The following is a 55,620-nucleotide window of genomic DNA, read 5'->3' as shown; positions in this document are numbered from 1 at the left end:
TTTTCGTGATGGTAATGGACGTCACTTTGCCGTCTTCCCCGATCACGGCGACAAACTTCTGTCCGATGTGGGAACGGGATACGTTTACGCCGTTCTCTACTTCCAGAACGACTTCTTTTCCGTCAACCGTCGCCTTGAACTTCTTCTCATCCCCTACTGCTGTCGTGAAGTTCAGTCCTGTTTTGATAACTCCTTCCACGATGTTGGCATCGGCGGTGACTACGTTCAGGAAGGCGATCTTGCCGTTCTTCACTACGTATTCCACTTCGGCTCCCGCCACGATGCTGCCAAAGACCTGTGCGGTGTCCGCAATCACGACTTCTTCTGTCTGACCAATCAGCTTCAATTTTTTCGCGGATTTGTCATAGGAAGCGACAGCCCCTTTCACAACCGGCAGTCGCTTGTGGGTTCCGTCAGCGTTGCCGTCCTTGTCATAGAAAGCCCCGTTGGCATACACTGGCGTTTCCATGAATTTATCGGTGAACTTGGCCACGACGTCCCGCTTCGCCGCTGCAGTCGGCACCTCTGCTGCGTCATAAATGCCCGCTTTGTTCGCTTCCAGCAGGTATGGATGGTACCATTGACCCGTGGTTGACGGCGTTACGCCGATCTTCAATCCCTGGACGTATACGGTGAGGGCTTCTGCTACCTTCACGTTGTTGTTCGGTTTGAACGTCCCGTCCGGATATCCTTTGATGATACCCTGGGACACGGCCAGATTTATGTATCCTGTCGCCCAGTGACCGGCTGGAATGTCTTTAAACACAGTGGTTCCTTGCAGGAGCTTGGCCTGTTCTTCGGTATACCCCATCGCCAGCACGGCAATTTTCGCAAACTCGGCGCGGGTTACTTCCTTGTCCGGCTTGAACGTGCCATCCGTGTAGCCTTTTAGCACGCCGGCATAGTTGAGCTTCAAAATGGCATTTTTATGGGCATTTTGGGCAATATCGGACAAAGGAAGGTTGCTTGCTGCCAAGCCCATGCTCGGCACGGCCAGCATACCAGCCAGCACAGTCCCCGCCAGCGCTTTTTTCATCGTTTTGGAAGACAGTGTTTGGAATTGTTTCAAGTTGATCCCTCCGATTCACATTTGCTGTCTTTTCAGGTAAGAGCCTGTGCTCAGAATACTACGCCAGTTCAGCCAACCTGTCATTGTACAAATCTTGGACGGATTGGTTCGATTTTGCCAGATGGTCGGCTTTTTGCACTTGCGCAGCGTAATTATGGACGGACATCCATGTCGAAAGGTTGCAGAAAAAGAAAAAAAATGGCGAAAGAACCTGTTTGGGAAATACTATCTTCAAAAGGGGGAATTTTTTTGAGCGAGAACAAGAAACATGAAATGCCCGATTTTGCCCAGCTGAACGACCGAATCATTGCCGAACCTCCGGCGGGTCCGCTGATCGGCATCCGCACCAATCTGGACAAGCCTGCCGATCAAATGGATACGAAAAGCCGCCAAAACGCGGGCGGCTGAATCAACTTTTCTGGTTTCGGGCTGCAAAGGCCTTACGATATGAATCGGCTAATTCCGATAAGGATCCACGTACGGATCGTACAGCCAGCGGAACAGCGTGCCAGCGCACAGCGCTTCCGGCAGCGGAAACTGGTCGATAAACGGATCGGGCGGATACGGTTTTACCGGAGGCAGGTTGATCGGCGGATAGCCATGGCGGTAGTAGCCGGGCGGAGGCGGGGGCGGAGGGGGCAGCATACCACCCGGTGGCGGAGGCGGGGGCGGAGGTAAGTAGCCGCCGGTAGGTCCCATGCCGCTGTTTCCGTATCCGCTGATGTTATACCCGTAGCTTTGGTTGTCGCTGAAGTAAGAGCTGGTCAACTTCTATCTCCTCCTAGAAGAATTTCTTCGTGTTGCATTGTTCTTCCACGATGTAGAGTGCTTCGCGGAACCGCTGGGAGTGCACGATTTCCCGCTGCCGCAGGAACTTCAAGACTTCAATCACGTCCGGGTCATCCGTCAGATTGATCAGCCACTGGTAGGTTGCCCGCGCTTTTTCTTCGGCGGCGATGTCTTCGCACAAATCGGCGATCGGGTCCCCTTTTGCCTGGATGTAGGCGGCCGTCCACGGATTCCCGCTGGCATCCGTATAGAACAGCGCCTTGTCGTGATCAGCGTAATGGGCTCCCAGTCCGGCGCACCGCATCTGCTCCGGCGTGGCGTCCTTTATCAGTTTGTAAACGAGGGTGGCAATTACCTCCAGGTGTCCCAGTTCTTCGGTACCGATATCAGTCAACAGCGCTTTCGCCCGTTCATTGGGCATGGTGTAGCGCTGGTTCAAATAGCGCAGTGCTGCCGACAATTCGCCGTCAGGCCCGCCGTATTGGGTGATCAGGAATTTGGCCATCTGCAGGTCTGGTTTGCTGACGCGAACGGGAATCTCCAATTTTTTTTCATAAATCCACATGGTTGTTCACCTCAATACTCGATTTCCCACGGCCACGGCGTTGTGCTCCATGCCCAGCGGGTGGGCGACGGCGAAAAGCCGAACTGCAACAAGGGACCGTACTTTATTTCGAAATCGCGCTTCAGGCACATCAGCTCTTCCGACAAGCAGTTGTACTGATGGATGGCGCGTTGGTCATCCGGGTTCATGTTCAAATAAAATTGCAGCTCGATGAGAGCGAATTGTACCTGTTGCAGTTTGGTAAGCGTATCACATTGCTCCATGAGTCTCCTCCTCCACGGTTTTTCCCTCGCTTACACGGTATGCAACTAGGCATTTGTCCGTTCAGAAAAAATGAAAAAAACCCGTTCCCGGTTATGTGGGAAGGGCTTTCGTTTGTTTGGTGTGGGATGGATGTGGCATTACGCCATCGCTGTTTTGTCTTTGCTTTTCGTCAAAATGTGGTGGCCGACGGGAAGACCCCGCTGCTCCAATTCTTCCGCTGTTAGAATGTTAAACGTCTCACTTTTGCACGGCATCGGCATGAGTCCGCCCAGCGGGCTCATCACCCGTCCGTTCGTATCCGTTTCGATGACCACGTACAGTCCCTTGCTCTCGAGCTGTTGTAGAAATTCCGCCCATCGCTTGGCGGTCATCTGCTCCGTGTGCTTGGTGAGAATGACACCCATTTCCTGTGCTAACATGTACAAACCCCTTTTGTTATACGCCTCAAGTATGATCGTGTAAGATATCCTAACGATACAGCGAAACATCCCTTCGTGGCAAAAAGCATTTCCTGCGAAAAAAGGTGAAAAACAGCTCATTTTTCTTCCTTTTTTGTTTCAGGAACGACGCTTCTCCATCGCATGTGTCTTTTTCACCCTGACACGTTGTTTTTTGCGGCTTGCCTTTTTAGGGATCGCCCGTTTTTACGGGTCCCGTCCGGCGCAGCATTCGTTTCAGCCAGGTGGGTGTCAGCGGTAGGTGATGGCCTGCCTGCCCAGCGCTTCCCAGCTTTTCCGCAGGGCTGTATGTTTGACCCGCTGCTGCTTGGCTCCCGTTAACGGATTGTTGACATAGGCGTGGCTCTCATCGTAGCCGACCAGGAGAACGACGTGCTCGTCAAAAGGGGCGACGATTTTTTGACCGTCCTTCCGCCAGCTTTCCCACTCCGTCGGCAGCGCAAAGTCGCCTGTCGCCCAGACAACGACGGGGCGACCCTTGGCAATGCTGTCCAGCATGGCTTCGTACGGTTTGCCTGTCAAGTTGACGGCCCGTTCTCCCACATAGCGCCGCAGCAGTTCCTCCAGCGGCTTGTTGTAGACGGCAAAACCCTTTCGTTTTCCGGTCATGTCACCGACAAAACCTTTATTGGGGTCGCCCCATTCCTTGATGTCGCCGCTCTTCTGCACAAGCGGCTCGGGATCCTTTTTGACCTGCCGGGCCAACGCCATCTTGTCTACCTCGTGGCCCACATAGCGAAGCAGCATGGCCAGGCTTGTCACCTCACAGCCATTTTTCAATTCCGGTTTCTGGCTGATGATGGGCACATTGAGCATCGCTTTGGCCGGCCTTGGTTTGACTGCCGGTTCTATAGGAGGCCGCTTCATCTCAGGGGATTTGGTCTCGTTTTGGATGTTCATTTGAGGCGGAGGTTCCTGAGCCTGGGGGGCAGCACATCCGGCCAGCAGGGCAGCCGCCGTTGCGATCGCGATCGGCCATTCTGGGGTCATAGAGGTCTCTCCTTCCTTTTCCCCACAGGGTTCCCTGGCGGTCGGCGGCTCATGTGCCCCGTTATCAGGAGGTTGCTCCCATCTGTACGTGCAACAGGCGGTCAAAAGGGATCCACACGGCCTCCTCCCCGGCTTTCAGCTTGATTCGCCGACTTGCCTGGTCGACGTGAACGACGCAGCCGACACGACGCTTGGGGCTCTGCCCGTCGTAGTACGTAACGGCCACTCCGCTTCCCGATTGAAAGGCTCGCCAAACCTCCTCGCTTAACGCCGCCTGCTGCTCCTCGTCAAGCTCGGGCGGAATGTAGCGCCGCTCCTCCGCTTTGATCCGGATATACGTCTCGCGGTGTTCCGGCAGCACGAAGCGGCTGGCGACAAACAGGTTTTCTTTTTTGGAGACGGTTTTCTCCCTCATGTTCTTCTCTCCTCCTGGTTGATCCACAAGCGAACGCGCTCCTGGCATTCCGCCCGCAGCACTTCAACGGAATAAACCGCTTCCCGCAGGTAGCCCCGCCAACGATACTGCACGATGTAGACGCCGCCGTGCTTGCGGCTTGTGAGCAGGTGACAGCCCTGCTCGCGGAGCGTCCGCCGCAGCTGGTAGTGACGCCGTTCCGCCCAGCGGGACAGCTCCTCCAACAGCAGGTGATACGACAGCTTCAACGGCACACGCCGGAGCATTGCCAGGTCGATCATCGCCGCCCGAAACAGCAGGCCGAACAGCACGCACTCGCGAACCATCTCCTGCCCCTCGCCGGCTACTTGTGCCGCTGCTTCCGGGCCGCTCACTTATAGTGCCCCCCGATTTTCCGGGCGCGTTCGCGGGCCTGCCCCGCCCCCAGCAGGGAGACCGCCCGCAGAATCGCATCGTTGCCGTAGCGGGCGCGAATGCCGTCCATCGCATAAGCAAGCGAGCGCTGCTTCTCCGTGTCGGCAAACAGGTTGAGCTGCACGACGTTGTCCGGCTGCAGCTGGCCCAGATGAACGCCCACGCTGCGCACAGGGGTCTCCTTCCAGTGACGGTCAAACAGGCGGCAGGCCGCTTCGTACAACGTGATCGCGTCGTTGGTCGCCTCTCCCAGCTTCAGCTGCCGCCAAAACCCGTGCGACGCGTCAAAATCAGCACCGCGGCAGCCGACAGAAACCACAGAGCCCATCAGCTGTTTGTGACGGGCTCGCCGGCACACCTCCTCGCTCAGCTCCAGCAGGACCACCTTGATGTCGGCGGCGGTGTGGTAGTCACGAGGCAGCGTCATGTGGTGACCGATTCCCTTTTGCGTATCGTGCGTGTGCAGGGAAACCGGCGAATCGTCGAGGCCGTGTGCCGTTCGCCACAGCACCTCCCCGTTGATCCCCCAGCGGCGGATCAGAAGCGCAGGAGACAGGTTGGCCAGCTGCCCGATCTGGTAAATTCCCATCCGGTGAAAGTGGCGTTTCATGCGCGAGCCGACCCCGAACAGCTTTTCAATCGGCAGCTTCCACAGCGTCTGTGCCAGCTCTTCCTTTTTCAGCCAGAAGATGCCCTCCTCCCGTTTTTTGGCGAAGTTGTCACACGCCATTTTGGCCAGCACCTTGTTCTCCCCGATGCCGATCCGGCAATGGATCCCCGTTTCCAGCCAGACGCGCCGGCGAATCTCCCGGGCGATCGTCCACGCGTCGCCAAACAGACCCACACTGCCTGTCACGTCGAGAAATTGTTCGTCAATGGAATACGGCTCTACCAGATCGGTAAACGCCTCAAAAATCCGGGTAATTTGCAGCGAAATGTCAATATAAGTCTCCATGCGCGGACGTACGACCACGAGATGGCGGCACTTCTGCTGAGCCTGCCACAGCGCTTCCGCCGTCGTCACGCCATATGACTTGGCAATCGGACAAGCGGCCAGCACCACCCCGCTCCGCCGCTCCGGATCACCGGCTACCACGATCGGCTTGTTGCGAATCTCCGGATTGGCAGCTTTTTCAATGCTGGCATAAAAGCTCTGCATGTCGGCAAGAAAGACGATCCGCTTGCTTGTCATGCCTACTCCTCCTAGATCAAGATCGCTTTTGGGCTCCCGAAAAGTATTCGGAATAAACTTCAGAGCAATACGTCACTTTTTGGGATTAAGAACGTTTGTTCTTGTTTTTAGTATAGCAAACACACGTTCGCTTTTATACCCTTTCCGTTCGAAAAAAGGCTGGAAAATTTTTAAAGCCCTGTCTATGATGAGGACATCCACAGGAACAAAAGGGAGGAGATCCGGGTTATTGATTCGCCACGGCTTGGAGGTTTTTTTGAAACGGAACCTCTCTTCAAACGTCACATCTGGTAGATACCGGAAAACCGAGGAGATGGATGATATGAACCGCTGGCTTGCGTTGCTCTGCTTCACCTTCATCATGAGTGCTGTTGCCTGTACCCCACCTTCGGAGAAGACTGCTCCCCCTTCACCTGCACCGTCTCCTCAACCTGAGCCCGTTCCGCCGAAGCCCCCTGCGGACTTAGAAGAGCTTCCGTTTGACTACGGGGTGCTTCAGGAAGACGTACGCATTCAGCTGGACAGTGCGCCTCGCCTGCATTCTCCGGTCAATACCGTGGTCACTCCGGAACCGCAGGCATTCACGCTGTATTTTCGGGAAGCGATGAATCGGCCCTCGGTGGAAGAGGCTCTGCGGAAACGTGCCGAAGAAGTGCAAGAGGAGTGGCAGGGTTCAATCCTGCCCGCGTTTTCATTCCGCTGGGCAAGCGATCGCCAGCTGCGTCTGTTGGTCACGGTCCCCCCAGGAGAAGAGCCTGATCATGGAGGACGCAGGTACCTGCTTGACGTAAAAGGGGCAAAGACCCAGCAGGGAATGGAATTGGAGGACCCTCCGGTGTTTACCGCTACCCTGTATGCTCCCAAACAACTATGGCGCGTTTCCGTCGACGGCCAGCAAAAAGAACAGCTCTCATCCTTTACAGAGCCTTACTTCACCCTGAAGTTTCTCGACGATGAGCACCGTTATTTGCTGCTCAGCCGGTTTCTGCAGTATTGTGAATGCGATGCGGATCACGAACGCATGTACGCCGTATACGACGTGAACACACGAAAGCTGACCCCATACCCGCTCCCCCTTCAAACCACCTATATGGGCGAAGGCGATTTCGTTGCCGATCGGCGCGGATTTTTTTACGCCAAACCTGGTGCAGAGAGCGGGCTGTCTTCAGACGGGACCGCTGTTCCCATACGGGTGGATTCATACATCCACGGCGCCGGCTTCAGCAAGGATCACAGCCATGTCTTCATGGCCGTAGGGAAGAAAGGCCAGACCGGAGACTTTGACCTGCTCATCCGCAACCTCGATTCCGGTCAGGAACAACGCTTTCCCCAGGCGCTGAAAGGCATGGCTCCGCAGAATGAACTGAGCGGCGGCCCCGCACCTGTTTTCTTTCAGGACGACGGAGAAAACGTCACCTTTGCGATGAGAGATCCCCTGGAATATAAGGAAAGACGCTACGCCTACACATGGAAGACAGGAAAAGTAACGGTATGGCAACCGCCGATACCCCCGGAATCCTGGTCAGGCTATACGCAATCAAGCGACGGCCTCTACCAGCTCTACGCAAACGGCGGGCTCTACAAAGGGAAGACGCTGATATCGGAACACTTTCCCTATGGCTATTGGCTTACAGGAACACATGTACTCGTCTATCAGGAGTACCTGCCGGCAGGAGGTTCATCGAAGCTGCAGATCAAACGGTTTGACGCTGACCGAAATGAGACAAAAACGATCATGACCGACCTGCCGCCCGGTATCGAACTGATCGGCACCAGTCCGGACGGCGAGTGGATCTATATCCAAAGCCATGTGGATTTGACAAAATGAAAAGTCCACATGGAGTGGACTTTCAGGGTGTGGAGAAAGTGGCTGTAGTGGAAGAAGCATGTTTCCATTCTGCGCTCCGGTCTACGCCCTGCAAAGAAGTGTAGACTGTCCGCTCCGCTAGGTTGGGCTTCGCTAGTCGCTCCGCCTGGAAACGTGCTTCTTCTCGTTACCGGTGTTTGTCAACAAGCTCAATATCCACACGAAGTGGACTTTTTAGTCAAATACGATGCCATCCAGTACTCCTTCGCGCTTTAAGTATTCGCGCAAATGGCTGTACTCCTCTTCCTCCCAAAAACTGGATTCCGCCACCAGTCGTGCCGACTCCTGACGGGCGACCTCCAGCGCTTTGTAATCACTGAGCAAGTCAGCGACTTTAAATTCAGGCAGCCCGCTTTGCTTGGTGCCGAAAAAGTCACCTGGCCCGCGCAGCTCCAAATCGCGCTGGGAGAGCTCAAAACCGTCCGTCGTTTCGCACATCACGCGCATCCGCTCCTTGCCGATCTCCGTCTTGGGATCGGCAATCAGCACACAGTACGACTGCTCCGACCCGCGGCCTACCCGCCCGCGCAGCTGGTGCAGCTGAGCCAGTCCAAATCGTTCGGCGTCGTACACAATCATAAAAGTGGCGTTGGGGACGTTTACTCCCACCTCGACCACCGTCGTGGAGACCAGCACAGCGTACTCTCCGGAAAGAAACGCCTGCATGACCGCATCCTTTTCCTTGGCCGGGAGCCGTCCATGCATCAGCCCGATTCCGTACTCAGGGAAATAGTGGGACAGTTGGGCGTGTACGTCAATGGCGTTTTGCACGTCCAGCTTGTCCGACTCTTCAATCAGCGGACAAATGACGTACGCCTGCCGCCCTTTTTTGAGTTCCACGCGCATTTGCTCGAGCACCTGATGAAATTGCTCGTGCTTTCTCCAGCTCGTCTCGATCGGCTTGCGGCCGGCCGGCATCTGGTCGATTGTAGACACGTCCATGTCCCCAAACGCCGCGATGGCCAACGTCCGAGGAATGGGGGTCGCGGTCATGAACAAAACGTCCGGCGCCAGTCCTTTGTTTCGCAGGATTCGTCGCTGCTCCACGCCAAAGCGGTGCTGTTCGTCGGTAATCACCAGGCCGAGCTGGCGGAAAAATACATCCTCCTGAATCAGTGCGTGGGTACCCACCACTACATCAACCAGCCCCATCTGCAAGGCAGAGATCACCTCCCTGCGCCGTTTGGCTGTCAGTGAACCGGACAAAAGCGCCACATGGATACCGTAGGGCGAAAGCAGTCCCATTAGGGATTGAAGGTGCTGCTCGGCAAGAATTTCAGTCGGTACCATCAGCGCTCCCTGGAAGCCTGCTTTTACCGTAGCGTACAGGGCGATGGCAGCTACCACCGTTTTTCCCGAACCGACGTCTCCCTGCAGCAGCCGGTTCATTGCATAAGGGGCACGCATGTCGTCGAGAACTTCCTTGACCACCCGCTTCTGGGCGTCCGTGAGCGGAAACGGCAAGGATTTGACAAATTGACGTACCTCTTCCATCGGGATGGACTGCGCCATCCCCTCGGTTTGCTGACGGGTAATCCGCCGCAGAGCCTGCATTTTCAGCTGGAATAAAAACAGCTCTTCAAACATGATCCGCCGCCGGGCCTGTCTGCCCTCCTCCGCGCTCTCCGGGAAGTGGATGCCGTAGATTGCCTGTGCACGCGGCATTAACCGATAGCGGCTGACAATGTCGGCAGGCAGGATCTCGGGAATCTTTTCTCCGAAATGGCTCAATGCCTGCTGGATCGTTTTACGCAAAAAGGCGTGGGTCACGTCGCCGCCCAACGGATAGATGGGAGCGAGCTCCCCCCGCTTTCGGGCGCGATCTGAATCGACTTCCGTCATTTCGCTGACCGTTATTTGCAGCTTGTGCCTGTCCCACTTGCCCGTAACCAGTATCTCCTTTCCGGGCGAAAGCCGGCTTTTTACAAACGTCTGGTTGAACCAGACTGCCGTGACAACGACCTTGTCTATCACCAACCGGACGGAGATTCTTGATTTTCGCTTGCCGTAAAAACGAACGGAGGGCTCGCCGTAGACCGTTCCTGCCAACGTGACCCTCTCGCCGTCTTTTACTTCCGTCAAATCGCGCACACGGTAATCCTCATAGCGAGTCGGGAAGTACTCCAGCAAATCGCCGATCGTCTCGATGCCGATCCCGGCCAACGCTTTCGCCCGTTCTTCGCCTACCCCGTGAAGCAGCGAAACGGGAGCTTGATAAATATCGTGCATCTTATTTTTCCAACCTCACGCCAAAGATTTTGGCCTCAATCTGACGGCCCGTTTGCGTAGCAGCCAGCCCGCCCTGGGCGGTCTCCTTCAACGCGGTAGGCATGGTGCAGCCAATCCGGTACATGGCGTCGATCACCTCATCGGTCGGCACCACGCTCTTGATGCCAGCCAGCGCCATGTCAGCCGCCACCGTTGCAATCGCCGCACCCATGGCGTTGCGCTTCACGCACGGAACCTCCACCAATCCGGCCACGGGGTCGCACACCAAACCCAGCATGTTTTTCAGTGCAATGGCTACCGCTTGGGCTGACTGCTCAGGCGTACCGCCGGCCATTTCCACAATCGCCGCTGCCGCCATCGCGGTAGCCGATCCCACTTCCGCCTGACAACCGCCGGCTGCACCCGAAATAAAGGCGTTGTTCGCGATGCAGAAGCCGATCGCCCCTGCCGTGAACAGGTAGTTGACCATCTCTTCCCGGGTCGGATTCAGCTTTTCCGAGACGGCAAACAGCGTGCCTGGGACAATCCCGCAGGCACCGGCCGTAGGGGTTGCGACAATCGTGCCCATCGCCGCGTTCACCTCGTTGACCGCAATCGACATGCTCACTGCGTTCAACAGCGTCGGTCCGGACAGAAACGGCTTGGTTTTCATGTATTCCTGCAGCTTTTTGGCGTCGCCGCCGGTAAGGCCGCTGTGTGAACGGATATCCTCCGTCAGCCCGCGCTGAACGGCCTTTTCCATTACGTCCAGATTGTTGTACATATCGGTCATGATCGCTTCACGGGTACGCTGAGACACTTCCATCTCCGCCTCAATCATCACCTGTGAGATTTTCTTTCCTTGCGACTCAGCCAGTTCGACAAGTTCGGCAACGTTACGAAACATGCTGTTGTTTCATCTCCTCTCCTTACGTAATTGCGACTATTGTAGCGAGAGCAAGGATACCTCCAGGATGCCCGGAATCTGCCTGATTTCCTCCAAAACCTGCGGCGACACTGCGGAATCCGTCTCAATGGCCATCAAGGCCCGAGAACCGCGGGTGTGTCGGGACACCTCCATGTGCCCCACATTGATGCGGTGCTGGGTAAGCACCTTGGCCACCCCGGCAATCATTCCGAAACGGTCTTCGTGCAGGACCAACAGGGTGGGCGTGTCAAAGCCGAGCTGGAAAGCGAATCCGTTTATTTCAATGACCTCGATTTTGCCTCCGCCGATCGAGACACCTACCACCTCTGTCTGCTTCTCCTCGTCGGACAATACGATACGGGAGGTGTTGGGATGTTCCGTCAGTACTTCAGAAGTCCGCAATTCCACTTTTATACCCAAGTCCTTCGCAATCTGCAGCGAATCTTTCAATCGCAGGTCGAACGTGTCAAAATCGAGAATGCCGGCCACGGTCGCCACATCTGAACCGTGTCCTTTATAGGTTTTCGCAAATGAGCCGTAAAAAGTAATCTCCGCTTTTTTGGGTTGGCGGCCGAACATCATTCTCGCCACCCGGCCGATACGGGCTGCGCCCGCTGTATGGGAACTGGATGGTCCCACCATGACAGGACCAATGATGTCAAAAACGCTTTTGTATTTCACACGTTTCTCCGTTGCCAAGAAATTGTACAAGTCTGCACAAGTCTTGTTTGCTTCCGCTTTTGCCGTAGCTACTCACGTTTGGAATAACACTCTTCAATCCGCACTCACATCCATAGATGCGCTCAGACAGTTGCCAATCTTTCTTGATCTGTCCGCAACATGAACACAATTTGCGGATACTCGTCAGTCTCCGATGAAGCAAACGAATGGACTTTTCAACTTTTGCAATGTTGCACGTCTTGACGAAACGGTTTCCCTCCCTGTTCATTTCGTATTTGCGGGAAACTTTGCGCTGCAACCTGCGCAAGCGTTTCTCCGTCCTTCTTACGGCAGCAGATTTGCACATTTTTTTATAGGCGTCACATGCGTCTTTGACGGCCTGTTTTGTGGTCTGGGCTGATATTTCGCTTTGTTCGCCCTCCAGCTTCACCTGCGTGAATCCACTCCCATTGTATCCTACCGCTATTGAAAGCGCTACACTTGAAAATAGAAAAAAGTCCAGCAGCAAGATACTGGACGATAAACCCCTCATATCGTTATTGTTTATTTGTTAACTCAGAATGAATATTGAAAAACGGGTTCCATTTTGAGGCTTTGCACTCCAAATGGAACCCGTTACCGTTCAGTTTGCGTCTTTTTCCAAACGAACCTATGCTTTTACCATCACGACGCCAAGCAATCCGGGACCGACGTGGGTACCGATGACAGGCCCAATTTCCTGCACATATGATTCCGCTACCTGGAACTCCTGTTTCACCTGGTCGAGCAGAGCAGCTGCTTCATCGGGCGCCGCGCCGTGGAGCACCGCCACTTTCACCGGCTGACCCTGCGCATACTCCTTCAACGCTTCCATGACACGGGCCAATGCTTTTTTCGTGCCGCGAACCTTGTCAAAAGCAGAGACGGTTCCCACCGGATCGAGGGTGAGAATCGGTTTGATATTCAGCAGGGAACCGATCACTGCGGACGCTTTCCCGATCCGGCCTCCCTTTTGCAGGTACTCCAGTGTATCCACGATGAAGTACACTTGTACCTCGTCCAGATAACGGTCGATCATGTCGAGAACCTGCTGCTTGGTCTTGCCTTCCTTGATTGCCTGCGCCGCCTCCACACAGATCAGGCCGTGAACGAAAGAGGCTTTTCGCGAGTCAATGACCGTAATATCGACGTTTTCTTCCATCATCGACTTGGCGATGACGGCGGACTGATAGGTGCCCGAAAGCACGCCCGCCAGTAAAACCGCGATGATCTGTACGTCTTTTCCGTACTTCTCGATGATCAGTTTATACGCTTCCACAAAGTCAAGCGGCGACGGTTGGGAAGTGGTCGGCATGATGTCGGATTGCTTCAGCTTTTCAAAAAAAGCGGAGGAGGTCAGCGTAACGCCGTCCACAAACGTCTCCCCTCCAAATGTAACCTTGAGCGGAACTGAGATGATTCCCAACGATTGACGAAGCGAGGAATCGATATCCGATGCGCTGTCAGTAAGTATTACGATTGGTGGCATATGTGCACTCCTCTCTATTCCACGGAGAAGATGAACGGATACAGCGGTTGACCGCCGGCGTGGAGTTCCACTTCCACATCCGGATACTCGTCGGCGAGCATGGCCTGGAGCGTTTCGCCTTGTTCCTCGCTGACGTCTTCACCGTAAAAGATCGTGACGATCCCCGTTTCATCCTCAACCAGATTGCGCAGCAGCGCTTTGGCACTCTCCATCATATCCGGGCCGGCCGTGACGATCTCTTTCTCGGCAATGCCGATATAATCCCCCTGCTTGATCTCCACATCGCCCATTTTCGTGTCGCGGACGGAGGTGGTCACCAGACCGGTCTTCACATGAGCGAGAGCTTCAGACATGTTCTCCTTGTTCGCTTCCAGATCAGCGCCTGCGTTGAATGCGATCAGAGCGGCCATACCCTGAGGGATGCTCTTGCTCGGAATGACCGCAACAGGCTTGTCTGCCAGCGCGGCAGCCTGCTGAGCCGCCATCACGATGTTGCTGTTGTTCGGCAGGATGATGATTTTTTCCGCATTCAGTCCTTCCATTGCTTTCAGGAAGTCTTCCGTGCTCGGGTTCATCGTCTGGCCACCCTCGACCACCACGTGAACACCCAGACTGCGGAAAATCTCGGCAATGCCGCTGCCGGCGGCCACAGCGATCAATCCGTACGGCAGGGGTTCCGCCTGCGCTTCGGTCTTTTCTGCAGCGTGAGCCGCATGGGCTTTCCGCTCTTCTTCCTTCAGGATGTTGGCGTGCTGTTCGCGCATGTTTTCAATCTTGATGCGGTGCAGGCTGCCGAACTGCTGGGCATACTGCAGCACGTGACCGGGATTTTCCGCATGAATGTGTACCTTGACGATTTCGTCGTCAGAGACAACCAGCAGGGAATCGCCCATCGTGTCAAGGTGATTCCGGAATACGGCTTCCGAAAACGCTTTCTTGTTCGGCTCCGTGCTATGGGTTAACCAGACCATAAACTCGGTACAATACCCGTATTGAATGTCTTCTGTTTTCATATGTACCTGGGCATTGTGCTGCTCATGCACCATTTGGTCCAGGTCCATGCTGGCGACAGACGGCTTCGGCTGATTCCCCAGCTCCAGAACGGTTTCACCGCGCAGTGCCCGCAAAAAGCCCTCGTAGATGAACAGGAGCCCTTGGCCGCCTGAATCGACGACCCCTACTTCCTTTAAGACCGGAAGCATTTCCGGTGTCCGCAGCAGGGCAGCTTTTGCCTGCTCATAGGTTTTTTCCATGACCAGCGTGATGTCATCGGTCGTGCGGGAGATGCGCACTGCCATTTCAGCCGCTTCACGGGCCACCGTTAATATGGTCCCCTCCACCGGTTTCATCACTGCCTGATAGGCGGAATCCACTCCTGCTTTCAATGCTTCGGCAAATTGGCGGGAGTTGATCACGTCCTTGCCGCTGACGGCCTTGCTGAAACCGCGGAACAGCTGAGACAGAATAACGCCGGAATTGCCGCGCGCTCCCATCAACAGACCTTTTGCCAGCGCACCGGCCGAATCGCCAATGAGCGGAGACTCTTTACGGGCAAGCTCTTCTACCCCGGACGTGAGCGTCAGGTTCATGTTTGTTCCCGTATCCCCATCCGGTACGGGAAACACGTTAAGTGCATCCACAACTTTTACGTTGTTTGATAATTGACTGGCGCCCAAGTAAACCATCTGGCTAAACAGCACGCCATCCAGACGCGTATGTACCAACTGATGTTCCTCCTTACGTTTCCCTGTCTGTGCGGACTCCCTGCACAAAGATGTTTACAGCAGATATGTCAATGCCAACCATTTGTTCGACGGTGTAACGGACGCGGCGCTGCACGTTGCCGGCAACCTCGGAAATTTTCACCCCATAACTCACGATAATGTGCATGTCAAGGGTGACTTCCCCGTTTTGGTTATGAACGACCACACCCTTACTCAGATTATCTCGCCCCAAGAGCTCGGCAATTCCATCTTTTAACGCCTTTCGCGAAGCCATGCCGACCAGTCCGAACACTTCCATTGCGGCGCCACCGGCAATCCGCGCAATCACTTCTTCTGTAACGTCGATCTTACCCAGAGGTGTGCTCATTTCCACTGCCATGCAAGGACTCCTCCTTTTTCAAACGGCCTGGCCGTTTTGCTGCATTACGGACCCCACCGGACAGCATCAGCTATAGCGGGTGGGGGTTTCTAGGCATATATAACCATGCTTCTCACAATTCTACACTAACCCTTACTAGATTTGAAGCGTTTTGTCGAATCTGACCGGGAATTCCCTGCGAGCTGCCTAATTCTTGATCGTCAAGTATTGCAATTGACAGGGTGGTATGCTACTATAAGCAAGTGTTTGTTATTGCCCCTCACAGGGTATCCCGTTTTAGATGCAACAAGGGAGGTGGATGTCAATGGCACGTCGCTGCTTTGTAACTGGCAAATCTGCTAAAGCTGGAAACGCTCGCTCCCACTCCATGCGCGCTACTCGCCGTACCTGGGGTGTTAACGTTCAAAAAGTGCGCATTCTTGTAAATGGTAAGCCGAAGCGCGTATATGTGAGCACTCGAGCACTGAAGTCCGGTCTCGTGACTCGCGTATAATTGTTCCCAGAAAAAAGCGAAAAAAAGCACCCGCGAGGTGCTTTTTTGCTTTTTTCTATGAAGTCCATCGGGTATTGCTTCACTTCTTCCGATTAAATGCCTCAATCACGGCGCGAATCATGCCACCCAGAAATTTCGGCAGCTTGATGGTGTAGAATCGCATTGTGACCCCTCCTTACCGGAATTACTTGACATGAAACAGATACCAACCAGCCCCCATGAGTCCAATTGCCAACAGGCTATACCATACCCACGGAGGTGCCGTATACACGAGAATGGTGATTCCACCGACAGCTGATGCAACACCGAGAATTCGTTTTACGGCGACCCCCTGTCGCAGGCGAAAGGAGCGAAGTCCCATTTCATGTCGCACCTCCTCAAGGCGTTTTCCGAACGTGGATATTACATCATATTCCGTCGAGGGTCAAACATGTGTCCGGCATGTCGAAGAATGAAAAAAAATCAGGCAGCGAGTATGCTACCTGACTATGATATGCACCATGGCCCGATTTTGTTCCTTCTATATTAATTACGCCGTACGGCTGCGGTTCGGGAACAACAGCTGCGGAGCGCTGGTCAGTATGACGGTAAGCACGATCCCGGCGATGATCATTTCCGGCAGGAGGTACGTGATGTTGTACAGGAACGAATACAGGGCAACCGGTGTCCCCTCCGGCGCATATTCACCAAACCAGACGATCCCCGAAACAAAATGGCAGACAAAACGGCCCACGACGCCCACGAACAAGCTGCTCCACAGCGCCAGGATTCGGCTCGACTGGCTGCCGTAGCCGGAAAGGCGGACCATCCCCGCCAAACCCAGAGCGGCGAAAGCCAGCGGGTAGTCAAGCAGCAGCTGTACCGGATGGACCACGTAGCCGCCGATCAGGTGATTCAACTCCCCGACGATCAACCCCGTCAATACACCCGCCATGACGCCCCGGCGAACCGCAATCAAGGCGATCGGCACCATCACCAGTGAGATCGAGCCTCCCTGCGGCATTTCAAATACTTTTACCAGACTAAACACATATCCGATTGCGGCCATGACGGCGATCTCCATCATGACGAGCAGACGCTGATTCGGCATGGATGATTCCTCCTTGAATAGACTTCCGGCTCTGATTGTACGCTACTTTTTTCCACGTGTAAAGATTGCTTACATACTAAGAAAACCCACCCGGCATTAGCTAACGCTTCGCCGGGCGGGGCCCCGAACACTTTTCTAGCGACTGTATGGGATGTCCAATTTTAGAAATTCATCTTTTCTGCACAGCTACCAGCTTTTTTCACTGCTTACAGCATCTTTTCCAAAAACTGCTTGGCCCGCTCGCTCTTCGGATTGCTGAAAAATTCTTGCGGCGGGGCTTCCTCCACCAGACGACCGCCGTCCAGGAAGCAGATGCGATCCGCCACCTCTCGGGCAAAGCCCATCTCGTGGGTGACGATCGCCATGGTCATCCCGGTATGGGCGAGGTCTTTCATAACTTCGAGTACCTCTTTGACCATCTCCGGGTCAAGCGCGGACGTCGGTTCGTCAAACAGCATGATTTCCGGCTCCATAGCCAGTGAGCGGGCGATCGCCACACGCTGCTTCTGGCCGCCGGACAGCCGGGACGGGTAGACGTCCGCCTTGTCGGACAGGCCGACGCGCGCCAGCAGGTCCTTCCCCTTTTTCTCCGCCGCCTCTTTGCTCAGGCCCTTTACCTTCATCGGCGCGTAGGTCAGGTTTTGCAGCACGGTCATATGCGGGAACAGATGAAAATGCTGAAACACCATCCCGATGTTCTGCCGGATTTTCGCTACATCCGCCTTTGGATCGGTAATGTCCTGTCCGTTGATGATAATTTTCCCTTTGGTCGGGACTTCCAGCAGGTTCATGCAGCGTAAAAAGGTGGATTTGCCCGAGCCGGACGGACCGATGATGGCCACAACGTCGCCGCGGTCGATTTCTGTGGAAATATCCTTCAGGACGTCCAGCTTGCCAAACGATTTGTACAAGTTTTCTACTTTAATCACTGCGTCTCAATCTCCTTTCGAAGCCGCGCGCCCCCCATGTCAAGCTCATCACCATGACGTAATAGATGAGGCCGGCAAAAAGGAGCGGTTCAAAGTAGATGAACTTCTCGGCTGCGACGATATTGGCGCGGCGAAGAATGTCCGTTACACCGATCACGGAGACGAGGGCGGATTCTTTCAACAGCGCAATGCTCTCATTAACCAGCGCTGGCAGGATGTTTTTCAGCGCCTGCGGGAAGATGATGTCCAGCATCATCCGGCGGTACGGTACGCCAAGCGCGATCGCTGCTTCCCGCTGTCCCTTGTCCACTGCCAGAATCCCCCCGCGAATCGTCTCGGAGATGTACGCAGCAGAGTTCAGACCGAAAGCCAATACCCCCGCTGCCAGCGCACTGATGTCGTAGCCGGTCAGCTGCGGGACGGAAAAGTAGATCAGCGTCAGCTGCAAAATCAACGGCGTACCGCGGAAGATGGACGTATACACCACCGCAAACCACTTGAGCGGTTTGATGTTCGAGATTTTGAAAAGGGAAAGAATCGTCCCCCAAATAAAGCCAAAAAATGCAGAAAGCAGCGTAAATTTTAGCGTGTCCAATATCCCGCCGAGAATATAGGGGATAGAGGGCACGATTTGTGAGAAATCCAAAGTCATGCCCTTACTCGCACCTCAAATCAGGATGTATTTGTACTTATTTCTCAAACCACTTCTTGACCAGTTTCTCCAGTTCGCCGTTTTCCTGCATTTTTTTGATCACTTTGTTGAAGTCTTCCACGTACTTGGAGCCTTTCGGGAACGCAACAGCAGAACCGGAAGGACCTTCGCTTGGAATGGTGTTGAATTCGATATCCGGATTGGATTGGGTGTAGCCTTTTGCCACAGTGTCTTCGATGATCGCGGCGTCGACGCGGCCGGATTTCAGCTCCTGAATGATTTCACCGATCTTGTTCAGGGATTTGATTTCCATGCCCTGTACCGTTTTTGCCATTTCTTTCGCATCGCCTTCTTGAATGGAGCCGAGCTGCACGGCAACTTTTTTGCCAGCGAGATCTTCCCATTTGGTCAGGTTGCTGCCCTTTTTCGCTACGATGGAATTTTTGGCATCATAGTAGATGACGGAGAAGTCAGCGTTCTGCAGACGTTCCGGCTTCGGCGTCATGCCCGCCATCACGAAATCGGCGCGGCCCGCTTGAAGCGCCGGCAGCAGACCGTTAAAGTCCATGTCCTTGACTTCGAACTCAAAACCAAGCTCGTTGGCGATGTAGTTGGCGATGTCAATGTCAAACCCGACAATCTCGTCCTTGCCGCTGGATGTATCGTGGTACTCGTACGGCGGATAGTCAGCCGAGGTTGCCAGAATCAGTTTTTTCTTTTCTGCAGTCGGTTGCTGGCCTTGAGCCGGCTGCTGTTGATCGGCACCGCCTTGTCCGCCGCCGCACCCTGCCAGAACAGCGACAGTGAACAAGGACGTCACCGCCATCGTCATGATCGTTTTGAATTTTTTCATGAAAGGTACCTCCCAAAAAGTGTAGTGTGTCGTTAAGAGCAAGTATTCTATGAACGTTCGTTGATTCATAAACATACAGCACATTGTATATTTTAATCATTTTACACTAAAATTCAACATTATTTTATTTCTAGATTTTTGCTTGGCATCAGTCTTGTAAGAACGGTAAAGTACAGGTAGAAAACAACGCAGGAGGTAACCTATGACAACAAATTGGACGCAATATTTCCGCAATCAGCTGGAGGCCATTTTGGAAGAACTTCGCACCTACGTCGAAATGGAGTCTCCCACCCACAACAAACAGGCGGTAGACAGACTTGGTGCGTATATCAAAAAACGCTTTCTCGCGCTCGGATGCAGGGTGGAGGAAATCACTCAGAGAGAGTACGGGAATCCGTTGCGGGTGGAGTACGGGGAGGGCGAAGAACAGATTCTTATCCTCGGCCACTTTGACACAGTAAAGGAGATCGGCACCTTGACCTCGGAGCCTTGGCGCATCGAAGACGGCAAGGCGTACGGCCCGGGGACCTACGACATGAAATCCGGCATCGTGTTCAGCTATTTTGCCCTGCAGGCGATCATTCAGGAAAAGCTTCCGCTCGGTAAGAAGCTGGTCTTCTTCTGGAACACAGACGAAGAGACCGGCAGTCACGCTTCCAAAGAGCTGATTATGGCGGAAGCCAGAAAGAGCGCGGCAGCGCTGGTCCTGGAACCATCCTACGGCGACGGCTACCTGAAAACCAGCCGCAAAGGCGGGGGCGAGTTCGTCCTGAAGGTAAAAGGACGTTCCGCCCACGCCGGCAACGACCATGCCCGCGGGATCAACGCCATCGAGGAGCTGGCCCGCCACGTCCTGGCCATCCAATCGTGGACGGACTACGAAGCGGGTACAACGCTCTCGGTCGGAACCATCAAAGGGGGGAGCGTCTCCAACGTCATTCCCGAACAGGCCGAAGCTGAGATTGACGTAAGGATCACAAAAGCAAGCGAAGCCGAACGAATTACCAACCTGATGCATCGTTTGACGCCTGTCCTGCCCGGGGCTGTGCTGGTTGTGGAGGGCGGGATCACCAAACCGCCGATGGAACGGTCACAAGGAACGGAGCGGCTTTTCCTGCATGCCCGTGAACAGGCCCACCTGGAAGGCATCGAACTGAAGGAAATCGGCGTGGGCGGAACGAGTGACGGCAACTTCGCCGCAGCCGCCGGCACGCCCACTCTGGATGGTTTGGGGCCGGTCGGTGACGGTGCCCACGCCCCGCATGAACACGTTGTGATCGATCATATTCCGGGCCGTATTGCGCTGCTGGTTCGCATGCTGACGACGTTGTGATCGGTCCACGACCAGATCGCGGGACGGTCGTGTCGTTTGACAAACCGTAACAACTGAAATAGAAAAGCGCGGGTAAAGTTCACCCGCGCTTTTTATGCGCACTTTACTTGCGTGTCTCTATCGCTGCAGCCAGATTGTCTACCAGCTGCTTTAGGAACTGCAGGCTCGTTTCATCAGTCAGGAGCCCGTTCTCGTCAAACTTGGACGTCGCCTGCGGAATCATGACCTCCGGACGGTTGACAGGCGACATGTTTAAACCAAACAGGATGTCTCTCAGATGCACCTGGGCGCGTACCGTTCCAAACATGCCGGGAGCCGCTCCCATGATCGCCACCGGCTTCGACGCGAGCGGGGTGCCGACAAACTGCCGGGACAGCCAGTCAAGAGCGTTTTTCAGCACGCCCGGCACAGAGTGGTTGTACTCCGGACAGCTGATGAGAAAACCGTCGGCCGACTGGGCCAGGCGCGCAAGCTCTATTACGGAAGCGGGAAGATCGTTCTCCAGATCCTGATTGTACAGCGGCAGTTGGGAAATATCGGCGAAGGTGAATTGACAGTGGGCAGGCAGCAGCTTGCTGGCCTGGATCAACAGCGCCTTGTTGAGCGAATCTTTGCGGATGCTGCCGCAAAACCCGACGATATGCAATGGTTTGGTCGTCATACAGCAAATTCCCTCCCACATGTGTGTCTCACTACCAGATTACCCGAGTATTTCCACGACGGACAAGCTTTTTTGCTTACCCGCGAATCGCTGCAATCGCCTGAGCCCGGTCGGTCTGGTTAAACACAGCGCTGCCGGCCACCAGAACAGTGGCTCCCGCTTCCTCGCACAAGCGGGCCGTCTGTGGGTTAACCCCACCGTCGATTTCGATCTCTACAGACTGAAGTCCGCGCTCGTTAAGCATGCTGCGCAGCGCCTTCACTTTCGGCAGGACGCTGTGGATGAACTTTTGCCCGCCGAAGCCAGGATTGACGGTCATCAGCAGCACCAGGTCCACGTCTTCCAGCACGGACTCGATCGTTACCAGCGGTGTTGCCGGATTGAGCACAACGCCCGCTTTTGCCCCTTGCTCCTTGATCAGGTGCAACGTGCGATGCAGGTGTCGGCACGCTTCCTGATGCACCGTCACGAAGTCGGCGCCGCTTTTGACGAATTGCGGGATGTAGCGATCCGGCTCTTCGATCATCAGATGAACGTCCAAGGGCAGCTTTGTCACCGGACGGATTGCCTCCACGATCAGGGGACCGATAGTGATATTGGGTACGAAGTGGCCGTCCATGACATCGACGTGGATCCAGTCCGCTCCTCCCCGCTCCACGTCCAGGATTTCTTCTCCCAGCCTGGCAAAGTTGGCCGACAGGATGGATGGTGCGATTTTTACCATGATTTGTTCCTCCGTTGGTATTCTCTCAGTTCTTCCATAAACTGCCTGTAATGCTCATAGCGTTCCCTGTCCACTTCTCCCTCTTCGAGCGCCTCCCGGACAGCACAGGCCGGTTCACTCAGGTGCAGACAGCCGCGAAACTTGCACTGGTCGCTGATGGCCGCAAAGTCGCGGAATGACTCGGCCAGATCCAGTTCGGAGATGCCGATGAACTCCAGAGAGCTGAAGCCAGGAGTATCGGCGACGTATCCGCCTCCCGCCAGCGGGATCAGTTCCACATGACGGGTGGTGTGACGGCCTCGTCCGAGCTTTTGACTGACATCGCCCGTCTGTAGGCTTATCCCCGGGAACAGCGCGTTGATCAGAGACGACTTGCCTACCCCTGACTGCCCCGCAAAAACGGAGATGCGATCGCGAAGCTCTGCGCGGACGTCGTCTACTCCCCTCTGATCACGGGTAGAGGTGGGGATTACCCTGTAACCGATCCCCTCATACTTCCTGACGATGGCGTCGACTTCTTCCATCCTGGCCATGTCCGCTTTGGACAAGACGATGATGGAATCAATGCCGGCCTTTTCCGTATGGACGAGAAATTTGTCCAAAAGCAGCGAGCTGAATGACGGCTCCACCAGAGAAAAAACCAGGATGGCTTGGTCCACGTTGGCGATCGGAGGACGAAGCAGTTCGCTAGTGCGTTCGCCCACTTCCATGACATATCCTTCCGAGTCGCTGATCGCGTCGTACACCACCCAATCGCCGACGAGCGGGTTTACTTTCGCATCCTTTTTCTTGAACAAGCCTCTGGCGCGACACTGGTAGATCCGATCGCCGTCGGCTACGTAGTAAAATCCGCTTACAGCCTTGACTATGCGTCCCTCTGGCATGAATGTCCCCCCAACTGCTACGGCAAACTGCTGTATTGAATGGTAATGGTTTGAATCGGTTGATTATGCTTCCGTACCTGAATGGTTGCGTTACGTTCAGGCGACAGCACAAGCGGCACGTCGAACTCCTTGCTTTCCGAAATGGTCTCTTGGAAGACGAGCTGATTGTCGCCCCGGGCGTCGGTGACCAGGATTTTCACCTCAGCCGTTTCCCCTGGGAGCATTTCCACGTAAATCGGCGCTGTGCCCACCTTCGCATCGGAGGGATATTGACCGTTGCTGATCGTGAGCGGAATGGCCGTGCCAACAGGCACCTGCATTTTCGGGTCATACGGGTGGGTGGAGAGCACGATGCCCGCTTTATCGGTCGTGTAGGACGGTTGTTCAATCAGCTCATCCGCTACCGCCAGCCCCACCTTAAACAGTTCGACCCGCGCCCGGTCTACGCTCAGCCCGCGAACGTCCGGCATCTCCACGTATTTTTTCCCTTTGCTGACCGTGATTTTTACAACGGTCTTGCCTGGCACCACCTGCTCACCGGCAGACGGCTCCTGACCAATCACTTGACCAGGCGGAGCGTTTTCGTGCTCTTTTTCGATAAAGGATTCTTCCGTGACGGTAAACCCTTTCTGGCGCAAGGTTTCCTCCGCCATGGACCGGGAAAGCGAGACCAGATTGGGCATTTCGATCGCCTGCTGCCCCTTGCTGACGTAAAGGGTGACAATCGCATTCTCTTTCAATCGCATCGGGGGAGCCGGGTCCTGGCGGATTACCATCCCCGGGTCGTACTTGTCGTTCGCTTCCTCGATGATCTTCGGAACCAGGTTCGCCTCGCGAATCTTCTTCTCTGCGCTTGCCACCGGAGTCCCTTCCACGTAGGGGACCGCCACCTCAGGGACGCTCGGGAATATATTCAACAAGAAGTTGAAGCCGAAAAAGGCCAGCACGAGAAACAGGCTGATCGCACCCAGCCAGACGAGCGGCTTCACCCACCATTTCCGCTGAGGCGATTCCTCCGCCTCTTCCTGTTCAAAACGAGCGCGCGACAACGACTGCCGGCTCTGGTTTGCTTCCAGCATCTCCCGTGTAATGATGGGAACGACACGCGTTTGTTCGTCGTCCACCGGGAAATTGATTTTCTTCTCGTTCAATCGCTCCGGCAGAAGGCACGTTTCCAGATCGAGCAGCATCTCTTTTGCCGATGCGTAACGCAGCAACGGATCCTTCACCAGCGCTTTGAGAATGACGTTTTCCACGCTCTGCGGAATGTCCGGTTTGACCTGGCGCGGTTCCGGAAGCGGCTCCTGCAGATGCTTCAGGGCCACTGAGATGGGAGACTCCCCGGAAAACGGCAGCTGACCCGTCACCATCTCATACAACACGATGCCCAACGAGTAAATGTCCGATTTTTCGGCGGTAATGCCTCCCCTTGCCTGCTCCGGGGAAAAGTAGTGAACGGACCCCAGAACGGAGTTGGTATGGGTAATGGTCGTAGAGGTCACCGCTCTGGCGATGCCGAAGTCGGTTACCTTTACCCGACCGTTGTTGCCGATCAGGATGTTGTGCGGTTTTATGTCGCGGTGAATGATCTTGTTCTGGTGTGCATGGTCCAGTGCGTCGCAGATCTGCACGGCGATGCGAACGGCCTCCTCAACCAGCAGAGCCCCCCTCTGGTTGATCACTTCCTTCAAGGTCGAGCCTTCGACATATTCCATCACCATGTAATGCGTATCCCCGTCCTGGCCGACGTCGTACACCCCTACCACGTTGGGATGAGACAGACTTGCCACCGCTTGCGCTTCTCGTCGGAAGCGATTGACGAAATCTTCATCCGTACCGAATTGCGGGCGAAGCACCTTTACCGCGACCTGCCGGTTTAAAATCAAATCCCTGGCCTTGTAAACAATGGCCATACCCCCGCCGCCAATGCGCGCTTCCAGCTGATATCGTCCTCCTAGTCGTTGACCTTCCATCTCTCTCACCCCTCTCTCTGACTGACGTCAATAGGCTTGGCCATGTTGCGGACGGCTACCAATGTGATGTTGTCTTCGCCGCCGGAGTCCAGAGCGTGCTGCACCATGCCGTCTACCTGCTCCTGCAAGGAAAGGGGCTGCTGCAGCCACTTTTCCATCACGGTCGTATGTACCTTGTTGCTCAACCCGTCTGAGCAGAGCAGGACGACGTCTCCCTGCTCCCAGAAAAACTGTCCCAGATCAATCCGAACGTCCGGTTCCGTCCCCAGCGCACGCATCAATACGTTGCGCTGCGGGTGAACAGAGGCTTCTTCCTGGGTGATTTGTCCGCTTCTCATCAGCTCATGCACCAGGGAGTGGTCATCGGTTTTCAACTGAAGCTTTCCAGCGCTGTAATGGTACAGGCGGCTGTCGCCGATATGGGCGGTGATCCCGCGGTTAGAGCCAAGCAGAGTGGCAACCACGGTCGTTCCCATACCGTTGCACTCAGGATGAGCCTGTGCGTAGTTGTACACTTCTTCATTCGCGAGCAGGATGGCATTCATCAACCGCTCCCGCTCGTCATCGGAATCCAGGTCGCCCTCCAAATTCCGCAGTTCTTTCACAATTCGCTCAACGGCGAGGCGGCTGGCAATGTCACCGGCCTGATGACCGCCCATGCCGTCAGCTACAATCGCCAGGACGCGTCCGTTCAGGTCCACGATACAGGCAAAGTAGTCCTCGTTTACCTGACGAACGCACCCGATATGCGATTTCATCGCGATTTCCATACCATCACCCCGCGGTTTCTTTTGCGTGCTGCGCCCGCAGTTGGCCGCAAGCAGCGGCGATGTCACTGCCGTGTTCCCGGCGAATCGTCACATTGATCCCTTTACTTTCCAAAATCTTCTTGAAGCGGAAAATGTCGTTGCGCGGCGTTCGCACGTAATCCCGTTCCGGCACGTAGTTCACCGGAATCAGATTGACGTGGCAGAGCATATCCCCGATCAGTTCGGCAAGCTGTTCCGCATGCTCAGGCTGATCGTTCTGTCCGCCGAACAATCCGTACTCAAAACTGATGCGGCGGCCGGTTTTTTCGATGTAGTAGCGGCACGCCTCCAGCAGCTTCTCCAACGGGAAGCCGCGGTTGATCGGCATGAGCTTCGTCCGCAGCTCGGTGTTGGGGGCATGCAGCGAAATCGCCAGGTTCACCTGGCCGCCCCGATCGGCAAACTCGTAAATTTTCGGAACAATGCCACTTGTGGATACGGTAATATGCCGTGCGCCGATGTTAAGGCCGCGATTGTCGTTGATAATGGATAAAAAGGCCATCAGATTTTCGAAGTTCTCAAACGGCTCCCCAATTCCCATGACCACTACGTGACTTGCGCGCTGCCCATCCTGATCGAGCGTGCGTTGGGCCATCAATACCTGCGCGACAATCTCACCGGCATCCAGGTTGCGCTTCAGTCCGCCCAAAGTCGAGGCGCAGAACGTACAGCCAATCCGGCAGCCCACCTGGGTGGTCACGCAAATGCTGTTGCCGTAATTGTGCCGCATGATCACAGTCTCGATGGCGTGTCCGTCGATCAACTGGAACAAAAATTTGATGGTTCCGTCCTGGGATACCTGACGGGTAATTTCCTTCAGCGGATCGATTCGGAACTGCTGCTTCAGCTTTTCTCGCAATTCCTTGGACAAATTGGTCATCTCGTCAAACGTATAGACGCGTTTCACATAGAGCCAGTCAAAAATCTGTTGGGCGCGGAACGCCTTGTCTCCCGCCTGCACGAGCCAGTCTTTCAGTTCATCCAAGGTCAGACTGTAAATCAGCGGTTTTTCCCCTGTATTCGAAGTTATGGGCATGGTTGTTTTCACCTTACCTGTTCATTGTCGTAAGCGCGCACCCTCATCTTTTCATTGTACCCTGCAGGGCCGGACGCTTCAAATAGTAATCCTGATCTATAGTGTAAGCAAATTGGCGCCGAACCAAACGAGCGGAAAAAGCCCAGCCGACTGAAGCTAACGCTGGTGTCGGCTGGGGCCCCTGAAGGAGTGGAAAGCCGTTTGCGCCAAGCTTTCCACCCCTTTTTGAGTTATCGATTCCGTTTGATCCGGGCGATAAAGAACCCGTCGCTGTCAAAATGATGCGGCAGAATCTGCACGTAGCCGCTGCTGCAGTCAAGCCCGGCAGTAACGGCCGCAGGCAAATCGTCGGAAAGCGACGTATCCAGTTCATACTCAGGATGTTCAGACACAAACCGCCGGACAATCTGCTGGTTCTCTTCCGGTTCTATCGTACAGGTGCTGTAGACCAAACAGCCGCCGGGAGCCAACAGCGAGGCGACTCTCGTCAGCAATCGAAGCTGCAGGTCGGCAATCTCCTTGACATCCTGCAGGGTTTTATTCCACTTCAGATCGGGCTTGCGCCTGATGACACCGAATCCTGAGCAAGGCGCATCGAGCAAAATACGGTCAAAGGTACCCAGGTTTTTGTCAGGCAGGTCCAACGCATCGCTCACGATCGGCTCGATAATCGTAATGCCGAGGCGATCGGCCGACTGGGCAATCAGGTCCCGCTTGTGCGGATGGACGTCGCTTGCTACGATGCGCCCCCGGTTTTGCATCCGTTCCGCCAGATGGGTCGTTTTCCCCCCTGGAGCGGCACAGGCGTCGAGAACAGACATCCCTGGCTGCACCCCAAGTGCGGGAGCAACCAGCATGGAGCTTTCATCCTGAACGGTAAAGTACCCGTCCCGAAACCAGGCGGTACCCGCAGCATGCCCTCCCGCCAGAATGATGCCGTCCGGGCTCAACTCGGACGCTCTTGCGCCGGGAAACTTTTGCTGCACTTCAAAGAGCAGGCGGTCCCTCGTGGTCTTCAGGCTGTTTACGCGAACGGACGTGTGCGGTGCCCGATTGTTGCTCTGGCAAATCGCGCGAGTCGTCTCTTCTCCGTACACGCGAATCCACTCTCGCACCAGCCATTCGGGATGGGATTCGGCCACGGCCAACCGCTTGACTACGTCCCCGTCAGGCAGCTTTTCCCACACGTCGGGCTGCCGCAAGACGTTGCGCAGAACCCCGTTCACCATGGATGCGATCCCCTGATGACCTTTTCGCTTGGCGATTTCCACCGCTTCATGAACCGCTGCCCGGTCGGGAATCCGATCCAAAAAGCGAATCTGGTACAGGCTGAGGCGCAGCAGATTCCGCACCCATGGCTGCAGCTTTTTGCCCCCGACAAATTGGGCAAGGACGAAATCCAACGTGCCTTGGCGTTGAATCGTGCCGTACACCAACTCCGTGACAAGGCCGGCGTCAGGCGCGCTTAGCGGCGTGCGATCCAGCACGTGCTTGAGTTCCAGATTGCTGTATGACTTGTGCTCTTCCACCCGGTTCAATACGTCAAGGGCGATTTCGCGCGCTCCCTTTTTTGCTGCCACGTTTTTCATTCTCCTAACCGTTTGCCGATTTCAATGCCGCTGCCCGCGCCGCGCAGGAAGTCGTAGGCGCTCATTCGCTTTTTTCCTTCCGGCTGCAGCTCGGTAATCTTTACGGTGCCTTCCCCGCAAGCGACAACCAGTCCGTCCTCTTCCCGGGCGACAATCGTCCCGGGTTCTCCCGCCGTACCGTTGACCGACTGCTTTTCCACCCACCATACCTTCCATACTTTTCCGTCCAGAGTGGTAAAGGCAACCGGCCAGGGATGCAATCCGCGTACCTGGTTGTAGATCTGCTCAGCAGACCGCGTCCAGTCAATGCGCTCGTCCGCTCGTTTGAGGTTGGGGGCAAACGTCGCCTTCGCGTGGTCTTGCGGCTTTGCCTCAAGCTCTCCGGCCAACAGCTTTGGCAAAGTCTCCGACAGCAGTTTGGCACCGGCAACCGCCAGCTTGTCATGCAGGGTACCGACAGAATCCCGCTCTTCAATCGGCACAACCACCTTGGACAGCATGTCTCCGGCATCGAGCGCCTCCACCATGTACATGATGGTGACTCCGGTTTCTTTTTCCCCCTCGACAATCGCCTTGTGTATGGGCGCCCCGCCGCGGTATTTGGGCAAGAGGGACGCATGCACGTTGATGCATCCGTAGCGCGGAGCGTCCAAGAGACGCTTCGGCAAAATCTGTCCGTACGCTGCCGTGACAATCAGATCTGGCTCAAGGGCGAGCACCTGCTCCAACGCTTCTTCCTGCTTGATTTTCTCAGGCTGAAGCACAGGCAAGCCGTGACGCAGCGCCGCTTCCTTCACTGGCGGCGGCGTCAATACCTGTTTGCGGCCAACAGGACGATCCGGCTGGGTAACTACGCCGACCACGTTGTACCCGTCCTTCAAGAGCGCTTCCAGACTGGACACCGCAAAATCCGGGGTGCCCATAAACAGTACACGAACGTCTTTCAATGGCTGTTATTCCCCTTCCTCTTCCGGGCTGATCTGGTACACACGGTCGGCGATGTCGATAAACAGCACGCCATTCAAATGGTCGATTTCATGTTGGGCACAGCGGGACAAGAGATCGTCCGCCTCCATCTCAAACGGATTGCCGTCGCGGTCCTGCGCCCGCAGCTTGATCCACTTGTGTCGGCGCACGTCTCCGCGCAGGCCGGGAATGCTCAGGCAGCCCTCCGGATAGTCAAACTGCTCTCCTTTGTAGTCGATGATTTCCGGATTCACCATCTCAATCAGACCGTCGCCGCAGTCCATCACGATGACGCGCTTCAAAATGCCCACTTGCGGCGCGGCCAATCCCACCCCGTCGGCGTCGTACATGGTGTCGGCCATGTCGTCAAGAAGTTTGTGCAGGTTGGCGTTAAATTTGGTGACGACCGCCGCCTTTTCGCGCAGGACGGGGTCAGGGTGTTTTACAATTGTGCGAATAGCCATACTGTTGTCCTCCCTATAACAGCATTTGCGGATCGACGTCTATGGTCATCAGCGTCTTGTGCTGTTTATTCCACTCTTCAAAATGGGCCGCAGCTTCTGCCAGCAGTTCGGCCAGCTGAGGTTCATCCCGATATTTTAACATGATTTGGAAGCGAAATCTATCCTTTACCCGGGCGATTGGCGAAGCGACAGGTCCCAACAGCCGGGTCGTAGCCGCGAGCCGCGGACGCAGGTATTCCGCCATCACGCCTGCCGCTCTGATGACCACCGGCACATCCTCATGGGAAAATGTGATCAGCACGAGCCGGTAATACGGCGGGTACCCGGCGCGTCTGCGCTGCTCCATCTCTTCGCGGTAAAACGCCGCATAATCATGCCCGGTCGCATGAACGATACTGTAATGCTCGGGGGTATAGGTTTGAACGATCACGTCCCCCTCCAGCTCATGCCGGCCGGCCCGTCCCCCCACCTGGGTGAGCAGTTGGAACGTCTTTTCCGCCGCGCGAAAATCTGGCAGATGAAGCGACGTGTCGGCGGCAATGACACCGACCAGTGTAACCCTGGGGAAATCAAGCCCTTTGGCGATCATCTGCGTGCCCAACAGAACGTCTCCCTGCCCTGTGCGAAACTGATGGAGCAGTTCTTCGTGCGCCCCTTTCCGCGAAGTGGTGTCCACGTCCATGCGAATGACGCGAATTCCCGGAAAGAGCCGGGCGAGCTCCGCCTCCACCTTCTGTGTGCCCGTCCCAAAAAAGCGAATGTGCTCGCTTTGGCACTCCGGACAGCGGGAGGGCTGGGAGAGGGTATATCCGCAGTAATGGCAGCGCGCCGTGTGGTTGGTGCGGTGGTAGGTAAGCGAGATGTCGCAGTGAAGGCAGCGCAGGGTGTATCCGCATGAGCGGCACATGACAAACGTGGAAAAGCCCCGACGGTTTAAAAACAGAACCATCTGTTCCCGTTTGGCCAGGCGATCTTCAATCTTTTCATACAAAAGCCGGCTGAACATGGAGCGGTTTTCCGCGCGCAGCTCGTCCCGCATGTCAACCACATGCACCTGCGGGAGCGGCCGGTTGCCGACGCGCTCTTTCATCTCCAACAGTTGATAGCGTCCCCGCGCAGCCAGAGCGTACGTCTCCAATGCAGGTGTGGCGCTCCCCAGCATCAGGACAGCCCCGTTTTCCCTGGCGCGCCAGAGCGCCACCTCCCGGGCGTGATAACGCGGCGTTTCCTCTTGCTTGTAGGACGTTTCGTGTTCCTCGTCGATGACGATCAGGCCCAGATTGGGAAACGGCGCGAAGACGGCGGAACGGGCTCCAACGACCACACGAACCTGCCGGCGAATGATTTTGCGCCACTCGTCATAGCGTTCCCCTTGGGAGAGGGCACTGTGCAGCACGGCGACAGAAGACCCGAAGCGCGCTTTGAACCGCTCCACCATTTGCGGGGTAAGCGAGATCTCCGGCACGAGAAAGATGGCTTCCTTCCCCATGGCCAGCGTCTGCTCGATCGCTTCCATGTACACCTCGGTTTTGCCGCTGCCGGTTACGCCGTGGAGCAGAAACGACGCATATGTGCCGGATTGAATCGCGTCCGATACAGGAGAAAGTACCGCTTGCTGCTGCGGGGTAAAAACCGGTTTTTCCGATTGGGCAAACCTTTTGTGCGCGTATGGATCGCGGAATACTTCCTGCTGTTCAAGGGCTATCCAGCCCCGTTGTTCCAGGCTTTTCAGCGGTGAGCGGGTAATTCCCAGCTCCTCCTGCACCGTCGCAGCGGAAAGCAGCTGCCCCCGATGCTCGGCCAACAGCTGAAGCACCCGGCGCATCTGCTCCGCACGGGCGGGCAGTGACCGAATGGCGTCCTCCAGCTCTTCCGGTTCCAGCAGAAGCTTGACAAATGTCTGCTGTTTGCGGGTCGTCCGGTCCGTCACCTGGTATTCTGTCGCCAACAGGCCGCTGTGAATCCAGCCGGGCACAAGCAGCTGCTCCTCGGGAAAGCGCTTCTCTGCCTCGCTCAGCGGAATGTGCCGGCGACGCAGCACCTCCCATAAAAGCGGCGAACGGCCGGCGCTGGTTTCATCCAAGAGTTCGGTCGCGGTCAGCCATTTCTCGGACTTCCCCTTCAAAACGGCCGGAATCATGGCCTGGATGGCCATAACCCACGGGCACAGGTACTGGCGTGACATCCATTCCGCAAGGCGCAGCAGTTCGGGTGTGAGCGGAGGAGAGTCGTCCAGGACGCGCTCGATCTCCTTCAACCTCGCCGTCGTTTCCGATGGCTCCTCCGTTACTTCGACCACGTATCCCTGCAGTTTGCGCGGGCCAAACGGCACAACGACGCGGCTGCCCACCGTCAACAGCGGTTTGAGCCACTCCGGAACGAGATAGTCAAACGGGCGGTTGGTACGGGACGTCGGCACGTCCACGATGACTTTGGCTGTTACCGTCATAGAGCTGCGGAAAGCGGTCGATTGGCCAGCTTCATCAGGACCGCGTCAAATATTTTCTCCGCCACTTCCCGTTTGCTCAGCTTGGCAAGTTCCACCCGCTCGCCGTCCCGCGTCAGCAGTGTGACGATGTTGGTGTCACTGCCCATTCCCGCGCCCTCCATCAGCACGTCGTTGGCCACGATCATGTCCAGATTTTTTCGCTCCAGCTTGCCTTTCGCGTGTTTCAGCACGTCTTGCGTTTCCGCTGCAAATCCGACGACGAACTGGTGAGTCTTCTTCTCACCGATTGTCTGCAGGATGTCGGGGGCCTTGTCCAGCTCCAATTGAAACGGCCCGTCACTCTTTTTCATTTTATGCGTCTGCACTTCCTTGGGTCGATAGTCGGAGACCGCTGCTGCCTTGATCACGATGTCAGTGTGCGGCAGGTGCTCCATAACTGCGTCGTACATCTCCTGGACGGACTCGACAGCGACAAACGCCACGCCTGCAGGCCGCGGCAGCGCAGTCGGGCCGCTGATCAGCACCACCTTTGCACCGCGGTCGCGAGCCGCTTCCGCAATGGCATAGCCCATCTTGCCGGAGGAGTGGTTGGAGATGTAGCGAACCGGGTCAATCTTTTCCCGCGTCGGCCCAGCTGTGACGAGCACCTGTTTCCCCTTCAGATCTTGCCGTGCTGCCGTCTGCTGCGCGAAAAAGCCGATGACCGCTTCGAGGATCTCCTCCGGTTCCGCGAGGCGCCCCTTTCCGATCCAGCCGCAGGCGAGGAGCCCTTCCCCCGGCTCGATAAAACGATAACCGTACTCGGCCAGCCGCTTCATGTTGGCCTGAACAGCGGGATGGGCGTACATGTTGACATTCATCGCCGGCGCCACCAGTACAGGAGCTTTTGTCGCCAATACGGTGGTGGTCAGCATGTCGTCGGCGATGCCGTTGGCCATCTTCCCGATGATGTTGGCGGTAGCCGGGGCAATCAACACCAGGTCTGCCTTGTCCGCCAGATCGATGTGGGCAATCACTTGCGGGTCCGGCTCGTAAAACGTATTCACGTGTACCGGCTGATGAGACAGCGCTTGAAACGTGGCTGGCTGAACAAATTGCAAGGCGTGTTCGGTCATGACAACGTGCACCTCGGCGCCGGCCTGAGTCAGCTTGCTGGTCAACGCCGCCGCCTTGTAAGCCGCAATTCCTCCTGTAACGCCAAGGACGATCCGTTTACCCTGTAATGGTTGCATCCTGATCTCTCCTCTCAGGGGAGTTAGTTGGTCTCTATCGCGCAAAAAAACAACCTGCTGCGAGGTTGTTCTTCTGCGCCAAAACCATGGGCCTTGATTTCCCTTTATTTGCGCGTTTCCGGGTTTTCATAGACGAGCAGATCGGAGGCCAATTCCTCCAAAGCCTGCCCGACGAATTTCTTCGACTTCGGCTTATCCAGCTGCAGGTTGTTGTTCTCGCGCAGTTGACGGGCGCGCTTGGACGCCACTGTTACCAGGGTATACTTGCTTTCCACTTTTTCCGTCAGCATATCAATGGAAGGGTAAAGCATATCGTTAGTTGACCTCCTTCAGCCACTTGCGAAATTTGTGTATTTGCCGCTCTTTTTTCAGATGTTCAGCGGTGATGATTGCCTGAATGCGTTCACAGGCGCAGTCGATGACGTCATTGACCACGACGTAATCGTAGTGATCCATCAGCTCAATTTCCGATTTGGCCACTTCCATGCGGTGCCGAATCGTTTCTTCCGACTCCGTTCCGCGGCCGACGATCCGGTTTTGCAGCTCGGTCAAATCCGGTGGAGCCAGGAACAGAAAGATTCCCTGGGGAAACTTCTTCTTTACTTGCAGCGCTCCCTGCACTTCGATTTCCAGAATGACGTCGCGTCCGCTGGCCAGCGTCTCTTCGACGAACTTTCGCGGGGTACCGTAATAATTGCCCACGTATTCCGCCCATTCCAAAAGTTCGTCCTGCCGGATCATTTCTTCAAACTCCGCTTTGGTCTTAAAGAAGTAGTTTACTCCTTCCACTTCTCCCGCTCGCGGAGCACGCGTCGTTGCGGAAACAGAGTACACCAGGTTCGGCATCCGTTCGCGCAGCGCTTTGCAAACCGTTCCTTTTCCTACTCCCGAAGGTCCTGAGAGAACCAAGAGGAGGCCGCTATCGCCCATTATCGCATTTCATCTCCTACTCTATTCGTCAGACTCGTCATCCTTCGTGGTCAATCGCTGTGCCACCGTTTCCGGCTGCACGGCGGACAAGATGACGTGGTCGCTGTCGGTAATAATGACGGCCCGCGTCCGCCTGCCGTAAGTGGCATCCACCAGCATGCTGCGGTCGCGCGCTTCCTGTATGATCCGCTTGATGGGGGCGGATTCGGGACTGACGATCGATATGATGCGGTTGGCATTGACGATGTTTCCGAATCCGATATTGATCAGCTTGATTGCCATGCGCCCAGTCCATCCTTTCCCTTCTACTCGACGTTCTGCACTTGCTCTCTCATTTTTTCCAGCTCCGTCTTGATCTCGACGGCGAGGCGCTGGATTGGCAAATGATTTGCTTTGGAAGCCATCGTATTCGCTTCCCTGTTCATCTCCTGCAACAGAAAGTCAAGTTTTCGTCCGACTGCTTCATCCTTCGTCAGCTGTTCCGTAAACTGGGTGCAGTGACTTAAAAGCCGCGTCGTCTCTTCGCTGATGTCCGAGCGATCCGCGAAGAGGGCAATTTCCTGTGCCAACCGCTGGTGATCCAGATCGAAGGGAGTGTGCTCAGCCAACTCGCCGATACGCTGCTGCAGGCGGCTGCGATACTCCTCTACTGCCGCGGGTGCCAGTTGGCGAATCTCCTTGGCCCAAGCTGACACAAGAGCAAGACGATGGGTTATATCCTGATACAACTGCCGGCCTTCCGCTTCCTTCATGGAAAGCAAATGATGCGCGGCCTCCTCCACAACGTCAATGAGCCACTCCTCAATATCCTCCGGAGCGGCTTCCGTCGGCTCCTGTTTTTGCACGACGCCGGGAAGAAGCAGCAAATCCTTTGCACTTAATGGTTCTGTCAGCGAAAACTGTTCGTTCAGCTGACGTGCCGCCCATACATATTGTTCGGCTGCACTCCAATCGATTGCAACGCCCGATGGCGTCGATGCGTTCCAATCAACGGCGATGAAAACATCGACGCGGCCGCGGCGCACGTACTGCGCCACCCTTTTTCGCACACGATCCTCCAGCATGCCCCAGGTTTTTGGCAGCCGGACGAGAATTTCGCAAAACCGGTGGTTTACCGCCCTCATCTCAACCGTCAAGCGCAGGTTGTCTCGGACGCTTTCACTTCTGCCGTACCCTGTCATGCTCCGAATCATGCGTGATCACTTCCACAGACGTAAAATCGTTAATTTATTATAGGAGACAATCATTGGCAGTGTCAACCGAATCACTCACTGGTGTTTAAGATGCTCCTCTACATGTGTTACACTGGGAAACGATACTATTTTTGAGGTGAGATCCTTGTCATTTGACGGCGTTGTTACCCGTGCCATTGTACATGAACTGTCCAAGCTGGCTGGCGGGCGGATATCCCGCATCCACCAGCCTCATCATACCGATATCGTTCTGCAGATTCGCGCCCAGGGGGAAAACGTGAAACTGCTCATTTCCGCCAACCCCACCTATCCGCGGATTCATCTCACCCAGGAGGAGTTTGTCAATCCGCAGGAAGCCCCGATGTTCTGCATGCTCCTGCGCAAACATTGCGAAGGCGGCATGATTGAATCGGTGACACAGGTAGACATGGAGCGCATCATTAATTTGGACGTAAGGACCAGAGATGAGTTGGGCGACACGACGCGCAAACGGATCGTTGTCGAAATCATGGGCAAGCACAGCAATATCATTCTGATGGACCCGTCGACCAACACCATCTTGGACAGCGCCCTGCACGTTACCATGGCGATCAGCCAATACCGCCAGGTGCTCCCGGGACGTCCTTATGTATTTCCGCCCAGCCAGAACAAGCTGAATCCGCTTTTGACCAGCAAAGAGGAATTTACCTCTCGTCTTGACTGGAACGGCGGCAGACTGGACAAGCAGCTGGTCGATACGTACAGCGGACTGAGTCCTCTCTTTGCCAAAGAGATCGTCCACCGCGCTGGGCTGGCCACGCGTGAGACGCTGTGGGACGCGTTTTCCGGTGTCATGGCGAAGGTCAATCGGCACGACTACCATCCGGTGGTGGTGGAGACGGCGGCCAAGACGCATTTTTCGGTTATTGAGTTGACCCATCTTATGGACGGACGCACGACTCCTTACGCCAACGTAAGCGCTTGTCTTCAAGCGTATTACGAAGGAAAGGCGCTCCGTGATACGGTCAAACAAAAAGTACACGACCTGATTCGCATCGTCACCACCGAACGGAACAAAAACGAGAAAAAGATTGAAAAGCTGGAGCAAACCCTTGTGGAAGCAAGGGATGCGGAACGCTTTAAGCTTTACGGGGAATTCATCACTGCGCACATGCATCAGCTGAAGCGCGGCGATACCGAACTGGTCACCGTCAACTGGTACGATGAAGCCGGCGGAACCATCACCATCCCGCTCGACCCGCTAAAAACGCCTTCGGAAAACCTCCAGGCGTACTACAAGCGTTACAACAAGGCCAAGAACAGCCTGCAAATTGTCGAAGAGCAAATTGTCCAGGCACGGGAAGAAATCGCCTATCTGGAGGGACTCCTGGTGCAGTTGGACCACGCTTCCCTGAAAGAGGCGGAGGAAATCCGCGAAGAGCTCGTGGAGCAGGGCTACGTGCGGGACCGCCAAAAGCGCGGGACGAAGAAAAAGAAGGACGTCCGCCCGGAACTGGAGGCCTACACCTCGAGCGAAGGCGTGGAAATTCTCGTCGGGAAAAACAACAAGCAGAACGACTACCTGACCCATAAACTGGCTGCCGCAAGCGACACCTGGCTGCACACCAAAGACATCCCCGGCTCTCACGTGGTCATTCGCGCCCGCCAGTTTTCGGAACAGACCCTGTTTGAAGCTGCCGTTCTGGCCGCCTACTTCAGCAAGGCGAGACACGGCAGCCGGGTCCCGGTTGACTACACGCTGGTAAAACACGTGAAGAAGCCGAGCGGCGCCAAACCGGGATTCTGCATCTACGAGCAACAGCGCACCCTGTATGTCACACCTGACGAGGCGCTGGTGCAGAAACTAAAATCAAACGCTCCCCCTGCGCATAGCGAATAGGGCAAGGCTCATACTAAGAGCAGGAAAGGAGGTGTTCGTTCCTTGAACATCCTACTGAAGCTCATTTTCAACGGCGTCGTCGCCGTTCCTGGGCTTTTGTGGTCGGGAACATCACTCACGTTCGCGCTGTTGACAAGTATTTTCGTCACGCTGTTTGCCTATGTGCTGGGGGATCTGGTCATCCTCCCGAAAACCAATAATACGTTTGCCAGCACAGCCGACTTTCTTCTGACGTTTTCCTTGCTGTGGATTGCAAGCGTAGTCTTTTTTCAGCCCTTTCGCCTGTCCGGTCTATTCTTGACTGCCTTTGCCATCTCTGTCGTGGAGTACTTTTTCCATGACTATCTGCAGCGGCGGGGCGTTCACCATTCGAAGCATCCAGGCTAACCGGCTGTTCCAGAATACGTACGGAAAGGAGTTCCCACATGAATGTCATCGGAATCATCCAAACGGATTTGAACGAGTTTAACGTTCTTTTTGATTCGGAACAGCAAAACAACCAAGGCAGCCAGCAGGATCAAAACCAAAGTCTGTATCAGCAGGATCAAGCAGATCAGAACGACGAGTCCATGTTCCTCAGTTTTCTCGGGGATTCCGGCGGGCAGAAGAAAAACCAAAACGGCGGTCAGAACGGACAGAACGGCCCTCAGGAAATGACCGTGCGCATAAAAGGGGTCCCGGAAGGACAGAAGGCGACCTTCCTGCAAATGTATCAAATCATTCAGGACGCCAAGGAAACCAAGGATTTGGAAAACAACCTGACGATTGTAAGCCGCAGGGACGAACAGGACCAAAATCAAAATCAATGGCAGAATCAGAAACAAAACCCGCAGTAACATCGGTTACTGGCAGGCAAAAAGGGTCAGGACGAGTATCCTGACCCTTTTTTTATTCACTGTGAAAATTCATGCCCCGCTCTGCCGTCCAGCCTCATGTTTCTTTAACCTGCAACTCACACAGGTGGGTGACCCGTCCGCATTTCTGCCTTCCCATGCGTCCTTTCGGAGGTGGGCCTGACATACGCCGCGAAGTTCTGTCTCCCTAGAAACACTCAAGGTTAAAAACATAGTAAGCCATAACGTACATCGCAGGATCCTTACACTCGTAATAGTACCACAAGGACCTTTCAATCTCAATGAAAAAACTCCCCAACTGTTCGTTCATCCATCGATTTGCATGATACACGGACAAAATGCTCATGCTAATACCTGCAATCAGGCATTGGAGGGGATATCCATAAAGCTTCTGGCACAGCTTTTTGCAATCGGGTTTTTCGTCGTTTGCGGAGTGATTCCCGCTATGGCGGAAGTGACCAAGCCGCAACACGAGTCAACAGACGAAAAGGGATACGAGAACGAGTCGTTTCGCAACCTTACCGTGAGTAAAACCGCTCCCAATCAGTACGTGGTCCAAGGAGAGGCACGAGTAATGGAAGGGAATATTTGTTATGTTGTGGCGGACGGTCAGCAGGAACTGATCAACAGCTTTGTCCAGGCTAGCGCAGGCGGTCTTGGATGGGGGAAGTTTGAAATCAACCTGAACCTGCCGAAAACCACTACGGACACGCTTACCCTCGTTCTTTTTGAAGAAAGTGCAGCGAAGGGTCACCGCATCCATCAGCTGCACATACCGCTGCGATAAAGAGCAAAAAAACGCCGAAAAACTCGGCGTTTTTTGATCGTGCAGGAAAGTTTAAGTTTGATGCAGCGTTAACGCATCAGTGTCTTACACTTTCCGGAACGCATAAAAAGCTTCCTCTAAGGAAGAACCAGCTTCTACGAAAGGGCTTCGACAGAAGCTTTTTTTATGTCGTTGGCAAGGGGGATTTCATCAGTTCACTTTTCGGGTTTGTCCGGACCAATACGAATCGCGCAAGTTGCGCTTCAATATTTTTCCTGCTCCGCTCTTGGGCAATTCGGCAACCAGATCAACCGATTTCGGCACCTTGTAGTTCGCCAGGTACTGTCGGCAGTGTGCAATCAAGTCTTCCTCCGTCAGCTGCTGGTCTTTCTTTACTACGACAATCGCCTTGACCGCCTCTCCCCATTTCTCGTCAGGCACGCCAACGACCGCCGCTTCCAGCACGGCCGGGTGGGTGTAGATGATATTTTCCACTTCGACGGAGTAGACGTTTTCGCCGCCTGTGATGATCATGTCCTTTTTGCGATCCACGATAAAAAAGAAGTTTTCCTCATCCACCGTCGCCATATCCCCTGTGTACAGCCAGCCGTCCTTGATCGCTGAAGCTGTCTCTTCCGGTCGGTTCCAGTAGCCCTTCATGACGTTGGCGCCTCTGGCGATAATTTCGCCCACTTCTCCCGGCTTCACGTCCTCACCGAGCCCGTTGACACAGCGGACTTCCACACCAGACAGCGGTTGGCCGCAAGAGGCAAGGCGGGCAACCAGATGGTCCTCTCCTTCCGTGACATGATCTTCCGCCATCAGGAAGGTGAGGACCGGCGACGCTTCGGTCAAGCCGTATCCCTGGAAAAATTGAATCGGCAGAAACTGCTTCGCCTTTTTCAGTACCTCGGGCGGGCAAGGGGATGCGCCGTACAGCACTTTGCGCCAGCTGGACAGGTCGTAATCCTTGATCGTTGGCGTATTGATCAGCATGTTGATCATCGTCGGCACCAGCAGGCTGCTGGTCACGCGGAAGCGCTCCACTGCCTTCAATGTGGCGGTCGGCTCAAAGAAGCGAATGTGTGCATGGGTCCCGCCCACTACCGTAATGGCAAAGGTGGACGCGCCGTCGGCAAGGTGGAACATCGGACCTGCGTGAAGGTACACCTCTGCCGACGTGTAGCTAAGAGCCAGGCCGACATTATAGGCGTTGCTTAATAGGTTGCGGTGCGTCAGCATTACGCCCTTGGGCATCCCGGTAGTTCCACCCGTGTAAAAGATTCCGGCCACGTCGTCTTCCTCCGCGCGGCAGACGAGCGGAAGGGATTCCCCCGTCTCCAGGAAGGGTTCGTAACCTGTCACATCCGCAGGCGCTTCCATGTCTTCACACAGGATGTACTGCTCAATGCAAGCCACTTCCCCTTTCAGCTTCTCCACCAGCGGCAAAAACTCGCGGTGAAGAAAAAGGAACTTGGAACCGGAGTCCTGGAGGATGAAACAAACCTCTCCCGGTGACAGACGCACGTTCAACGGCACGGCGACGGCACCGAGCATTGTAACAGCGTAAAGGATCTCGAGATAGCGAAATTCGTTCAGCATCAAAAGGGCGACCCGATCTCCCTGTTCGACCCCCGCTTGTTCCAGCGCACCTGCGAGACGGCTCACGCGATCGCCAAACTCCCGGTACGTGTAAGAACGATCTCCGTCCAGAACAGCTGTTTTGTTCGGACGGCATTTCACCTGATTGGCCAAAGTCTGCGTAATGACCATGAACGAAATCCCCCCTCTTAGTGGCGATACTACCTCGAGCTAACGTCCTTGCGATGCCACACCCAGGTGCCCGCAGGGTACCTCTTAGTGGCGATACAACCTCGAGCTAACGTCCCAGGGTGCTTTACTTTCTTTATAATTTTGCCTGAACCAGATTCTGAAAGTCTGGATGCAGGATCAGAGAAGGTTGTTGCGCCTTCTCCCAGGCGAGCACCTGCTCAAGCGTAAGCTCGACGCCCTTTTCCAAGCCCTCTTTTGTCTTGGACAGCGCCTGTCTTGGCAAGCGGCGCAGGGCGGCAATCAACTGGTTCACCTCCTGTTCGATTGTCTCGGCTTCGACCGCCTTGTAGATCAGACCGATCCGCTCCGCTTCTTTGCCGGAGACTTTTTCTCCCAGAAGAGCCAGGCGTTTTGCCTGCGCCATCCCTACGAGTCGGGGTAGCAAATAGGTCCCGCCAAAGTCTGTGGTCAAGCCGATATGTACGAACGGCTCCTGCAGCACGGCGTCCGTGGTGGCCACGACAAAGTCGGCGTGCAGCGCCAGATTGAGGCCGGCCCCTACTGCAACCCCTTCGATCAGGGCAACAACAGGCTTGTTCATGTAATGAAGCTGCATCAAAAAGTCGTTGATCAGCGTCAGTGAGACATCTGCTTCCTCCGGCTTGCTCAGTTTTGCCAGCACGCTCAAGTCCGCTCCCGAGCAGAAATTTCCACCCGCTCCTCTAAGCAGGACGACTTCCGCTTCTGCGTGGTTTGCAGCCTGGGCAATTGCTTTCCGCAAGTCACTGAACATCTCCAAGGTCATGGCATTCAACACTTGCGGCCGGTTCAGCGTAATCGTAAAGACGCCCTCTTTCACTTCTGTCAAAACGGGTTGGGTTTGGACCTGTTCCATCAAATTTTGCTCCTTTCCTGGGGGATGATCCCCCTGCGAACGAGTGCGTCCAGTTGTTCATCTGTACAAAGCAGCTTTTCTCTCAACACTTCACGCGTGTGCTCGCCGCAGGAAGGAGGCGGTGTCATGGTCTGCAGCGATCTGTACTGCTCCGTTCTAACCTGCAGCGTCTCGGTCGTTTCCTCATACGGAAGCGTGAACGTCACCGCCCGGCTTGCGACATAGGGACTCTCCGCCCAGGTATCGATTTCCTCGACGGAAGTCAGACAGCAGTCTACCTCGCTGCCCAGTTCGTTCCATTCCGCCTGCGTCCGGGTCAAAAAAAGCGCTTTCATCTCGTCGTACACCTCGGGACAATCAGAAATGCTTGCGCCATGAAGCGTCTCCCAGTCCTCCCGCCCCACTGCCCGGCAGAAGTTTTGCCAGAACTTTTCTTCGAGTGCGGCCAAAGCAACGAAGCGACCGTCTGCCGTCTCGTATGCGTTGTAGGCGAGCAGTCCCTTGAGAAACTGTTGCATATCCCTCTCCTGGCCGTGATGGATCAGGGATGCATGCATCCCCATCCAGGAGGCGAGCAGGTCCGTCGAGGCGACGTCGAGATACGCTCCCGTTCCTCTGGTCGACCGCTGAACGAGAGCCGCGCAAATCTGCTCGGCTGCGTACAACCCCACCGCGTAATCGGCGATGGGAACCTCCGAGATGACGGGTCGCCCTTCCCCGTCGCGAATCGTTGAGAGAAAACCGCTGACGGCCTGGTAGTTGAGGTCGTGACCGCCAAGCTGGTGCATGGCTCCGTCTTGGCCGTAACCGGTGACCGAACAGTAGACAATCTGCGGATGAACCTGCTTTAATCGGGCATAGTCGAGACCCAGGTGATGCATCACCCCGGGGCGAAAGCTTTCCACTACCACATCGGCCTGCCGGGCGAGCAAAAAGGCGAGCTCTCTTCCTTCCGCTGAGCGCAAATTGAGCGCTACGCTTCGCTTGTTTCGGTTGGAGCTGAGATACAGAGCACCCGTCTCGCGGATTTTCGGCCCCATCGTGCGCCCAGGGTCCCCCAACGGGTACGCCTCTACTTTGATGACCTCCGCACCCAGGTCAGCCAGCCGCATCGTACAATACGGACCGGGCAAATGACGGGTAAAGTCGACAACGGTAATGCCGGTTAACATACACGACCTCCTTTCACACTTCATCCTACATTGTATTTCGCTGCCTCCCTGTTTCAATCCTGTTTCTTTCAGAAAAATGTATCAATTTTCCATTAATGAAAAAAGACCGTTCCCGTATGGACCGGCCTCGTTCTGTTGCCCTTACTTGATAAAACGAATCGAAAGCGGATAGCGGTACGGCCTGCCATCATTCGTCCGAACAGCGGCCAGGATCAGTACGACGATCCAGAAGATTCCCAAGGCGATCAGCATCAGGACGCCAATCAGTACAAACACCAGGATGTAGCTGATGACCGCGTACAATGCAACGCTGATGCCAAAGTTGAGCGCCTCTTTTCCCTGATGGTCGACAAAGGGGCCCTCCTCCCGCTTGATCAACCAGACGATCAACGGCCCCAGAACGTTACCGAGCGGAAAGATAAAACCACAAAAAGCGGACAGGTGCGCAATGGTTGCCCACAACCGTTCCTCTTTGCCGGGAACATAATGATCCATGTTTACGCCTCCTCGCGTTCTTCTACTTCACTGTACTACGAAAACTGGCAAAAGTTGCGCAAAAACTGGCAAAAGTTGCGCACTGAACAGCAAAAAAGCGCCTGTGCGGCGCTTTTTCCGTTTAGTAACGGCTGTCCATGCCATAGCCCTTGTGGTGATAGCCATACATCATGGAAGAAGAGGAACCAGAAGAAGAGGAGTCGTATCCTTTGTGATATTCATCGCACTTGGTCATGTAGTAAGGCTTATAGTAGCAATGTTTTTTGTAGTACTTTTTCTTGCAGCATTTTTTGTAATGACATCTTTGCTTATGGGATTTCTTGCATCCGCAGCTCATTACCTCACCCCCTCGCGTCGTTACAGTTACAAGGTATGTCGCGAAGGGTATGAAGGAATGGTACACCTGTCTAACTGATGGAAAAAATCAGCGGGTATCCTGTGGGCATCTACTCAGTGGAAACAGCGACCGGCTGCTCAATCCGCTTGGCACGCTCCGATCCAAAGACCCCGACGAGAACCAGAACTCCGCCAAAAACCGTCTTCCAGGTGAGATGCTCCCCCAACAGACTGACGGACCCCAGGACACTGATCAGCGGCATCGCGTTCAAATAGATGCCTGCGCGCGCAGCAGATGTGGAGGCAATGCCTTTGTTCCACAGCCAGTACGCCATGATCGTGGGACCAAGTACAAGAAACACGACAATCCAAAGCGATGTTAGGGTCAGCTCCGACCAGCCGTAGATCCACGTCTCAACAGCCGCAAAAGGCAGTATCATGATCCCGCCGATAAACAAGGTCAAAGCGGTAAACAGCTCGCTGGGCAGCCGTTCTTCTCCCTGCGGCCGCTTCATCTGAATCACGTAAATGGCCCAGATCAGTTCACTGGCCAGCACAAGCAAATCGCCCAGCACAGAACTGCCGTGCTGCGTATCGGACTGGACAGTGATGAGCAGGACGCCGAGTGTGCCCATAAACAGGCCCAGCCACTGCGGCACCGTGATGGTCTCTTTGAGATAAAACGCGGCCAAGAGAAGCGTAAACAACGGAAGCGAAGCGGAAATAATGCTCGCATGTACACCGCTGGTCAAGGCTACCCCGGCAGAGTTGAATAAAAAGTAGCCCGCCACCCCGGTAAAGGAGAGAAGCGCGATCCGCCCCCAGGGAACCAAAATGGTACCCAACCGCTCTTGCGCTCTCTTCCAGGCAAATGGAAGAAAGATCAGGCTTGCCAAAACCAAGCGCAAAAACATCAGGGTAAACGGGGGAAATGTCTCCAGCCCCCACTTTGTTGGAACGATGGTGATTCCCCAGAGGACTACGGCAGCCATCAACATCAGGTTGGCTTTGCTCACAAAAATACCTTCTCTCTTTATTGGGTCACAATTTTTCGCAGTTCATTGATACCGTGGTGATCGGGAATTTCGCGGAATTCCTTTACCTTGGGCAAGGTCAACAAGTTCGGCCTTGTCATGTATCCCGGCTTGGAAATGTAGACCACGTCGCAATTGGCGATAAGATCGAAGACGTCAGGGTGGTTGGCTTCAATGGTCCGCAAATCCAGATGAGTAATGCCGGCATTGTGCAAATCGTCAATCATCCCTTCTGCTCCGCGGATGGTAGCGCAGATCAAGCCTACTTTGGTATGACGGGGGTATGCCTCCACAGCAGGGATGACAACAGTGGGATCCGGAATAAAATCCACGCTGACGACAGGCGGTGCCTCACGCGGCAGAGCCTGCTTTACTTTTGCGCTGACAGACGGATGGGCGACGATCGCTTTGTACTGCATCAGGAACGATGTGTCCTGCTCCAGCCGCTCCCAGAAATCATCCAACGTCCAACCCTCTACCATGGCACTGGGCAAATGGTATTGAACCAGACGCAGGTACTCGGCCAGCTCCAGTTCGGTAAAGCGCAGGAACAAGACAGGCAGTTGGTTTACCTCCTGCATAACCACGGACAAGACACGGGTAAATTCCTCCATGGAATAGCCCATCGCCTTTACCTTGTGAAGGGTTTCCTTGGCCAAGAGCGCCAGGTGGGCCGGATTTCGCGTGAGCAGCGGATCGTTCACCACGTTGCTGACAGTGGTTCCGCGGCCTTGTCTGGAGTCCACCAATCCCTCCTGCTGCAGCCGCAGATAGACGCTGCGTACGGTATTGTAATTTACCTTCAACTGCGCAGCCAGCTCGCGCACGGTGGGAAGCTGCGAGTGTGTCGGAAGCTCCCCGCTGCGGATGGAGGCGGCAATCTGCTGATACAGCTGTTCGTGATAAGAAACATTGGAATCCTTTTGCAGGGTCAGACGAAACATGTGAATGGATCCTCCGAAATTTCATATAATTTCAATCGTATATCATTTCAGACAATGGCGTCAATATCCCTCCCTGCGGATGAACGGGAACGGGCGGGAGATACTAAGCGGGACTCCGGTTTGCGGAAAGCGAGGTGAGCATGATGGGCGAGCGCAGCCGCTTTAAAGAGGGGGACAAATCTCCGAAAAACGCGGTTTACATGGAAATCGGGGAATCCGGCGCAAGCGTGCAGGACCCTATGATCATCGAACTGGGAAAAGGGGACAAATTCCCCGCGACCCGTAACAAAAATCGCGTATGGACACAAAAATAGGTGAAAGAACCAACCCTTTGATCCGGCAAACGGTTGGTTCTTTCACATGCCCTATGAACGGATCAATCTTCTTCATCCTCTTCGAAGTCTTCTTCATCCCCCTTGAGATACGTGATGGTCACACCGAGTCGCTGCAAGAGCTGCAGGACTTCCCGATTGAGCTCCTCGTCCATCAAAAGTCCCAGGCTTTCCACCAGTTCCAGCTCCTCCAGTTCCCCCGCCTCGGCATCCTCGATCAGTTCGATTATTTCCGTCATACGCCTTTTTTCCAAAACCGCCAGAATCTCTTCCTTTGTCATCGCTACCACACCTCAATTTGGCAAATCTCTTTGTCGTCACTCCTATCATAGTACATAATGGAAGAGGAAAAAACAAAAGCAAGGAGCAAAATCCTATGTATCCACAAGCCTATCTCGACTACCTCGTTCACTTCCACGGGGATCGGGACTACTTCGAATGCCATGAGATCCTGGAAGAGCACTGGAAAAGCATGCCTGCCGGCAGACGAAGCCCGGTCTGGGTGGGATTGATTCAAATAGCCGTAGCCTTGTACCACCAGCGTCGAAACAATAGGGCCGGTGCTCTGAAGATGATGCAAAGCGCCGTCAATCTGCTGAACCGTGAACAGGCGGCGCTGGAACAATTGGGTTTGGATGCTCCCAAGCTGATCCGACTTTTGAACGGTCGCCTTGAGGAATTGCAGCAAAATGCCCCGTACTCCAGCTTCAACCTTCCCATTAAGGACGAGACACTTCTGTCACACTGCCGTGAACAGTGCCAATTGCGCGGATTTTCGTTCGGTCAGGAGAGCAACCTGGCCGACGAGTTCCTGCTCAACAAGCACAAGCTACGGGATCGAACGGAAGTCATCGAAGAGCGGGCTCGGCAGCTGCAGCAAAAACAGGCACGCCGTGAGGAACCTTAACAGCTTATGTCGAGAAACGACGCCGGAATCGCCTCGCTGAAATAGTACCTCTCCGTCGCTTGAAAAAAGCGCACCCCGTTGTCATGTGCCGCCTGTGCACGGACGGCAAGAATCATCAGCGTATCTCCAGGTGTGCCGATATCGCTCGGATCCGCTGCCAACTGTACCAGCTTGCTGGCGATTGGGAGCAATCCCCCGGCCGCAATTTGTCCCAAAAGTTTTCGATGCGTACCGTAGTGCAGGATCTCTGGAGGCCTCCGCTCCACTCCGACGCGGCTGCGTTCAGGTAAAAATCCGTACGTCGCACGGATCAAGGCTCCCCCGTCCCACTCCAGCTGGCGCTTGGGATCGTTTTCCACCACCTGACGCAAATCGGCACGAGAAATCGTCTCAAATCCTTTCAGGTTCCGTACGTACGCAATCAGCCTGTCGACCGATGTAAAGCCGTAGGTATCAAAATAAAGCAGCAAATGCTCGCTGTTTTGCCGTAAGATACTGAGCATCCGCTTGCGCAGACGGGCTTCTTCAAACGTTGCCAGCATGACTGCCACCTCCTGCTAGAATATCCAGACGACCAACACGACCATCAACCCCAGATCGGCCAAAAGATGACTGATCCACGTGGGATACGCGGAGGGGAAGCAGCCTTTGAGCCAGGCCCATAGTACTCCTGCTCCAAAGACGAGCGCGGTGACCGCGATTCCCCACTGCAAGCCGAACAGCACCACGCCGACGATCAAATGATACAAGGCGAAAAAGAAACTGCTGACGATGATCGCGGTTGGCCGGCGCACCCCGCGCAGCAGGCGCTGCAGCACGAAACCCCGCCACAGCAATTCCTCCAGGAGAGAATTCACAATGACAGTGTACAGGGCAAACCAGCCAATCCAGGCCGATGTCAGTCCCCAGCGCTCCAGCGTGAAGCGAATCCGTTCTTCCTGAACGCCGTGGTGCAACAACAGCCACATCCCGGCGACAATAGCCGTAAACAGGAACACTCCCAACAGAACGCCGTACGCCATCCCACTCTTGTCAAAGGTTTCCCAGGCCAATCGCCAGCGGGTTCGCAATTCTCCCTCCCATAAAGCGTGGAGCAGAGGAATTCCCAGACAAACCAGAAGATGAAACGAGAGGAAGGTAACGAACAAGCTCTGCATTTCCAACAATCCGTAAAAGACGGCAAGTGTGGCTAAAAAGCCGTAACAGATTAACAGCAGCAGGCTACGCTTCCGCTTCATAGGGTAAGATGTCCTTTCTCACTGATAGCCTGTATAGGATTCCCCATGTTCACGCCATGAATACGTAGAAAGGGATTACATATACAAAATGATTGCCGGATGCTATACTGTTCTCTGATAAAAAATCTTTGATAAGTTTGGCTAGTCTTTCGATTTCTTTCAGAAAGGAGCGACAGTCGTGTTGCTCTCTAACCGTACATTTCTTCTGCTGATGACGGGGGAAATTGTCGCTGGCGCCGGCATGTGGATCTCCATCATCGCCAATCTGCAGTTCATGCAGCATCAAATCCCCTCCGACTTTCTCAAGGGGCTGATCCTGATGAGCGGTTTGGTTGTCAGCATCCTGCTCTCGCCAAAAGCAGGCGTCATGATTGACCGCTTTGACAAACAAAAGATCATGCTGGCAGCCAGTCTCGTCCGCTGCCTCAGTCCGATCTGCATGCTGCCCGCCCTCGCATATGATTCACTCGGATGGATGGTCGTCTCGCTGGTCATTATGCAAGGGTCGGCCGCCTTTTACTTTCCCACTGTTCAGGCATCGCTTCCGGCCATCCTGTCACCGGGAGACCTGCTGAAGGCAAACAGCGTCTACCTGAACATCGCTACCCTGTCGCGAATCGGCGGGACTGCAATCGGCGGCGTGATGGTGGCAGCGATGGATCTGTACCTGCTCTATCTTCTCTCCGTCGCAGCGTACGCGGCGCTGGCGCTGATCACGCTTGCGCTGAAAATTCCTCGGAGTGAAGCCCGCAAGCGGCAGGAAAAGCTGGAGTTCCGCGAAGTGCTTACCCTGACCAAAAACGATCCGGCGCTCCTTGTCGGTCTGGCCAACATGGGGTTGATTACCCTGTTTCTCGGCGGCTTTAACCTGCTGGTGCTGAACTTCAGCGAAATTCAACGCACGCCTGAGCTGATGGGCTGGATCTATACGGTGGAGGGAACGAGCATACTCGTGGGCGGCTTGTTGGCCAAGCGATGGATCGGAGGCAGAAACCTGGTTGCAACCTCCACGACGCTGCTCTTTTTGTTCGCGATCTCCCAGTATGGCATGTCGTTTGCAGAAAGCCGCTTCATGGTCCTCGCCTCGTTTGGCCTGTTCGGGTTTACCGTCGCCTTCTTCTTTCCCGTGACCACTACCATTTTTCAAAAGCGACTGGCAGAACACCAGCAAGGCCGGTTCTTTTCCTTCAAGGGAATGCTTGACCGCGCCCTGTTTCTGGTCGCACTGGGCACCACCGGAGCGTGTCTGGACCTCCTTGGCATCTCGGGTTACATGCTGGTCATCGGAACCGTCACACTGCTGATGACGCTGATGACGATCCTGTACACCAAACGGCACGCTCTGGACGTCCGGGAAACGGACGGAACAGCTCCTGCCCGTTCTGCGTAGAAGTGGCAAAGCACACCAAACGCTTTTACGTTCGCACCTGAATGGTGTACACTACTATCAGCGTGGTACGAAAGAAAGGAGTGGCACCCATGCAGATTCTCTCTTCCACATCTCTCGGCATGCTGGTCACTTTGCTCATGGCGACCATGGTGATCCTGGTGCGGATGCGGTCTGCGAAAAAGCCGGTCTCAACCCGCAGCATTATCCTGCCGCCGGTGTTCATGTCAACCGGTTTTGCCATGTTTCATTTTCCGGAGACGGCAACGCCGCTATCGTATGATTTGATCGCCTTTTTCGCCGGGCTTTTGCTATCCATTCCCTTGATTGTGACATCCAGGTTTGAAATCGTCGGTCAGGACGTATACCTGAAGAGATCAAAAGCGTTTTTCGCCATCCTGCTCGGACTGCTCGTCATTCGCTTCTCCATCAAGCTTTATGTGAACGACTCGTTTACGCCTCTCCAGTCGGCAGGCCTGTTCTTCATCCTGGCTTTTGGCATGATTGCTCCGTGGCGTCTCGCCATGCTGTACATGTACCGCCAGTTGGTGAAGAAAACGGCGCAAACCTGAAAAAACCCACCCGGCAGCAGCTAGCGCTAAGCTTTCGCTTCATCGGCGAAAGCTTTTTTTATATTTACAACCCGAACATCCATTCGTAGAATGAAGGAAGAAGAAGGTGATCAAACCATGAATGTGAAACGAGATCTGACTCAACTCCTGGAACAGTTTCGCCAGGACGAGCGGTTCCGGAAACACGTCGTACACTGGGAAACCATTCCCCCTCGCGAAGCCCGGACCGTCCCTTTTCCTTCCGGCATGGATGAGCGAATTCGGCAAACCTTGTCCAAACGAGGGATTGCCTCGCTGTACACTCATCAGGAGACCTCCTTTCGCCTCGTTCAGGAGGGAAAACACATCGTAGCCGTGACCCCCACCGCCTCCGGGAAAAGCATGTGCTATCATCTGCCGGTGCTGCAAACCCTGACCGAAGAACCGCAGGCGCGCGCTCTGTACCTGTTTCCCACCAAGGCATTGGCACAGGACCAAAAAAGCGAGCTGCATGAATTAATCAACGAGATGGGACTTTCCATCAAGTCGGAAACCTATGACGGCGATACACCGGCACAGATCCGGCAAACGATTCGAAAAGCGGGAAATATCGTCATCACCAATCCGGATATGCTTCATTCTGCCATTCTCCCCCACCACACCAAGTGGGTATCTTTTTTTGAGCATCTGCGGTACGTCGTCATTGACGAGCTGCATACCTATCGCGGCGTATTCGGCAGCCACGTGGCAAACGTCATTCGCCGGTTAAAGCGGATCTGTTCCTTTTACGGAAGCCGGCCGCAATTTATCTGCACGTCCGCTACCATCGCCAATCCAAAAGAACTGGCTGAGCAGTTGACAGAAGAAAAGATGGAGCTGGTCGACAACAACGGCGCGCCATCAGGCAAAAAGCATTTTCTTTTTTACAACCCGCCTGTCGTCAACCGTCAGCTGAATATCCGGCGGAGCGCCACACTGGAAGCGCGGGACATCACCGATGCGTTCCTTTCCAACGGGATCCAGACGATTCTGTTCGCGAGAAGCCGGGTCCGTGTGGAAATTCTCCTGAAATACCTGCAGGAGCGAATCAAAAAGAAGCTGGGTCCGAAAACCATTCAGGGATACCGCGGCGGATACCTTCCCAGCCAGCGGCGGGAGATTGAACGGGGTCTGAAAAGCGGCGACATCCTGGGCGTGGTTAGTACGAATGCGCTGGAGCTTGGCGTCGACATCGGTCAGCTGCAGGTGTGCGTGATCACCGGATACCCCGGATCGGTTGCTAGCACCTGGCAGCAGGCTGGACGGGCCGGACGGCGTCAGGGGGAATCGGTCGTGGTCCTGGTGGGCAGTTCCACTCCGCTGGATCAATACGTCATTTCGCATCCGGAGTACTTCTTCGGACGAAGCCCCGAGTCTGCGAGAATCAATCCGGACAATCTGATTATCCTGGTGGATCACATCAAATGTGCTGCCTATGAACTGCCGTTTACAGAAGGCGACCGGTTCGGCAAGGCTGAAATCGTGGAAATCCTGGAGTTTCTCACCGAAGAACAAATCCTGCATCACTCCAAAGGCAAGTGGTTCTGGATGAACGATTCTTTTCCCGCGCACAACATCAGCCTGCGTTCCGCTTCCCAGGAGAATGTGGTCATCATTGATATCACCGAACGGGGAAATGAGCGCGTCATTGGGGAAATGGACCGGTTCAGTTCCCTTACCCTTCTTCATGAAGAAGCCATCTATCTGCACCAGGGGATTCAATACCAGGTGGAAAAGCTGGACTATGAAGAGAAAAAAGCGTATGTGCGGGAAGTGACGGTAGATTACTATACCGATGCCAATCTGGCCGTTCAGCTGAAGGTATTGGAAGAAGACGAAGTGTGCCGCAGGCAGGAGGCCGAGTTTGCCTACGGCGAGGTATCGGTTCACGCGATGGCGACGATCTTCAAAAAAATCAAGTTTGAAACCCATGAAAACATCGGGTCCGGCCCGATTCACCTGCCTGAGCAGGAGCTGCATACGAATGCGGCCTGGATCAGCTTTTCCGAATCGCTTCTGGATACGATTGGAAAGGAAGATGTGGAACGGGGTCTGGTCGGGCTGGCGCACGTGCTGCAGCACGTTGCTCCCTTGTTCGTGATGTGCGACCCGATGGATCTGCATGTCATCCCGCAGCGGAAAGCGGTCCATTCCGGACAGCCTGCCATCTTTTTGTACGACCGGTACCCGGGTGGCGTCGGGCTGAGCGAACAGGTGTACAAAGAAATGGACACCATCCTCACGCAAGCGGAAGGGCTGATCTGTTCTTGCCCGTGCGAATCCGGATGCCCCTCCTGTGTCGGGTCATCGGAAGAAGGGGGAAAGGAACTTGCGTTGTCCCTGCTCCGCGTAGCTCAGGGAGGAAGCCCCTATGTCACTTAAGGATAAACTGAATCGATTCAAAGGCCATCTGACAAAAGAGGCTCCCCTACCTTCTCCCGTGCCGCAAACGGATATTCCCTATCAGGAGAAATGGGCAATCCTGCAGGCGAAACCCTTTGTGTGGAACGACGATTACGTGATGGTTAGGGAAGTCCGTTATCCCCTCACGCAGCGGCACGGAGCATACCGTTTCGCCCAGCTTTTTGACGTGATGAGAGCGTGGGAACAATCCGGTATTTCCCATCCGCTCTCTACCGCACAACGGACGGCAGCGGATCTCCTGTTTTTCGATACGGAGACGACAGGGCTGCACGGCGGTGCAGGCAATACCATTTTTCTGTTGGGTCACAGCCGTCTGGATGGGGACAGCGTGGTGGTGCGCCAGCATTTTTTGGCTGCTCCCCATGCGGAGATCACCCTGTACCAATCGTTTCTCTCTGAGGTAACATCGTCAACGCATCTGGTTACCTTTAACGGCAAGGCGTTTGACTGGCCCCAGGTGAAAACGAGACACACGCTGATCCGCGACTCGGTTCCAAAGCTTCCGCCGCTTGGCCACTACGATCTGCTGCACGGAGCGAGACGGTTGTGGAAGCACGATCTGGAGTCCTGCCGGTTGTCGTTGATCGAAAGAGAAAAGCTGGGGGTCCTGCGAAAGAACGACGTTCCCGGATATATGGCTCCCATTCTCTATTTCGATTATCTGCAGAACAGAGATCCCGAGACGATTCAGGGGGTATTGCATCATAACGAACTGGATGTGCTTTCGCTTATCACGCTGTACATCCACCTATCCAAACTGCTGCTTACCCATGAGAAGGAAGCCGTTTCTTGCGAGGAAGGGTTTGAGATCGCCCGCTGGTATGAGGCGCTGGGGGAAGATGAAATGGCCTATCGAGGGTACCTGCGCATCGCCGAAAGCAGGCACGTTCTCAGCGCCAAAGCAAAAATCGCCCTGGGCCTTCTTCACAAAAAGCGGAAACAGTGGGAGCAGGCTTTGGCGATATGGGAAGCACTCATCCGCGAATCCGCCTACATACCGGAAGAGATTTATATTGAGGCCGCAAAAATCTATGAACACCAGCTGAAAGACTATGAAAAGGCACTCCATTATACGCGCCGGGCCTTCGAGGAATGGAAGAAAAAAAGGACGATCCTGCGCCGGACGTCCAAAGCGGAAATGAGTGCTTATCAAAAACGGCTGGAGCGGTTGGAAAAGCGGATCACTACCTGAAAAAGCCGCATGCGTCTCAGGGTGTCGAGGAAGTGGCTACAGTGGGAAGACCTCTTTATCGACAAGGTCAGACGCATGCCCTAGGCATGCGTCTCTTTGTTGTGCACCGCTCCTCTTTTTTCCCGCTGCTTTAGATAGCCGTACAGCGGCAAACCGGCGAGGGTAATGCCAATGGCAACCAGCGTGTCCAAAGGATTGTTCATGATGGTGCTGATCACGATGTAGCCCGAGCCGACGATAGCGAACAGCGGCACGATCGGATACAGGGGTACGCTGTACGTGCGCGGTTTGTCCGCATTCCTTTTGCGCAGGATGAAAACGGCGGCAAACGCCAGGATGTAAAACAGATAGACGGAAAAGATGGCCAGGTCCGACAGGCGGTCCACATCGATCAACAACATCATGACGATCGCGATGATCACCTGGGACAAGAGAGCGTTTACGGGTGTTCCGTACTTTGCGTGAACTTTGGTTAACAAGTTGGCCCCTGGCAGCTGGTTCCGCTCCGCCATGGCAAAAGGCACCCGCGGGAAGGCGAGGATTTTACCGTTGAGGCAGCCGAAGATAGAAATGAGAATGCCCGCACTGATCAATTTTCCGCCAACCTCTCCAAACAGGAGGGCAGCGGCTGTTCCGGCCGCGTTTTCACCCAATTGCACAATCTGCGCTGCCGGAAGCAATTTTAGCAGGGCCACATTGACCAACAGATAGGCTGCAGTTACAACGCTCAGACCGCCGATGATGGCGCGCGGGAGCACTTTGGCCGGATTTTTCATCTCCCCTGCCATAAATCCGACAAGCATCCATCCGTCGTACGCCCACAGTGTAGCCAGGATGGCAGCCCCCATGCTTACCTCTGAGGTGACGCCGCTCGTCATGTCGAACAGTTGACCGTTTCCCTTCCATACTCCAAAAATGGCAATGAAGGCGATCGGAATCAATTTTCCCAATGTCGCCGCATTCTGGACAAAACCGCCGTATCTCGTTCCCAGACTGTTTACTGCGGCTAAAAAGACCACGGAGGCAATTCCGATGGGGAGCTTCCACTCGTTTCCCCACTGAAATAAATTGGCTACGAGTGACCCGAAGAACAGTCCCAGCGCCCCGATAATGGCAGGTCCGTAGATAATGGTTTGCACCCAACCGCTCAAAAATCCCCATACCTTGCCGTACACTTCTTCCAGGTACACGTACAAGCCACCGGTTTTGGGTATCTGCGTTCCTACCTCGGCAATGGTCAGACCGCCAGCGAGAGTAATGAGACCGCCCAGCACCCAGGCCCAGAGCGCCAACGTGGAATCGCCGGCGTACTCTATCACTTTTCCCGGTTTCATAAAAATTCCGGAGCCGATCACCGTACCGATGACGAGCGACATGGCAAGTGTCAGGCCTACTTCCTTCTTCAGTTGCTGCTCCCCCATATTTGTTCACCCCGAATGTACTTTTGTTTATATATAACTGACAAAATCATCATACCACGACACCGGACAAAAGCTCTTTTTCTCATTATTGTGAAATAAGAAAACCCACCCGGCATTAGCTAGTTTCCCCTGAAAAATTCCTGGGGTAAGTCAAAAACAAAAGGAATTCAGCTCTCTAAATGGAAGTAGTGTTGTCGAGGCAATACATCCAAAAAGAGGGACTGAATTCCTTTCTTCTTAAAGAAATTCAACAGTGCTCCTCGAAAATCCT

General features: G+C 54.9%; 60 protein-coding genes, 1 other RNA gene and 1 pseudogene (1 of these 62 only partly in view). 14 read left to right on the top strand and 48 right to left on the bottom strand.

Annotation, left to right across the window (positions count from 1 at the left end):
* Positions 1-1,069: the 5' portion of an S-layer homology domain-containing protein gene (locus ACE99V_RS10290; protein ID WP_400490989.1), read on the bottom strand. It extends 1,277 nt beyond the left edge of the window; only the first 1,069 of its 2,346 coding nucleotides appear in the window; its start codon is at positions 1,067-1,069; its stop codon lies beyond the left edge, outside the window.
* A 249-nt stretch (positions 1,070-1,318) separates the two neighbouring features.
* Between ACE99V_RS10290 and ACE99V_RS10285 the strand changes: the two genes are divergently transcribed.
* Entirely contained in the window at positions 1,319-1,477 is a 159-nt protein-coding gene (locus tag ACE99V_RS10285) for a hypothetical protein (protein ID WP_400490988.1), read from the top strand.
* A 48-nt stretch (positions 1,478-1,525) separates the two neighbouring features.
* Here ACE99V_RS10285 and ACE99V_RS10280 read toward each other — a convergent pair whose 3' ends face one another.
* From ACE99V_RS10280 to ACE99V_RS10245, 8 genes are all read right to left on the bottom strand, one after another.
* Positions 1,526-1,837 (bottom strand): spore coat associated protein CotJA, encoded by a 312-nt coding sequence (locus ACE99V_RS10280; RefSeq protein ID WP_400490987.1) that lies wholly within the window; start codon positions 1,835-1,837, stop codon positions 1,526-1,528.
* A 13-nt stretch (positions 1,838-1,850) separates the two neighbouring features.
* On the bottom strand, positions 1,851-2,423 hold the full coding sequence (locus ACE99V_RS10275) for a manganese catalase family protein (protein WP_400490986.1): 573 nt from the start codon (positions 2,421-2,423) through the stop codon (positions 1,851-1,853).
* 11 nt (positions 2,424-2,434) lie between these two features.
* Entirely contained in the window at positions 2,435-2,686 is a 252-nt protein-coding gene (locus ACE99V_RS10270) for a spore coat protein CotJB (RefSeq protein WP_400490985.1), read from the bottom strand.
* Between the two features lie 138 nt (positions 2,687-2,824).
* A complete protein-coding gene (locus ACE99V_RS10265; protein ID WP_400490984.1) occupies positions 2,825-3,106 on the bottom strand; it encodes a hypothetical protein in 282 nt (93 codons plus the stop codon).
* A gap of 270 nt (positions 3,107-3,376) precedes the next feature.
* Positions 3,377-4,135 carry a C39 family peptidase gene (locus ACE99V_RS10260; protein WP_400490983.1) on the bottom strand — a complete coding sequence of 253 codons (759 nt, stop codon included), beginning with the start codon at positions 4,133-4,135 and terminating at the stop codon, positions 3,377-3,379.
* Positions 4,136-4,199: 64 nt separating this feature from the next.
* Positions 4,200-4,550: a YolD-like family protein gene (locus ACE99V_RS10255; RefSeq protein ID WP_400490982.1), complete on the bottom strand. Its 351-nt coding sequence runs from the start codon at positions 4,548-4,550 to the stop codon at positions 4,200-4,202.
* Positions 4,547-4,924 (bottom strand): YhjD family protein, encoded by a 378-nt coding sequence (locus tag ACE99V_RS10250; RefSeq protein WP_400490981.1) that lies wholly within the window; start codon positions 4,922-4,924, stop codon positions 4,547-4,549. The genes ACE99V_RS10255 and ACE99V_RS10250 overlap by 4 nt, the downstream gene beginning before the upstream one ends.
* Positions 4,921-6,156 carry a DNA polymerase IV gene (locus ACE99V_RS10245; RefSeq protein ID WP_400490980.1) on the bottom strand — a complete coding sequence of 412 codons (1,236 nt, stop codon included), beginning with the start codon at positions 6,154-6,156 and terminating at the stop codon, positions 4,921-4,923. Before ACE99V_RS10245 ends, ACE99V_RS10250 begins: the two co-directional genes overlap by 4 nt.
* 322 nt (positions 6,157-6,478) lie before the next feature.
* Between ACE99V_RS10245 and ACE99V_RS10240 the strand changes: the two genes are divergently transcribed.
* A complete protein-coding gene (locus ACE99V_RS10240) occupies positions 6,479-7,984 on the top strand; it encodes a hypothetical protein (RefSeq protein WP_400490979.1) in 1,506 nt (501 codons plus the stop codon).
* A gap of 213 nt (positions 7,985-8,197) precedes the next feature.
* On the opposite strand, the gene recG is transcribed toward ACE99V_RS10240, so the two are convergent.
* From recG to ACE99V_RS10205, 7 genes and pseudogenes are all read right to left on the bottom strand, one after another.
* Positions 8,198-10,252 carry an ATP-dependent DNA helicase RecG gene (gene recG, locus ACE99V_RS10235; RefSeq protein ID WP_400490978.1) on the bottom strand — a complete coding sequence of 685 codons (2,055 nt, stop codon included), beginning with the start codon at positions 10,250-10,252 and terminating at the stop codon, positions 8,198-8,200.
* 1 nt (position 10,253) lies between these two features.
* Positions 10,254-11,138, bottom strand: coding sequence for an L-serine ammonia-lyase, iron-sulfur-dependent, subunit alpha (sdaAA, locus tag ACE99V_RS10230; protein WP_400490977.1), 885 nt, complete (start codon positions 11,136-11,138; stop codon positions 10,254-10,256).
* 36 nt (positions 11,139-11,174) lie between these two features.
* Positions 11,175-11,840: an L-serine ammonia-lyase, iron-sulfur-dependent subunit beta gene (gene sdaAB, locus ACE99V_RS10225; protein WP_400490976.1), complete on the bottom strand. Its 666-nt coding sequence runs from the start codon at positions 11,838-11,840 to the stop codon at positions 11,175-11,177.
* Between the two features lie 97 nt (positions 11,841-11,937).
* Positions 11,938-12,180: pseudogene (locus ACE99V_RS10220) on the bottom strand (hypothetical protein); the annotation flags it as partial.
* Between the two features lie 309 nt (positions 12,181-12,489).
* A complete protein-coding gene (locus tag ACE99V_RS10215; protein ID WP_400490975.1) occupies positions 12,490-13,347 on the bottom strand; it encodes a DegV family protein in 858 nt (285 codons plus the stop codon).
* A gap of 14 nt (positions 13,348-13,361) precedes the next feature.
* On the bottom strand, positions 13,362-15,071 hold the full coding sequence (locus ACE99V_RS10210; RefSeq protein WP_400490974.1) for a DAK2 domain-containing protein: 1,710 nt from the start codon (positions 15,069-15,071) through the stop codon (positions 13,362-13,364).
* A gap of 13 nt (positions 15,072-15,084) precedes the next feature.
* Positions 15,085-15,450: an Asp23/Gls24 family envelope stress response protein gene (locus ACE99V_RS10205; RefSeq protein ID WP_400490973.1), complete on the bottom strand. Its 366-nt coding sequence runs from the start codon at positions 15,448-15,450 to the stop codon at positions 15,085-15,087.
* A 304-nt stretch (positions 15,451-15,754) separates the two neighbouring features.
* Here ACE99V_RS10205 and rpmB point away from each other — a divergent pair, with 304 nt between their 5' ends.
* Positions 15,755-15,943 (top strand): 50S ribosomal protein L28, encoded by a 189-nt coding sequence (rpmB, locus tag ACE99V_RS10200; RefSeq protein ID WP_005831020.1) that lies wholly within the window; start codon positions 15,755-15,757, stop codon positions 15,941-15,943.
* 79 nt (positions 15,944-16,022) lie between these two features.
* Here the strand turns inward: rpmB and spoVM are convergent, their stop codons facing one another.
* From spoVM to ACE99V_RS10170, 6 genes are all read right to left on the bottom strand, one after another.
* Positions 16,023-16,106, bottom strand: a complete 84-nt coding sequence (gene spoVM, locus ACE99V_RS10195; RefSeq protein WP_035286689.1) for a stage V sporulation protein SpoVM — start codon at positions 16,104-16,106, stop codon at positions 16,023-16,025.
* A 21-nt stretch (positions 16,107-16,127) separates the two neighbouring features.
* Entirely contained in the window at positions 16,128-16,304 is a 177-nt protein-coding gene (locus ACE99V_RS10190) for a hypothetical protein (protein WP_400490972.1), read from the bottom strand.
* Between the two features lie 168 nt (positions 16,305-16,472).
* Positions 16,473-17,033: an energy-coupled thiamine transporter ThiT gene (thiT, locus tag ACE99V_RS10185; RefSeq protein WP_400490971.1), complete on the bottom strand. Its 561-nt coding sequence runs from the start codon at positions 17,031-17,033 to the stop codon at positions 16,473-16,475.
* 206 nt (positions 17,034-17,239) lie between these two features.
* Positions 17,240-17,962, bottom strand: a complete 723-nt coding sequence (locus ACE99V_RS10180) for an amino acid ABC transporter ATP-binding protein (RefSeq protein WP_400490970.1) — start codon at positions 17,960-17,962, stop codon at positions 17,240-17,242.
* Entirely contained in the window at positions 17,955-18,614 is a 660-nt protein-coding gene (locus ACE99V_RS10175) for an amino acid ABC transporter permease (protein ID WP_400490969.1), read from the bottom strand. Before ACE99V_RS10175 ends, ACE99V_RS10180 begins: the two co-directional genes overlap by 8 nt.
* Positions 18,615-18,651: 37 nt before the next feature.
* Positions 18,652-19,467 carry a transporter substrate-binding domain-containing protein gene (locus ACE99V_RS10170; RefSeq protein WP_400490968.1) on the bottom strand — a complete coding sequence of 272 codons (816 nt, stop codon included), beginning with the start codon at positions 19,465-19,467 and terminating at the stop codon, positions 18,652-18,654.
* A gap of 202 nt (positions 19,468-19,669) precedes the next feature.
* On the opposite strand from ACE99V_RS10170, the gene ACE99V_RS10165 reads away from it, so the two are divergent.
* Positions 19,670-20,800: a M20 family metallopeptidase gene (locus ACE99V_RS10165; protein ID WP_400490967.1), complete on the top strand. Its 1,131-nt coding sequence runs from the start codon at positions 19,670-19,672 to the stop codon at positions 20,798-20,800.
* Between the two features lie 103 nt (positions 20,801-20,903).
* Here the strand turns inward: ACE99V_RS10165 and ACE99V_RS10160 are convergent, their stop codons facing one another.
* From ACE99V_RS10160 to ACE99V_RS10090, 15 genes are all read right to left on the bottom strand, one after another.
* Positions 20,904-21,461, bottom strand: coding sequence for an NADPH-dependent FMN reductase (locus tag ACE99V_RS10160; protein WP_400490966.1), 558 nt, complete (start codon positions 21,459-21,461; stop codon positions 20,904-20,906).
* A 76-nt stretch (positions 21,462-21,537) separates the two neighbouring features.
* Positions 21,538-22,185, bottom strand: a complete 648-nt coding sequence (gene rpe / locus ACE99V_RS10155; protein ID WP_400490965.1) for a ribulose-phosphate 3-epimerase — start codon at positions 22,183-22,185, stop codon at positions 21,538-21,540.
* Positions 22,179-23,069: a ribosome small subunit-dependent GTPase A gene (gene rsgA, locus ACE99V_RS10150; RefSeq protein ID WP_400490964.1), complete on the bottom strand. Its 891-nt coding sequence runs from the start codon at positions 23,067-23,069 to the stop codon at positions 22,179-22,181. The genes rpe and rsgA overlap by 7 nt, the downstream gene beginning before the upstream one ends.
* Before the next feature lie 17 nt (positions 23,070-23,086).
* Positions 23,087-25,042: a Stk1 family PASTA domain-containing Ser/Thr kinase gene (gene pknB, locus ACE99V_RS10145; protein ID WP_400490963.1), complete on the bottom strand. Its 1,956-nt coding sequence runs from the start codon at positions 25,040-25,042 to the stop codon at positions 23,087-23,089.
* A 5-nt stretch (positions 25,043-25,047) separates the two neighbouring features.
* On the bottom strand, positions 25,048-25,812 hold the full coding sequence (locus tag ACE99V_RS10140; protein ID WP_400490962.1) for a Stp1/IreP family PP2C-type Ser/Thr phosphatase: 765 nt from the start codon (positions 25,810-25,812) through the stop codon (positions 25,048-25,050).
* 4 nt (positions 25,813-25,816) lie between these two features.
* Positions 25,817-26,887 (bottom strand): dual-specificity RNA methyltransferase RlmN, encoded by a 1,071-nt coding sequence (gene rlmN, locus ACE99V_RS10135; RefSeq protein WP_400490961.1) that lies wholly within the window; start codon positions 26,885-26,887, stop codon positions 25,817-25,819.
* Between the two features lie 230 nt (positions 26,888-27,117).
* Positions 27,118-28,476 (bottom strand): 16S rRNA (cytosine(967)-C(5))-methyltransferase RsmB, encoded by a 1,359-nt coding sequence (gene rsmB, locus ACE99V_RS10130; RefSeq protein WP_400490960.1) that lies wholly within the window; start codon positions 28,474-28,476, stop codon positions 27,118-27,120.
* The gene (gene fmt, locus ACE99V_RS10125) at positions 28,473-29,423 is read right to left on the bottom strand and encodes a methionyl-tRNA formyltransferase (protein WP_400490959.1); all 951 of its coding nucleotides are present in this window, start codon (positions 29,421-29,423) and stop codon (positions 28,473-28,475) included. Before fmt ends, rsmB begins: the two co-directional genes overlap by 4 nt.
* Before the next feature lie 6 nt (positions 29,424-29,429).
* Positions 29,430-29,906, bottom strand: a complete 477-nt coding sequence (gene def / locus ACE99V_RS10120; protein ID WP_400490958.1) for a peptide deformylase — start codon at positions 29,904-29,906, stop codon at positions 29,430-29,432.
* Between the two features lie 13 nt (positions 29,907-29,919).
* Positions 29,920-32,355 carry a primosomal protein N' gene (gene priA / locus ACE99V_RS10115; protein WP_400490957.1) on the bottom strand — a complete coding sequence of 812 codons (2,436 nt, stop codon included), beginning with the start codon at positions 32,353-32,355 and terminating at the stop codon, positions 29,920-29,922.
* Positions 32,352-33,587 (bottom strand): bifunctional phosphopantothenoylcysteine decarboxylase/phosphopantothenate--cysteine ligase CoaBC, encoded by a 1,236-nt coding sequence (coaBC, locus tag ACE99V_RS10110; protein ID WP_400490956.1) that lies wholly within the window; start codon positions 33,585-33,587, stop codon positions 32,352-32,354. The genes priA and coaBC overlap by 4 nt, the downstream gene beginning before the upstream one ends.
* 104 nt (positions 33,588-33,691) lie before the next feature.
* The gene (rpoZ, locus tag ACE99V_RS10105; protein WP_400490955.1) at positions 33,692-33,898 is read right to left on the bottom strand and encodes a DNA-directed RNA polymerase subunit omega; all 207 of its coding nucleotides are present in this window, start codon (positions 33,896-33,898) and stop codon (positions 33,692-33,694) included.
* 4 nt (positions 33,899-33,902) lie between these two features.
* Complete coding sequence (gmk, locus tag ACE99V_RS10100) at positions 33,903-34,517, bottom strand: guanylate kinase (protein WP_400490954.1); 615 nt, start codon at positions 34,515-34,517, stop codon at positions 33,903-33,905.
* Between the two features lie 21 nt (positions 34,518-34,538).
* Entirely contained in the window at positions 34,539-34,799 is a 261-nt protein-coding gene (gene remA, locus ACE99V_RS10095) for an extracellular matrix/biofilm regulator RemA (RefSeq protein WP_400490953.1), read from the bottom strand.
* A gap of 23 nt (positions 34,800-34,822) precedes the next feature.
* Positions 34,823-35,710, bottom strand: a complete 888-nt coding sequence (locus ACE99V_RS10090; protein ID WP_400490952.1) for a YicC/YloC family endoribonuclease — start codon at positions 35,708-35,710, stop codon at positions 34,823-34,825.
* Between the two features lie 145 nt (positions 35,711-35,855).
* Between ACE99V_RS10090 and ACE99V_RS10085 the strand changes: the two genes are divergently transcribed.
* The 3 genes from ACE99V_RS10085 to ACE99V_RS10075 are packed head-to-tail and all read left to right on the top strand — an operon-like array spanning position 35,856 to position 38,425.
* Positions 35,856-37,589: an Rqc2 family fibronectin-binding protein gene (locus ACE99V_RS10085; protein ID WP_400490951.1), complete on the top strand. Its 1,734-nt coding sequence runs from the start codon at positions 35,856-35,858 to the stop codon at positions 37,587-37,589.
* Positions 37,590-37,631: 42 nt separating this feature from the next.
* Positions 37,632-37,976: a DUF2512 family protein gene (locus ACE99V_RS10080; protein WP_400490950.1), complete on the top strand. Its 345-nt coding sequence runs from the start codon at positions 37,632-37,634 to the stop codon at positions 37,974-37,976.
* A 38-nt stretch (positions 37,977-38,014) separates the two neighbouring features.
* Positions 38,015-38,425 (top strand): hypothetical protein, encoded by a 411-nt coding sequence (locus tag ACE99V_RS10075; protein ID WP_400490949.1) that lies wholly within the window; start codon positions 38,015-38,017, stop codon positions 38,423-38,425.
* 69 nt (positions 38,426-38,494) lie between these two features.
* Here ACE99V_RS10075 and ssrS read toward each other — a convergent pair.
* A non-coding RNA gene (gene ssrS / locus ACE99V_RS10070) (6S RNA) lies at positions 38,495-38,686 on the bottom strand.
* A 202-nt stretch (positions 38,687-38,888) separates the two neighbouring features.
* Here ssrS and ACE99V_RS10065 point away from each other — a divergent pair.
* Positions 38,889-39,230 (top strand): Gmad2 immunoglobulin-like domain-containing protein, encoded by a 342-nt coding sequence (locus ACE99V_RS10065; RefSeq protein WP_400490948.1) that lies wholly within the window; start codon positions 38,889-38,891, stop codon positions 39,228-39,230.
* A 189-nt stretch (positions 39,231-39,419) separates the two neighbouring features.
* Here ACE99V_RS10065 and ACE99V_RS10060 read toward each other — a convergent pair whose 3' ends face one another.
* The 6 genes from ACE99V_RS10060 to ACE99V_RS10035 form a co-directional block, all read right to left on the bottom strand.
* Positions 39,420-40,982: a long-chain-fatty-acid--CoA ligase gene (locus ACE99V_RS10060; protein WP_400490947.1), complete on the bottom strand. Its 1,563-nt coding sequence runs from the start codon at positions 40,980-40,982 to the stop codon at positions 39,420-39,422.
* A 133-nt stretch (positions 40,983-41,115) separates the two neighbouring features.
* Entirely contained in the window at positions 41,116-41,877 is a 762-nt protein-coding gene (locus ACE99V_RS10055) for an enoyl-CoA hydratase/isomerase family protein (RefSeq protein WP_400490946.1), read from the bottom strand.
* Complete coding sequence (locus ACE99V_RS10050; RefSeq protein WP_400490945.1) at positions 41,877-43,049, bottom strand: CaiB/BaiF CoA transferase family protein; 1,173 nt, start codon at positions 43,047-43,049, stop codon at positions 41,877-41,879. The genes ACE99V_RS10055 and ACE99V_RS10050 overlap by 1 nt, the downstream gene beginning before the upstream one ends.
* 141 nt (positions 43,050-43,190) lie before the next feature.
* Positions 43,191-43,544, bottom strand: a complete 354-nt coding sequence (locus ACE99V_RS10045; RefSeq protein ID WP_400490944.1) for a DUF4870 domain-containing protein — start codon at positions 43,542-43,544, stop codon at positions 43,191-43,193.
* 446 nt (positions 43,545-43,990) lie between these two features.
* On the bottom strand, positions 43,991-44,896 hold the full coding sequence (locus ACE99V_RS10040) for a DMT family transporter (RefSeq protein ID WP_400490943.1): 906 nt from the start codon (positions 44,894-44,896) through the stop codon (positions 43,991-43,993).
* 17 nt (positions 44,897-44,913) lie between these two features.
* Positions 44,914-45,858, bottom strand: coding sequence for a GntR family transcriptional regulator (locus tag ACE99V_RS10035; protein ID WP_400490942.1), 945 nt, complete (start codon positions 45,856-45,858; stop codon positions 44,914-44,916).
* A 143-nt stretch (positions 45,859-46,001) separates the two neighbouring features.
* Between ACE99V_RS10035 and ACE99V_RS10030 the strand changes: the two genes are divergently transcribed.
* Positions 46,002-46,172, top strand: coding sequence for a YjzC family protein (locus ACE99V_RS10030; protein WP_400491006.1), 171 nt, complete (start codon positions 46,002-46,004; stop codon positions 46,170-46,172).
* 62 nt (positions 46,173-46,234) lie between these two features.
* Here ACE99V_RS10030 and ACE99V_RS10025 read toward each other — a convergent pair whose 3' ends face one another.
* Entirely contained in the window at positions 46,235-46,471 is a 237-nt protein-coding gene (locus tag ACE99V_RS10025; RefSeq protein ID WP_400490941.1) for a hypothetical protein, read from the bottom strand.
* 95 nt (positions 46,472-46,566) lie between these two features.
* On the opposite strand from ACE99V_RS10025, the gene ACE99V_RS10020 reads away from it, so the two are divergent.
* A complete protein-coding gene (locus ACE99V_RS10020; protein WP_400490940.1) occupies positions 46,567-47,097 on the top strand; it encodes a DUF309 domain-containing protein in 531 nt (176 codons plus the stop codon).
* Here the strand turns inward: ACE99V_RS10020 and ACE99V_RS10015 are convergent.
* The gene (locus ACE99V_RS10015; RefSeq protein WP_400490939.1) at positions 47,094-47,639 is read right to left on the bottom strand and encodes an RNA 2'-phosphotransferase; all 546 of its coding nucleotides are present in this window, start codon (positions 47,637-47,639) and stop codon (positions 47,094-47,096) included. The genes ACE99V_RS10020 and ACE99V_RS10015 overlap by 4 nt on opposite strands.
* Positions 47,640-47,654: 15 nt before the next feature.
* Positions 47,655-48,335 (bottom strand): CPBP family intramembrane glutamic endopeptidase, encoded by a 681-nt coding sequence (locus tag ACE99V_RS10010; RefSeq protein WP_400490938.1) that lies wholly within the window; start codon positions 48,333-48,335, stop codon positions 47,655-47,657.
* Positions 48,336-48,513: 178 nt separating this feature from the next.
* Between ACE99V_RS10010 and ACE99V_RS10005 the strand changes: the two genes are divergently transcribed.
* From ACE99V_RS10005 to ACE99V_RS09990, 4 genes are all read left to right on the top strand, one after another.
* On the top strand, positions 48,514-49,725 hold the full coding sequence (locus ACE99V_RS10005) for an MFS transporter (RefSeq protein WP_400490937.1): 1,212 nt from the start codon (positions 48,514-48,516) through the stop codon (positions 49,723-49,725).
* Between the two features lie 89 nt (positions 49,726-49,814).
* Positions 49,815-50,294, top strand: a complete 480-nt coding sequence (locus ACE99V_RS10000; protein WP_400490936.1) for a CcdC family protein — start codon at positions 49,815-49,817, stop codon at positions 50,292-50,294.
* A 117-nt stretch (positions 50,295-50,411) separates the two neighbouring features.
* Positions 50,412-52,694 carry a DEAD/DEAH box helicase gene (locus ACE99V_RS09995; RefSeq protein WP_400490935.1) on the top strand — a complete coding sequence of 761 codons (2,283 nt, stop codon included), beginning with the start codon at positions 50,412-50,414 and terminating at the stop codon, positions 52,692-52,694.
* Positions 52,684-53,928, top strand: coding sequence for a ribonuclease H-like domain-containing protein (locus tag ACE99V_RS09990; protein ID WP_400490934.1), 1,245 nt, complete (start codon positions 52,684-52,686; stop codon positions 53,926-53,928). Before ACE99V_RS09995 ends, ACE99V_RS09990 begins: the two co-directional genes overlap by 11 nt.
* Positions 53,929-54,008: 80 nt before the next feature.
* On the opposite strand, the gene ACE99V_RS09985 is transcribed toward ACE99V_RS09990, so the two are convergent.
* Positions 54,009-55,349: an APC family permease gene (locus ACE99V_RS09985; RefSeq protein ID WP_400490933.1), complete on the bottom strand. Its 1,341-nt coding sequence runs from the start codon at positions 55,347-55,349 to the stop codon at positions 54,009-54,011.
* Between the last annotated feature and the right edge of the window lie 271 nt (positions 55,350-55,620).

The sequence above is a fragment of the Brevibacillus soli genome, assembly GCF_044759095.2.
GTDB lineage: Bacteria > Bacillota > Bacilli > Brevibacillales > Brevibacillaceae > JBIYSM02.
This window is presented reverse-complemented; position numbering and strand designations above follow the sequence as displayed.

Excerpts from the sequence above, each read along its gene's own strand:
- ACE99V_RS10275 (WP_400490986.1), bottom strand. The coding sequence starts at position 2,423 with ATGTGGATTTATGAAAAAAAATTGGAGATTCCCGTTCGCGTCAGCAAA.
- ACE99V_RS10270 (WP_400490985.1), bottom strand. The coding sequence starts at position 2,686 with ATGGAGCAATGTGATACGCTTACCAAACTGCAACAGGTACAATTCGCT.
- ACE99V_RS10265 (WP_400490984.1), bottom strand. The coding sequence starts at position 3,106 with ATGTTAGCACAGGAAATGGGTGTCATTCTCACCAAGCACACGGAGCAG.
- ACE99V_RS10260 (WP_400490983.1), bottom strand. The coding sequence starts at position 4,135 with ATGACCCCAGAATGGCCGATCGCGATCGCAACGGCGGCTGCCCTGCTG.
- ACE99V_RS10255 (WP_400490982.1), bottom strand. The coding sequence starts at position 4,550 with ATGAGGGAGAAAACCGTCTCCAAAAAAGAAAACCTGTTTGTCGCCAGC.
- ACE99V_RS10245 (WP_400490980.1), bottom strand. The coding sequence starts at position 6,156 with ATGACAAGCAAGCGGATCGTCTTTCTTGCCGACATGCAGAGCTTTTAT.
- ACE99V_RS10240 (WP_400490979.1), top strand. The coding sequence starts at position 6,479 with ATGAACCGCTGGCTTGCGTTGCTCTGCTTCACCTTCATCATGAGTGCT.
- recG (WP_400490978.1), bottom strand. The coding sequence starts at position 10,252 with ATGCACGATATTTATCAAGCTCCCGTTTCGCTGCTTCACGGGGTAGGC.
- sdaAA (WP_400490977.1), bottom strand. The coding sequence starts at position 11,138 with ATGTTTCGTAACGTTGCCGAACTTGTCGAACTGGCTGAGTCGCAAGGA.
- ACE99V_RS10215 (WP_400490975.1), bottom strand. The coding sequence starts at position 13,347 with ATGCCACCAATCGTAATACTTACTGACAGCGCATCGGATATCGATTCC.
- ACE99V_RS10205 (WP_400490973.1), bottom strand. The coding sequence starts at position 15,450 with ATGGCAGTGGAAATGAGCACACCTCTGGGTAAGATCGACGTTACAGAA.
- rpmB (WP_005831020.1), top strand. The coding sequence starts at position 15,755 with ATGGCACGTCGCTGCTTTGTAACTGGCAAATCTGCTAAAGCTGGAAAC.
- spoVM (WP_035286689.1), bottom strand. The coding sequence starts at position 16,106 with ATGCGATTCTACACCATCAAGCTGCCGAAATTTCTGGGTGGCATGATT.
- ACE99V_RS10190 (WP_400490972.1), bottom strand. The coding sequence starts at position 16,304 with ATGGGACTTCGCTCCTTTCGCCTGCGACAGGGGGTCGCCGTAAAACGA.
- thiT (WP_400490971.1), bottom strand. The coding sequence starts at position 17,033 with ATGCCGAATCAGCGTCTGCTCGTCATGATGGAGATCGCCGTCATGGCC.
- ACE99V_RS10175 (WP_400490969.1), bottom strand. The coding sequence starts at position 18,614 with ATGACTTTGGATTTCTCACAAATCGTGCCCTCTATCCCCTATATTCTC.
- ACE99V_RS10170 (WP_400490968.1), bottom strand. The coding sequence starts at position 19,467 with ATGAAAAAATTCAAAACGATCATGACGATGGCGGTGACGTCCTTGTTC.
- ACE99V_RS10165 (WP_400490967.1), top strand. The coding sequence starts at position 19,670 with ATGACAACAAATTGGACGCAATATTTCCGCAATCAGCTGGAGGCCATT.
- ACE99V_RS10160 (WP_400490966.1), bottom strand. The coding sequence starts at position 21,461 with ATGACGACCAAACCATTGCATATCGTCGGGTTTTGCGGCAGCATCCGC.
- rpe (WP_400490965.1), bottom strand. The coding sequence starts at position 22,185 with ATGGTAAAAATCGCACCATCCATCCTGTCGGCCAACTTTGCCAGGCTG.
- rsgA (WP_400490964.1), bottom strand. The coding sequence starts at position 23,069 with ATGCCAGAGGGACGCATAGTCAAGGCTGTAAGCGGATTTTACTACGTA.
- pknB (WP_400490963.1), bottom strand. The coding sequence starts at position 25,042 with ATGGAAGGTCAACGACTAGGAGGACGATATCAGCTGGAAGCGCGCATT.
- ACE99V_RS10140 (WP_400490962.1), bottom strand. The coding sequence starts at position 25,812 with ATGGAAATCGCGATGAAATCGCATATCGGGTGCGTTCGTCAGGTAAAC.
- rlmN (WP_400490961.1), bottom strand. The coding sequence starts at position 26,887 with ATGCCCATAACTTCGAATACAGGGGAAAAACCGCTGATTTACAGTCTG.
- rsmB (WP_400490960.1), bottom strand. The coding sequence starts at position 28,476 with ATGAAAAACGTGGCAGCAAAAAAGGGAGCGCGCGAAATCGCCCTTGAC.
- def (WP_400490958.1), bottom strand. The coding sequence starts at position 29,906 with ATGGCTATTCGCACAATTGTAAAACACCCTGACCCCGTCCTGCGCGAA.
- priA (WP_400490957.1), bottom strand. The coding sequence starts at position 32,355 with ATGACGGTAACAGCCAAAGTCATCGTGGACGTGCCGACGTCCCGTACC.
- coaBC (WP_400490956.1), bottom strand. The coding sequence starts at position 33,587 with ATGCAACCATTACAGGGTAAACGGATCGTCCTTGGCGTTACAGGAGGA.
- rpoZ (WP_400490955.1), bottom strand. The coding sequence starts at position 33,898 with ATGCTTTACCCTTCCATTGATATGCTGACGGAAAAAGTGGAAAGCAAG.
- gmk (WP_400490954.1), bottom strand. The coding sequence starts at position 34,517 with ATGGGCGATAGCGGCCTCCTCTTGGTTCTCTCAGGACCTTCGGGAGTA.
- remA (WP_400490953.1), bottom strand. The coding sequence starts at position 34,799 with ATGGCAATCAAGCTGATCAATATCGGATTCGGAAACATCGTCAATGCC.
- ACE99V_RS10090 (WP_400490952.1), bottom strand. The coding sequence starts at position 35,710 with ATGATTCGGAGCATGACAGGGTACGGCAGAAGTGAAAGCGTCCGAGAC.
- ACE99V_RS10075 (WP_400490949.1), top strand. The coding sequence starts at position 38,015 with ATGAATGTCATCGGAATCATCCAAACGGATTTGAACGAGTTTAACGTT.
- ACE99V_RS10065 (WP_400490948.1), top strand. The coding sequence starts at position 38,889 with ATGGCGGAAGTGACCAAGCCGCAACACGAGTCAACAGACGAAAAGGGA.
- ACE99V_RS10060 (WP_400490947.1), bottom strand. The coding sequence starts at position 40,982 with ATGGTCATTACGCAGACTTTGGCCAATCAGGTGAAATGCCGTCCGAAC.
- ACE99V_RS10055 (WP_400490946.1), bottom strand. The coding sequence starts at position 41,877 with ATGGAACAGGTCCAAACCCAACCCGTTTTGACAGAAGTGAAAGAGGGC.
- ACE99V_RS10050 (WP_400490945.1), bottom strand. The coding sequence starts at position 43,049 with ATGTTAACCGGCATTACCGTTGTCGACTTTACCCGTCATTTGCCCGGT.
- ACE99V_RS10045 (WP_400490944.1), bottom strand. The coding sequence starts at position 43,544 with ATGGATCATTATGTTCCCGGCAAAGAGGAACGGTTGTGGGCAACCATT.
- ACE99V_RS10035 (WP_400490942.1), bottom strand. The coding sequence starts at position 45,858 with ATGTTTCGTCTGACCCTGCAAAAGGATTCCAATGTTTCTTATCACGAA.
- ACE99V_RS10030 (WP_400491006.1), top strand. The coding sequence starts at position 46,002 with ATGGGCGAGCGCAGCCGCTTTAAAGAGGGGGACAAATCTCCGAAAAAC.
- ACE99V_RS10025 (WP_400490941.1), bottom strand. The coding sequence starts at position 46,471 with ATGACAAAGGAAGAGATTCTGGCGGTTTTGGAAAAAAGGCGTATGACG.
- ACE99V_RS10020 (WP_400490940.1), top strand. The coding sequence starts at position 46,567 with ATGTATCCACAAGCCTATCTCGACTACCTCGTTCACTTCCACGGGGAT.
- ACE99V_RS10015 (WP_400490939.1), bottom strand. The coding sequence starts at position 47,639 with ATGCTGGCAACGTTTGAAGAAGCCCGTCTGCGCAAGCGGATGCTCAGT.
- ACE99V_RS10010 (WP_400490938.1), bottom strand. The coding sequence starts at position 48,335 with ATGAAGCGGAAGCGTAGCCTGCTGCTGTTAATCTGTTACGGCTTTTTA.
- ACE99V_RS10000 (WP_400490936.1), top strand. The coding sequence starts at position 49,815 with ATGCAGATTCTCTCTTCCACATCTCTCGGCATGCTGGTCACTTTGCTC.
- ACE99V_RS09995 (WP_400490935.1), top strand. The coding sequence starts at position 50,412 with ATGAATGTGAAACGAGATCTGACTCAACTCCTGGAACAGTTTCGCCAG.
- ACE99V_RS09990 (WP_400490934.1), top strand. The coding sequence starts at position 52,684 with ATGTCACTTAAGGATAAACTGAATCGATTCAAAGGCCATCTGACAAAA.
- ACE99V_RS09985 (WP_400490933.1), bottom strand. The coding sequence starts at position 55,349 with ATGGGGGAGCAGCAACTGAAGAAGGAAGTAGGCCTGACACTTGCCATG.